Annotated in this window: 54 protein-coding genes (2 of these 54 only partly in view); 22 read left to right on the forward strand and 32 right to left on the reverse strand. The window is 65.3% G+C overall.

The window, feature by feature from the left end:
* Together FHW64_RS34590 and FHW64_RS30255 are read left to right on the forward strand one after the other, a co-directional pair.
* Positions 1–71, forward strand: the 3' end of a protein-coding gene (locus FHW64_RS34590; protein WP_260306483.1) for a hypothetical protein. The gene continues 904 nt to the left of window position 1, outside the view; 71 of the gene's 975 nt are visible here — the last part of the coding sequence; the start codon falls outside the window, past its left edge; it ends in the stop codon at positions 69–71.
* 42 nt (positions 72–113) lie between these two features.
* Positions 114–611, forward strand: a complete 498-nt coding sequence (locus FHW64_RS30255) for a hypothetical protein (protein ID WP_184532323.1) — start codon at positions 114–116, stop codon at positions 609–611.
* A gap of 13 nt (positions 612–624) precedes the next feature.
* Here the strand turns inward: FHW64_RS30255 and fabI are convergent, their stop codons facing one another.
* The 8 genes from fabI to FHW64_RS30295 form a co-directional block, all read right to left on the reverse strand.
* The gene (gene fabI, locus FHW64_RS30260) at positions 625–1407 is read right to left on the reverse strand and encodes an enoyl-ACP reductase FabI (protein ID WP_184532325.1); all 783 of its coding nucleotides are present in this window, start codon (positions 1405–1407) and stop codon (positions 625–627) included.
* Positions 1404–3845 carry a DUF3141 domain-containing protein gene (locus FHW64_RS30265; protein WP_184532328.1) on the reverse strand — a complete coding sequence of 814 codons (2442 nt, stop codon included), beginning with the start codon at positions 3843–3845 and terminating at the stop codon, positions 1404–1406. Before FHW64_RS30265 ends, fabI begins: the two co-directional genes overlap by 4 nt.
* 11 nt (positions 3846–3856) lie before the next feature.
* The gene (locus FHW64_RS30270) at positions 3857–4423 is read right to left on the reverse strand and encodes a GNAT family N-acetyltransferase (RefSeq protein WP_184532330.1); all 567 of its coding nucleotides are present in this window, start codon (positions 4421–4423) and stop codon (positions 3857–3859) included.
* A 39-nt stretch (positions 4424–4462) separates the two neighbouring features.
* Complete coding sequence (locus tag FHW64_RS30275; RefSeq protein ID WP_184532332.1) at positions 4463–4768, reverse strand: hypothetical protein; 306 nt, start codon at positions 4766–4768, stop codon at positions 4463–4465.
* Positions 4769–4846: 78 nt separating this feature from the next.
* Positions 4847–6031: an acetate/propionate family kinase gene (locus FHW64_RS30280; protein ID WP_184532334.1), complete on the reverse strand. Its 1185-nt coding sequence runs from the start codon at positions 6029–6031 to the stop codon at positions 4847–4849.
* A complete protein-coding gene (locus FHW64_RS30285; protein ID WP_184532336.1) occupies positions 6028–6969 on the reverse strand; it encodes a bifunctional enoyl-CoA hydratase/phosphate acetyltransferase in 942 nt (313 codons plus the stop codon). Before FHW64_RS30285 ends, FHW64_RS30280 begins: the two co-directional genes overlap by 4 nt.
* 150 nt (positions 6970–7119) lie before the next feature.
* Complete coding sequence (locus FHW64_RS30290; RefSeq protein ID WP_184532338.1) at positions 7120–7599, reverse strand: carboxymuconolactone decarboxylase family protein; 480 nt, start codon at positions 7597–7599, stop codon at positions 7120–7122.
* Between the two features lie 85 nt (positions 7600–7684).
* Entirely contained in the window at positions 7685–8563 is an 879-nt protein-coding gene (locus tag FHW64_RS30295) for an RNA polymerase sigma-70 factor (protein WP_184532341.1), read from the reverse strand.
* A 145-nt stretch (positions 8564–8708) separates the two neighbouring features.
* Here FHW64_RS30295 and FHW64_RS30300 point away from each other — a divergent pair, with 145 nt between their 5' ends.
* From FHW64_RS30300 to FHW64_RS30310, 3 genes are read left to right on the forward strand one after another with little or no spacing between them, the layout of a single operon-like run.
* Positions 8709–12395, forward strand: coding sequence for a GAF domain-containing protein (locus FHW64_RS30300; protein ID WP_184532343.1), 3687 nt, complete (start codon positions 8709–8711; stop codon positions 12393–12395).
* A gap of 1 nt (position 12396) precedes the next feature.
* Entirely contained in the window at positions 12397–12732 is a 336-nt protein-coding gene (locus FHW64_RS30305) for an Hpt domain-containing protein (RefSeq protein WP_184532345.1), read from the forward strand.
* Positions 12725–13777: an adenylate/guanylate cyclase domain-containing response regulator gene (locus FHW64_RS30310; RefSeq protein ID WP_184532347.1), complete on the forward strand. Its 1053-nt coding sequence runs from the start codon at positions 12725–12727 to the stop codon at positions 13775–13777. Before FHW64_RS30305 ends, FHW64_RS30310 begins: the two co-directional genes overlap by 8 nt.
* On the opposite strand, the gene FHW64_RS30315 is transcribed toward FHW64_RS30310, so the two are convergent.
* The 3 genes from FHW64_RS30315 to FHW64_RS30325 are packed head-to-tail and all read right to left on the reverse strand — an operon-like array spanning position 13774 to position 16674.
* Positions 13774–14655, reverse strand: coding sequence for an alpha/beta fold hydrolase (locus FHW64_RS30315; RefSeq protein WP_184532350.1), 882 nt, complete (start codon positions 14653–14655; stop codon positions 13774–13776). The two genes, FHW64_RS30310 and FHW64_RS30315, sit on opposite strands and share 4 nt — an antisense overlap.
* 33 nt (positions 14656–14688) lie before the next feature.
* Positions 14689–15765 carry a TAXI family TRAP transporter solute-binding subunit gene (locus FHW64_RS30320; RefSeq protein WP_184532352.1) on the reverse strand — a complete coding sequence of 359 codons (1077 nt, stop codon included), beginning with the start codon at positions 15763–15765 and terminating at the stop codon, positions 14689–14691.
* A gap of 45 nt (positions 15766–15810) precedes the next feature.
* A complete protein-coding gene (locus FHW64_RS30325; protein ID WP_184532354.1) occupies positions 15811–16674 on the reverse strand; it encodes a hypothetical protein in 864 nt (287 codons plus the stop codon).
* A 195-nt stretch (positions 16675–16869) separates the two neighbouring features.
* Between FHW64_RS30325 and FHW64_RS30330 the strand changes: the two genes are divergently transcribed.
* Positions 16870–18033: a BamA/TamA family outer membrane protein gene (locus FHW64_RS30330; RefSeq protein WP_184532356.1), complete on the forward strand. Its 1164-nt coding sequence runs from the start codon at positions 16870–16872 to the stop codon at positions 18031–18033.
* Positions 18034–18519: 486 nt separating this feature from the next.
* On the opposite strand, the gene FHW64_RS30335 is transcribed toward FHW64_RS30330, so the two are convergent.
* Positions 18520–18684: a hypothetical protein gene (locus tag FHW64_RS30335; RefSeq protein WP_184532358.1), complete on the reverse strand. Its 165-nt coding sequence runs from the start codon at positions 18682–18684 to the stop codon at positions 18520–18522.
* Between the two features lie 1061 nt (positions 18685–19745).
* Between FHW64_RS30335 and FHW64_RS30340 the strand changes: the two genes are divergently transcribed.
* The 4 genes from FHW64_RS30340 to FHW64_RS30355 all read left to right on the forward strand — a co-directional run bounded on the left by FHW64_RS30340 (position 19746) and on the right by FHW64_RS30355 (position 24418).
* Positions 19746–20390 (forward strand): winged helix-turn-helix domain-containing protein, encoded by a 645-nt coding sequence (locus tag FHW64_RS30340; protein WP_184532360.1) that lies wholly within the window; start codon positions 19746–19748, stop codon positions 20388–20390.
* Positions 20391–20557: 167 nt separating this feature from the next.
* A complete protein-coding gene (locus FHW64_RS30345) occupies positions 20558–22888 on the forward strand; it encodes a di-heme oxidoredictase family protein (RefSeq protein WP_221210559.1) in 2331 nt (776 codons plus the stop codon).
* Positions 22889–22899: 11 nt separating this feature from the next.
* Positions 22900–23922: a glycoside hydrolase family protein gene (locus tag FHW64_RS30350; RefSeq protein WP_184532362.1), complete on the forward strand. Its 1023-nt coding sequence runs from the start codon at positions 22900–22902 to the stop codon at positions 23920–23922.
* Positions 23923–24106: 184 nt separating this feature from the next.
* Positions 24107–24418, forward strand: coding sequence for a hypothetical protein (locus tag FHW64_RS30355; protein WP_184532364.1), 312 nt, complete (start codon positions 24107–24109; stop codon positions 24416–24418).
* Here FHW64_RS30355 and FHW64_RS30360 read toward each other — a convergent pair.
* On the reverse strand, positions 24415–25152 hold the full coding sequence (locus tag FHW64_RS30360; protein ID WP_184532366.1) for a Coq4 family protein: 738 nt from the start codon (positions 25150–25152) through the stop codon (positions 24415–24417). The two genes, FHW64_RS30355 and FHW64_RS30360, sit on opposite strands and share 4 nt — an antisense overlap.
* 129 nt (positions 25153–25281) lie before the next feature.
* Between FHW64_RS30360 and FHW64_RS30365 the strand changes: the two genes are divergently transcribed.
* Positions 25282–25986, forward strand: coding sequence for a Crp/Fnr family transcriptional regulator (locus tag FHW64_RS30365; protein WP_311733405.1), 705 nt, complete (start codon positions 25282–25284; stop codon positions 25984–25986).
* A gap of 426 nt (positions 25987–26412) precedes the next feature.
* Here FHW64_RS30365 and FHW64_RS30370 read toward each other — a convergent pair whose 3' ends face one another.
* Positions 26413–26670, reverse strand: coding sequence for a hypothetical protein (locus FHW64_RS30370; protein WP_184532370.1), 258 nt, complete (start codon positions 26668–26670; stop codon positions 26413–26415).
* A 111-nt stretch (positions 26671–26781) separates the two neighbouring features.
* On the opposite strand from FHW64_RS30370, the gene FHW64_RS34600 reads away from it, so the two are divergent.
* Positions 26782–27033, forward strand: coding sequence for a hypothetical protein (locus tag FHW64_RS34600; protein WP_260306485.1), 252 nt, complete (start codon positions 26782–26784; stop codon positions 27031–27033).
* A 24-nt stretch (positions 27034–27057) separates the two neighbouring features.
* Here the strand turns inward: FHW64_RS34600 and FHW64_RS30375 are convergent, their stop codons facing one another.
* Positions 27058–27768, reverse strand: coding sequence for a YebC/PmpR family DNA-binding transcriptional regulator (locus FHW64_RS30375; protein ID WP_184532372.1), 711 nt, complete (start codon positions 27766–27768; stop codon positions 27058–27060).
* A 163-nt stretch (positions 27769–27931) separates the two neighbouring features.
* On the opposite strand from FHW64_RS30375, the gene FHW64_RS30380 reads away from it, so the two are divergent.
* Together FHW64_RS30380 and FHW64_RS30385 are read left to right on the forward strand one after the other, a co-directional pair.
* Entirely contained in the window at positions 27932–28591 is a 660-nt protein-coding gene (locus tag FHW64_RS30380; protein ID WP_184532374.1) for a CoA pyrophosphatase, read from the forward strand.
* A 194-nt stretch (positions 28592–28785) separates the two neighbouring features.
* Positions 28786–29505 (forward strand): aldolase, encoded by a 720-nt coding sequence (locus FHW64_RS30385; protein WP_184532376.1) that lies wholly within the window; start codon positions 28786–28788, stop codon positions 29503–29505.
* Positions 29506–29573: 68 nt separating this feature from the next.
* On the opposite strand, the gene FHW64_RS30390 is transcribed toward FHW64_RS30385, so the two are convergent.
* Positions 29574–30056: a hypothetical protein gene (locus FHW64_RS30390; RefSeq protein WP_184532378.1), complete on the reverse strand. Its 483-nt coding sequence runs from the start codon at positions 30054–30056 to the stop codon at positions 29574–29576.
* 122 nt (positions 30057–30178) lie between these two features.
* The gene (locus FHW64_RS30395; protein ID WP_184532380.1) at positions 30179–31201 is read right to left on the reverse strand and encodes a class I fructose-bisphosphate aldolase; all 1023 of its coding nucleotides are present in this window, start codon (positions 31199–31201) and stop codon (positions 30179–30181) included.
* A 151-nt stretch (positions 31202–31352) separates the two neighbouring features.
* Between FHW64_RS30395 and FHW64_RS30400 the strand changes: the two genes are divergently transcribed.
* Positions 31353–31538, forward strand: a complete 186-nt coding sequence (locus tag FHW64_RS30400) for an oxidoreductase-like domain-containing protein (protein WP_260306486.1) — start codon at positions 31353–31355, stop codon at positions 31536–31538.
* A gap of 116 nt (positions 31539–31654) precedes the next feature.
* On the opposite strand, the gene xopAW is transcribed toward FHW64_RS30400, so the two are convergent.
* The gene (xopAW, locus tag FHW64_RS30405; RefSeq protein ID WP_184532383.1) at positions 31655–32581 is read right to left on the reverse strand and encodes a XopAW family type III secretion system calcium-binding effector; all 927 of its coding nucleotides are present in this window, start codon (positions 32579–32581) and stop codon (positions 31655–31657) included.
* A 141-nt stretch (positions 32582–32722) separates the two neighbouring features.
* Here xopAW and FHW64_RS30410 point away from each other — a divergent pair, with 141 nt between their 5' ends.
* The 3 genes from FHW64_RS30410 to FHW64_RS30420 all read left to right on the forward strand — a co-directional run bounded on the left by FHW64_RS30410 (position 32723) and on the right by FHW64_RS30420 (position 36043).
* Positions 32723–33550, forward strand: a complete 828-nt coding sequence (locus FHW64_RS30410) for a response regulator transcription factor (protein WP_311733406.1) — start codon at positions 32723–32725, stop codon at positions 33548–33550.
* Complete coding sequence (locus FHW64_RS30415; RefSeq protein ID WP_260306487.1) at positions 33538–34635, forward strand: ATP-binding protein; 1098 nt, start codon at positions 33538–33540, stop codon at positions 34633–34635. Before FHW64_RS30410 ends, FHW64_RS30415 begins: the two co-directional genes overlap by 13 nt.
* A 457-nt stretch (positions 34636–35092) precedes the next feature.
* Positions 35093–36043 (forward strand): alpha/beta fold hydrolase, encoded by a 951-nt coding sequence (locus FHW64_RS30420; RefSeq protein ID WP_184532385.1) that lies wholly within the window; start codon positions 35093–35095, stop codon positions 36041–36043.
* Positions 36044–36125: 82 nt separating this feature from the next.
* Here FHW64_RS30420 and FHW64_RS30425 read toward each other — a convergent pair whose 3' ends face one another.
* The 4 genes from FHW64_RS30425 to FHW64_RS30440 form a co-directional block, all read right to left on the reverse strand.
* The gene (locus tag FHW64_RS30425) at positions 36126–36431 is read right to left on the reverse strand and encodes an NIPSNAP family protein (protein WP_184532387.1); all 306 of its coding nucleotides are present in this window, start codon (positions 36429–36431) and stop codon (positions 36126–36128) included.
* A 12-nt stretch (positions 36432–36443) separates the two neighbouring features.
* Positions 36444–36701: an SWIB/MDM2 domain-containing protein gene (locus tag FHW64_RS30430; RefSeq protein ID WP_184532389.1), complete on the reverse strand. Its 258-nt coding sequence runs from the start codon at positions 36699–36701 to the stop codon at positions 36444–36446.
* A gap of 172 nt (positions 36702–36873) precedes the next feature.
* Positions 36874–38196: a pitrilysin family protein gene (locus FHW64_RS30435; protein ID WP_184532391.1), complete on the reverse strand. Its 1323-nt coding sequence runs from the start codon at positions 38194–38196 to the stop codon at positions 36874–36876.
* Positions 38197–38199: 3 nt separating this feature from the next.
* On the reverse strand, positions 38200–38457 hold the full coding sequence (locus tag FHW64_RS30440) for a helix-turn-helix domain-containing protein (protein ID WP_184532393.1): 258 nt from the start codon (positions 38455–38457) through the stop codon (positions 38200–38202).
* Between the two features lie 764 nt (positions 38458–39221).
* Between FHW64_RS30440 and FHW64_RS30445 the strand changes: the two genes are divergently transcribed.
* The gene (locus tag FHW64_RS30445) at positions 39222–39929 is read left to right on the forward strand and encodes a hypothetical protein (protein WP_184532395.1); all 708 of its coding nucleotides are present in this window, start codon (positions 39222–39224) and stop codon (positions 39927–39929) included.
* 223 nt (positions 39930–40152) lie between these two features.
* Here FHW64_RS30445 and FHW64_RS30450 read toward each other — a convergent pair whose 3' ends face one another.
* Positions 40153–41349: a lipocalin family protein gene (locus tag FHW64_RS30450; protein ID WP_184532397.1), complete on the reverse strand. Its 1197-nt coding sequence runs from the start codon at positions 41347–41349 to the stop codon at positions 40153–40155.
* A gap of 149 nt (positions 41350–41498) precedes the next feature.
* On the opposite strand from FHW64_RS30450, the gene FHW64_RS30455 reads away from it, so the two are divergent.
* Entirely contained in the window at positions 41499–41912 is a 414-nt protein-coding gene (locus tag FHW64_RS30455) for a DUF4189 domain-containing protein (RefSeq protein WP_184532399.1), read from the forward strand.
* Here the strand turns inward: FHW64_RS30455 and FHW64_RS30460 are convergent.
* From FHW64_RS30460 to FHW64_RS30500, 9 genes are all read right to left on the reverse strand, one after another.
* The gene (locus tag FHW64_RS30460) at positions 41890–42801 is read right to left on the reverse strand and encodes an NAD(P)-dependent oxidoreductase (RefSeq protein WP_184532401.1); all 912 of its coding nucleotides are present in this window, start codon (positions 42799–42801) and stop codon (positions 41890–41892) included. The genes FHW64_RS30455 and FHW64_RS30460 overlap by 23 nt on opposite strands.
* A gap of 17 nt (positions 42802–42818) precedes the next feature.
* Entirely contained in the window at positions 42819–43829 is a 1011-nt protein-coding gene (locus FHW64_RS30465; protein ID WP_184532403.1) for a tripartite tricarboxylate transporter substrate binding protein, read from the reverse strand.
* A 14-nt stretch (positions 43830–43843) separates the two neighbouring features.
* On the reverse strand, positions 43844–44827 hold the full coding sequence (locus tag FHW64_RS30470; RefSeq protein ID WP_184532405.1) for a tripartite tricarboxylate transporter substrate binding protein: 984 nt from the start codon (positions 44825–44827) through the stop codon (positions 43844–43846).
* A 57-nt stretch (positions 44828–44884) separates the two neighbouring features.
* A complete protein-coding gene (locus tag FHW64_RS30475) occupies positions 44885–46276 on the reverse strand; it encodes a hypothetical protein (protein ID WP_184532407.1) in 1392 nt (463 codons plus the stop codon).
* A gap of 16 nt (positions 46277–46292) precedes the next feature.
* Entirely contained in the window at positions 46293–49886 is a 3594-nt protein-coding gene (locus FHW64_RS30480; protein WP_184532409.1) for a hypothetical protein, read from the reverse strand.
* Positions 49887–49891: 5 nt separating this feature from the next.
* A complete protein-coding gene (locus FHW64_RS30485) occupies positions 49892–50914 on the reverse strand; it encodes a patatin-like phospholipase family protein (protein WP_184532411.1) in 1023 nt (340 codons plus the stop codon).
* A gap of 85 nt (positions 50915–50999) precedes the next feature.
* On the reverse strand, positions 51000–51500 hold the full coding sequence (locus FHW64_RS30490) for a flavodoxin family protein (protein WP_184532413.1): 501 nt from the start codon (positions 51498–51500) through the stop codon (positions 51000–51002).
* A gap of 40 nt (positions 51501–51540) precedes the next feature.
* The gene (locus FHW64_RS30495; RefSeq protein ID WP_184532416.1) at positions 51541–52536 is read right to left on the reverse strand and encodes a hypothetical protein; all 996 of its coding nucleotides are present in this window, start codon (positions 52534–52536) and stop codon (positions 51541–51543) included.
* 59 nt (positions 52537–52595) lie between these two features.
* Positions 52596–53567: a LysR family transcriptional regulator gene (locus tag FHW64_RS30500; protein WP_184532418.1), complete on the reverse strand. Its 972-nt coding sequence runs from the start codon at positions 53565–53567 to the stop codon at positions 52596–52598.
* Between the two features lie 75 nt (positions 53568–53642).
* On the opposite strand from FHW64_RS30500, the gene FHW64_RS30505 reads away from it, so the two are divergent.
* Together FHW64_RS30505 and FHW64_RS30510 are read left to right on the forward strand one after the other, a co-directional pair.
* Entirely contained in the window at positions 53643–54212 is a 570-nt protein-coding gene (locus FHW64_RS30505) for a GAF domain-containing protein (RefSeq protein WP_184532420.1), read from the forward strand.
* A gap of 2 nt (positions 54213–54214) precedes the next feature.
* Positions 54215–55539 carry the 5' portion of an FAD-dependent monooxygenase gene (locus tag FHW64_RS30510; protein ID WP_184532422.1) on the forward strand. Its footprint extends 277 nt past the window's final position, so only the first 1325 of its 1602 coding nucleotides appear in the window; the start codon lies at positions 54215–54217; its stop codon lies off the right edge, out of view.

Raw genomic sequence — 55539 nt, forward strand, 5'->3', positions numbered from 1 at the left:
GCATGGGCGACTTCTCGAGCGGCAATCTCATCTGGATCATTCACAACCCGAACGAGAGCGGCTATCGTTGACGGACATGCCTCGCCGCATGGAACCCTGATGGAGGGAAATGCATGCCCAGTGCCCTGACCGATCGCGCCACATTCGCTGGTGTACTCGCGCAACTCGTGCGAAACCGCTGTGCTTCGGGCGCCGATCGAACGTCACGCACGGGCCTGCAGGCCACTGTCCCGGTCAACGAGCGCCCGGCGGTACGCCGCGGCGTCGAGGGCCTGATCGATTCCGGTGTGCTCGCGGTCCACGGCGAGGACATCGGATTCACGGCCGATGGGTGGCAGTTCCTGGCCCACGTCCAGAAGTCACAGGGCCAGAAGGCGGCGGTCGAACGCCATCACGACGACCCCGCTGCCCTGGAGCGCATCCTCGAAAAGGTCGAGCAGGACGAACGCTTCGAACCCTATCGCGACCTCGACGAGGTCCGCACGCTGCCGGCGCGGCTCGAGAACTACCGAACGCTGCGCCGCGACAAGAGGATGCCGATGGGCTGGCTCGTCGTGACCACGGTGCTCGTGATCATTGCGGCAGCGGTGGTGTTTTTCATCAGACGCTGAGCGGCGGGCGGGCTCACGCCATGATGTGCACGCCGCCATCCACGTAGATCGTCTCGCCGCTGATGCGGCGCGCATAAGGCGTGGCGAGGTAGGCGCAGGCGAAGCCGACGTCCATGATGTCGACCAGTTCGCCGACCGGCGCCTTCTGTGCCGCCTCCGTAAGCAGCAAGTCGAAGTCCTTCAGCCCCGATGCCGCGCGCGTCTTGAGCGGCCCCGGCGACATCGCGTGCACGCGGATGCCCTTCCCGCCCAGCTCGTAGGCCAGGTAGCGGCACGAGGCCTCTAGCGCAGCCTTCACAGGGCCCATGACGTTGTAGTTCGGCACCACACGATTGGCGCCGTAGTAGCTCATCGCGATCATCGTGCCGCCGTCGCGCATCAAGGGCGCAGCGAGCTTCGCCATGCGGATGAAGGAATGGCACGAGACATCCATCGCCTTCGCGAAGCCGTCCGCCGAACAAGATAGCAGGCCACCCTGCAGATCGTCCTTGGGCGCCCATGCGATCGAATGCACGAGGATGTCCAGCTTGCCCCACGAGCGCTCTACTTGCGAGAACACGGCTTCGAGCTGTCCGGGCTCGCTCACGTCCAGCGGCATCAGGATGGAAGCATCGAGCTGCTTGGCGAGCGGTTCGACGTAGCCTCGCGCCTTCTCGTTGAGATAGGTGAGCGCGAGATCCGCGCCGAGCTCGCGGAACGCGCGCGCGCATCCATAGGCGATCGAGTGTTCGTTGGCGACGCCGACCACCAGTGCCTTGGCGTCCTTGAGGACTGGGTGTGGCGTGCCGTAGCTCATTTGCGCGCTCCCCGTGTGGTCTTGGCCGCAGCCCGCGCCGGAGAAGCCGCCTTCACGGTCTTCGTGGTCTTGGTCTTGGGCTTGGCTGCACTCGTCGATGACTGTGTGCGGGTTCGCTTCCGCGCGGCGGCGAGCAGCGGCTGCCGCGTGACCGCGGAGGGCAGTACCTCGCGGATGCGCTCGTAAGTGGCTTCCTGCGCCGGTGTCGCGCGAATCACCGAAACGCGCGGATCGGCCAGCAGGCGGTCGAGCAGGTCCACGAAGCGTTCTCTGTCTTCGGCCGACTTCAGCAGGCCGGCCAGCGTCTGCAGCGCGCGCTCCGGCTCGTAGCGGCAGATGAGTTCCTGCCGGCCACGGATGGCATGCCACGCTTCCGCACTCAACGGCGGGAGCAGGTCCGCGTATTCGCGCGCGAGCTGGCTCTTGAGTTCGACGCGCGCCAGCGGCAGCGGCTCGCCCCTGCGCGCGAGCAGGCACGCAGCCCGCGCCAGTGCCTCGGCGTAGCCTCCCTGCCCGATCGCTGCAAGCGCTTCCTGCACCACCGGTTGATCGCGCGGCGAGATCGTCTCCTGGCTCGCCTTGGCGTCGCGCTTGCGCATGCCCGGATGCAGCGCCGGGAAGAGGATGCCGAAGGTCTGGAAGAACAACGCTTCGCTCGCCGCATCCCGGATGTCGCGGTAGTAGTCCAGCGACGCGCTGATCCATGTCGAAGCCACTCGCTCGGCCTGCTTGAACGGCGAGCCTTCGGGCGCGGCCTGGCGCGCGCCTCGCACCACCTCGGCCATCGGAGCGACCCACGCGAACCAGGGGTTGCGATCCGACGGAATCGATTGCTCCAGCCGCATCGGATTCAGCCGGCGGCCAATCTCGGCGGTGGTCTCGTTCGACATCGCCTGCACCAGTGGCTGCGCGAAAAGCTCATAGGCCTTCTGGTTGAACTCAGACATCTCCGCCACGGCTTCGAACGGCTCCTCGTCCTTGCGCTCGAAGCGGTTGAACTGCGCCGCGATCTCCTCGAGTTGCTTCTCGACGAAGCTCACCTCGTAGCGGACCTTGCCGTTGCCGTCGCCGATCTCTTCGATGTGCATGCCGTAGAGGCCCGGTGGCAGCGCCTCGATGGACTCCAGCACCTCGACGATCTGTGCATGCTCCTTCGTCGCGACCTTGCCCGAGACGAAGATGCCCAGGTGCCCGATGTTCTTGTGCAGCAAACCGATGATGACCTGCCCGCGCGCCTTGATCTCGTCGGTCGAGCCGTACACGTCGGCCACCCAGTTGAAGGCCTGCTCCGGCGGCGTGATGTTGTCGCCCATCGATGCGAACAACACGATCGGCGAACGGATCTCGCGCAGATCGAAGGACTTGCCGTTGCTGCCCATCGTGCCCGACCAGAGCTTGTTGCCGACGAACAGGTTCTGGACGATCCAGTCGATCTCCTCCCGGTTCATCAGGTAGAAACCGCCCCACCAGCGCTCGAACTCCAGGAAGCGCGGCGGCTCGGTGTCGATCTTGGCGTAGAGGTTGTAGTACTTGTCCCAGAGCGCGTTGGCCGGGTTGAGGTTCGCGAAGTTCGACACCAGGTGCGCACCGTCGAAGACGCCATTGCCCAGGTCCGCGCTGAGCGACGAGAGCCAACTGCCGCCGAGCAGGCCGCCCGAATAGCGCATCGGGTTCTCCGTCTCGCCTTCGTTGAACGCGCCGCCCCAGTAGGACATCGGCGCGCCGTTGATGACGATCGGGCCGGTGTCGTCGGGGTCCGACGACGCGAGCATCATCGCGGCCCACCCGCCCTGGCAGTTGCCGACGATCGCCGGCTTGAGGCTGTCGGGATGCAGTTCACGTACCTTGCGAACGAAGATCTGCTCCGCGGTGCACACGTCCGGCAGCGTCTGCCCGGGCTGCGGATCGGGGAAGAAGATCACGAAGTACACCGGGTGGCCCGCGCGCAGCGCCACGCCGACCTGCGAGTCATCCTTGAAGCCGCCGATGCCGGGCCCGTGCCCGGCACGCGGATCGATGATGACGTAGGGCCGCTTCTTCGGATCGACCGTCACGCCCTTGGGCGGCACGATGCGCACCAGCGCGTAGTTGACGGGCCGCGTGAATCCACGTGCATCGAGCACCATCTCGCATTCGAAATGCAGGAGCGGCGGCCGGCCGGCCTTCTCATGCTCGAGGTAGTTGTTGCCGCGCTGACGCAGCGTGTCCAGGAAGAGCACCGAACGCTGGGACGAATCGACCACGTACCTGGCCCAGTCGTTCCAGAACTCCCAAGTCGGCAGCCGCGCACTGCTCGCATCGACCGGCCATGCGAGTCCGGCTTGTTCCACGCGATCCTTGAAGCGCTTCTGCGCCACCTGCGTGCGATGCTGATACAGCCGGGCGAGCCTGGCGGCGCGCTCGGCGGACTCTGTCAGTCCCTGTTGGCGGACGGGCATGTGTGTTCCTTTCATTGGCAATCGGGTGCGGCCGCAGCCGCGAGATCCATTTCGATGTGGGTGACACCGCCATCGCGCCGCTTGCGCATCGGAAGCCCGCATCGATTGAACACCGCCAGCATCGGCGCGTTGTCGGCGAGCACATCGGCCTCGAAGCGCACGATGCGGTGCCTGCGCGCGATCTCGATCATGGTTTCGAGCAGGCGCGTCGCGAGGCCGTTGGAGTGGTAGTCCTCTTCGATCGTGAAGGCCACCTCGGCGGCCCTCGCGCCATCGGGCGTGTCGAAGACCACGTACGTGCTGCTTCCGATGACCGTCTCGTCATCGCCCTCCCCGATCGTCACCGCGAGGCCTGCGAGGTGCTCGAAGTCGATGTCCTTCAGGCGATCGAGCGTCTTTTCGGGCAGCGCCTTCACATGCGTGAAGTAGCGGGTGTAGATCGAGCTCGGGTCGAGTTGCGCGAATGCCGCGACGATGCGGCCCCGGTCATCGGGGCGCATCGGACGGATGAGCGCGGGCGTGCCGTCGCGCAGCGCAATCCGGCGGCGGAGCTGCATGTCGTCGCTGCTGTCGCCCATGGCGCTTTACTCCAGGGGTCGAAGTGGGGGGTGCCGGACTCAGTGGTGTTCCATCCGTTGGCGTAGCCGCTCGCGGATGGTGTCGATCAGCGCCTGTGCCTCGATCGGGCCTAGCACGTCGTAAGCTTTCTCGCGCACCATGAAGCCCATCATCAGCGCCTCGCGCAGCTTCTTGAAGGCAAGCGGGTTCTGGTGCCCGCAGACCGAGTCGTTGTTCTTGAGCACGGCCTCGATGACGCCGGGGTCCATCATCTTCACCTGGCAGATCGATGCTTCCCGCATGATCTGTGACAGGACATCGTCGATCTGGTGAGTCCAGACGCTTTCTCTGGGTGTATCCGTCATAAGAGCCCCCATAGGTGAAAGAGATGGTCGTTCAGTCTAGTCGCGAGATTCGTGCCTGACCATGAAAAGCGCATGAACCTAACCCTCGACCACGCGCCGGGTATGGCGCGCGATCATCAGTTCCTCGTTCGTCGGAATGACCCACGCCGCCGTGCGGCTGCCGGCGGTGCTGATGCGCGGACCGCGGCTGGCGTTGGCTTGCGAATCGAGTTCGATGCCCAGCCAGGCGGCATCGCGGCACACGCGCTCGCGGATCGCGGCGCTGTTCTCTCCGATGCCGGCGGTGAAGACCAGCGCATCGAGCCCACCCAGCGCGGCAGCGAGCGACCCCAGTTCGCGACGGATGCGGTAGACGAAGACATCCACGGCCGTCTTCGCGCGCGGATCGGTCGATTCGAGAAGATTGCGCATGTCGCTGGAGATGCCCGACATGCCGAGCAGGCCCGACTGGCTGTAGAGCAGCTTCTCGATCGCGCGCGCATCCATCTTGCGCTCGTCCATCAGGTAGAGCAGCACACCCGGGTCCAGTGACCCCGAGCGCGTGCCCATCGGAAGCCCCTCGACCGCGGTGAAGCCCATCGTGTTCGCAACGCTGCGGCCGCCGTCGATCGCGCACATGCTCACACCGTTACCCAGGTGGCACACCACGACCTTGCCCGCAGCCGCAACCGGATCGTGCGCGGGCAGCGCCGTGCTCACGTATTCGTAGGACAGCCCGTGAAAGCCGTACCGGCGCACGCCCGCGTCGTGCAGTTCCGAAGGGATCGCGAAGCGTCGCACGACATCCTGATTGGTTGCATGGAAAGCGGTGTCGAAGCAGGCGACCTGCGGTAGACCCGGCTGATGTTCGAGCAGCAGCCGGATCGGCGCGAGGTTGTGCGGCTGGTGCAACGGCGCGAGCGGCACCAGCTTTTCGAGCGACGCCAACAATTCGGGCGTGACGCGTTCCGGCTGGACATGCTCCATGCCGCCGTGCACCACACGGTGGCCGACCGCGTGCAGTTCGTAGTCCGAACCTTCACTGCGAAGGAACTCGGCAAGGTGCGCGACCGCACCCTGATGCCCCAACGAGGTGCCTTCGCCCCAACGTTTCTCGCCGACCACGCGCCCCTCGCCGTCGCGGGCAATGAAATGAGGTGCGGTGTGCAGCCCCTCGACCTGGCCACGCACCACAGGCGCCAGACCGTCACGCTGCTCGACGAAGAAGAGGAACTTGATGCTGGATGAACCCGCGTTGAGAACCAGGATGCCCGGCTGCTTCATGCGACCACTTTCTTGGGTTGCTCTCGTCGCGCGCGTGCGACGAGACCGGCCACCGCACACGAGGCGAGCCGTGCGATCAGCGAATCGGCGCGGCTCGTGAGGATGATCGGCACGCGTGCCCCGAGCACGATGCCTGCCGAATCCGCACCGGCCATGAAGGTCAGGCTCTTCGCAAGCATGTTGCCCGCTTCGAGGTCCGGCACGATGAGGATGTCCGCCTGCCCTGCCACGGGCGAGGCGATCTTCTTGATCTTTGCCGCCGTGAGGTCGATCGCGTTGTCCAGCGCGAGCGGTCCGTCGAGGATGCCGCCGACGATCTGCCCGCGATCGGCCATCTTGCACAGCGCACCCGCCTCGACCGTGGTGGGCACGGTGGGATTCACCGTTTCCATCGCCGAGAGGATCGCCACCTTGGGCGCACCATTGCCGAGCGCATGGGCGAGGTCGATCGCGTTCTGGATGATGTGGACCTTGTCCTGCAGCGTCGGAAAGATGTTGACCGCCGCGTCAGTGATGATGAGCGGCTGATGCAGTGCCGGCACGTCCATGACGAAACAGTGGCTGATGCGCCGCCCGGTGCGCAGGCCCGTCTCGCGCTTCACCACGGCGGCCATCAGCTCGTCGGTGTGCAGGCTGCCCTTCATGAGGGCCTCTACCTTGCCTTCGCGCGCAATCCGCACCGCCGCCTCGGCAGAGGCTTCGCTGTGCGGGGTGTCGACGATCGAGAAGCTTGAAATATCCAGGTCGCAATCGGCGGCCACCGCCCGGATGCGCTGCTCCGGCCCGACGAGGATCGGGGCGATCAGGTTCTCTTCCGCGGCTTCGAGTGCGCCCCTGAGCGAACTCTCATCGCAGGGATGCGCGACCGCGCACGGAATCGGATCGAACGCCCGGCAGGCCGCGATCAGGCGTTGGTACTTCTCATGCTTGTTCTCCATCGGGAGATTCCTCCAGCAGGCCAGGAGGAGACATCGTGTGTCGCGAACACGTCAATGTCAACGCAACTTCTGTGACGAACATCAAACTGACACGACGTCGGAACGCGACCATCACGATGGCGTGTAAGCGCATGTAGCGCCCGCTCTGCGTCAGCTCAGGTTGGCCTTCTCGAGGCCGTACGCCTTGTCCGCCGAGCCGGGCGGCGTCTTGAAGGCCGCGTTCGCACGATTCCATGCGTTGATGGCCATCACGAGGAAGGTGAGGTCCGACAACTCCGCCTCGGAGAAATGTGCGCGTGCACTTTCGAAGAGCTCGTCGGACACCCCGTGCGGCGGCAGATGGGTGAGTGCCTCCGTCCACGCCAGTGCAGCACGCTCCTTGGCGCTGAACAGCGTGGATTCGTGCCAGATCGCCACGTGATGAAGCCGCAGTTCGCGCTCGCCGTGGATCCTGGCCTCCTTGACGTGCATGTCGAGGCAGAAGCCACAACCGTTCATTTGCGATGCGCGGATGTTGACGAGGTCGTGAATGGTGCGGTCGATCCTGCTTTCCTTCAGTGCGTTGCTGAAAGCGATGAAGCGCTTGGCCAGTTCGGGCGATTGCTGGAAGTAGTTGATGCGTTGGGTCATGGTTTCTCCGGGTTTGAGGCACACACCGTGTGCGCCATACCCAGAAGACGTTCGAGCCCGCGCCGTTGTGACAGGCGGGCCGCAATCAGTGCGGAAGCATCGCCGCGAGCCGCGCCAGCTTGTCAGGATTGCGCTGAACATGAATGCGCAGGATGCGCTGCCCGTCCGTCTCGTACGACTGCGCCGATTCGAGCACCCCGTCGATGAAGCGCAGCAGACCCCACTGCCCGTTGATGTTCGCGATCTCGACGCGCTGCGCCGAACCGAAGCGCCGCGCGCTCGCGAAATAGAGCTGCGCGATGCGCTGGCTGCCCACCAGCGGCTTGCCGAAGCTCGGCACCTTGCCGCCACCGTCGCCGATCAGCTCGGCCCGTTCGGAGAGCATCGACTTCAGCGCCGCGAGGTTGCCGTCTGTGATCGCCGCCGCGAAGTCGCCGAGAAGCCGCCGGTGCGCGTCGGGCGAGACGTCGAAGCGCGGGCGCTCCTCGCGCAGCTGCGCCTTCGCGCGGTGCACGAGCTGGCGGCAGGCGGCCTCGCTCTTGCCGATCATTTCGGACACCTGCGGGTAGTCGGCATCGAACACCTCGCGCAGCAGGAAGGCGGCACGCGCCTCCGGAGACAGGCGCTCCAGCAGCATCAGGAAGGCGGTGGACACCTCGTCCGCCCGCTCCAGCATCTGGTCCGGCGTGGGCGGCGAATCGGTCAGGATCGGCTCGGGCAGCCAGATGCCGACGTAGTGCTCGCGGCGCACTTTGGCGCTGCGAAGGCGGTCGATCGACAGGCGCGTGGCAATGGTGACCAGCCAGGCCTCGGCGCTCTCCAGCGTCTCGGGGTCGGTCTCGTGCCAGCGCAGCCAGACGTCCTGAACCACTTCCTCGGCCTCGGCCATCGAGCCGAGCATGCGGTAGGCGATGCCTTCCAGGCGGGGGCGGAGCTGGTCAAAAGTGCGGGTTGAATCGTCCATATCTCGCGTAGACGTTCGAGGCAGGCGTTTTGTGACGTCCGGCCGGGGCGTGCGATCTTGCCACGCCGATTCAGGACGCCGCTAGACTCCACGCCGTATGCGCCCCGGCGCACTCCCCCACCCGATCGCAGGAGGCAGACGCCCCATGACAGAGTCCCGGTCCCGGCCCTCGTCGCGGCTTGCACGGCGCGCACCGGCGGGGGCGCGCGCGGATTTCGGGCGGCTGGTCGAAACCGGGCTTCGAATGAGCGCATTGCGCAGCACTGCCGAGGTGCAGCGATTTGTCGTCGGCGAGGTGAAGGCGCTTCTCGGTGCGCAACGTGTGTTGCTGGTGCTGGAAACAGGGGACGGCCCGCGCATCACCGGGTCGAAACTGCCGCGCGGCGAAAAGGCCACCGAACTCCTTCGCGCGATCGGACCTTGGCTGGCCGAAGCTCGCGTCACCCGCTCGACCCGCCTTCGCCATGGCCCGGAAGGCGCCAGGCCGGCGGCCCAGCGCTCGTGTCTGATCGCGCCTCTGGTTGCGCAAGACGAGTTGACGGGCTTTCTCTATGCCGACGTCGAAGGTCCCGAGGGTCGCTTCGAGCAAACGCACCAGGAGGCGCTCTCGGCACTGGCGGCCCAGACGGCCGCCGTGTTGTCCGGCGTCCGCACCCGCGAGCGGCTCGAAAGCACGCTGGCCGCGCGCAGCGCCGAACTCGCGCAGAACGCGGGCGCGCTCTCGCTGATCGACCGGATCCAGGACGGCATCGCGGCGCGGCTGGAGTTTTCGGCGATCGTCCAGATGGTCGGCGACAAGCTGCGCGAGGTCTTCGACTCCGGCGACGTCACGATCCTGTGGTGGGACGACAAGACCCAGCTCGTGCAGGCCCTCTACCGCTACGAGCACAACCGCCCCCTGCCGCTGCCGCAAGCCCGCCTGCTTCAGCCCGGCGAGCCGCTGGAGCGCATCCTGCTGCGCCGCGAGGTGGGTGTCCTGAACACGCGCGACGAACAGACCCGGATCGGGCTTGCCCCGCACCCGGGCACGGACTGGGCGCTTTCGCTTGCGGCGGTGCCGATCCTCGGGCGGGACCGCGTACTCGGTGCGCTCGGGCTGCAGAACCACGAGCGCGAATACGCCTTCGGGCACGAACAGATCCAGCTCCTCGAAACCGTGGCCGCGACCATGGGCGCGGCGCTGGAGAACGCCCGCCTGTTCGACGAAACGCAGGAAGCGCTCGCTCGGCAGACCGCCACGTCGGAGGTGCTGAAGGTCATCAGCGGCTCGCCGACCGACGTGCAGCCGGTGTTCGATACCGTCGCCGAGCGCGCCGGGCTGCTGTGCCGCGCCGAGGGCAGCCGGGTGTGGCTGGCCGCTGGCGACTGCCTGCGCGCCATGACCAGCTACGGGCCGGGCTATGGCGGCGACGGCGCCGGGCTCGAACTGCCGCTACGCCGCACCTCGATCGGCGGACGGTGCTTTGTCGACCAGTGCTGCGTGCACGTCGAAGACGTCGTGCCGCTGATCGACACGGAGTACCCCGACGTCCGCGAGCTCCAGGCGCGCAACGGCTTCCGCACGGTGCTGGCGGTGCCGATGCTGCGCGACGGCCGGGCCATCGGCGTGATCTCGCTGCTGCGCAACCAGGTCCGGCCTTTCTCGGCGGCAGAGATCGCGCTGGTGCAGACCTTCGCCGACCAGGCGGTGATCGCGATCGAGAACGTGCGCCTCTTCAACGAGACCCGCGAGGCGCTCGAGCAGCAGACCGCGACCAGCGATGTGCTGCAGGTCATCAGCGGGTCGATGGCAGATGCGCAGCCGGTGTTCGACAAGATCCTCGAGAGTTGCCAGCGACTGTTCTCCAGCTCGCAGATGGGCATCGCGCTGATCGGCTACGACGGCCTGGTCCATCTCGGCGCGCATCGCGGCTCGGCCCGAGAGGTGCTGGAGAGGCACTACCCGCGACCGCCGGAGCACGAGCGGGAGAGCGACCGGTTCCTGGCGGACGTCGAGGTGATGCACATCCCTGACGTGATGGCCGAAAAATCGCACCTGCCTCCGTTCATGCGAGAGATCGCAGAGAAGGTCGGCAGCTACGCGATCATGATCGCGCCGCTGATGTGGGAAGGCCGCTCCATCGGTTCGATCCACGTCACCCGCCAACCCGTCGGCCGGTTCGCGGACAAGGAGATCAGGCTCCTGAAGACCTTCGCTGACCAGGCCGTCATCGCGATCCAGAACGCCGCGCTCTTCAAGCAGGCGCAGGAAGCGCGGGTGGCCGCCGAGGCCGCGAACGAAGCCAAGAGCGCCTTCCTCGCAACCATGAGCCACGAGATCCGTACGCCGATGAATGCTGTCATCGGCATGAGCGGGCTGTTGCTGGACACGCAACTCGACATCGAGCAGCAGGACTACGTCTCCACCATCCGCGAGTCGGGCGATGCGCTGCTGACCATCATCAACGACATCCTCGACTACTCGAAGATCGAGGCCGGCCGGATGGACATCGAGTCGCATCCCTTCGACCTGCGCGACTGCGTGGAGACCGCGCTCGATCTCGTGAGCGCACGCGCCACCGAGAAGGACCTCGACACCGCCTATGTGTTCGAAGGCGACGTGCCCGATGCGGTCAGCGGCGATCTTGCGCGGCTGCGACAAGTGCTGCTCAACTTGCTGAGCAATTCGGTGAAGTTCACCGAGCGCGGCGAGGTGGTCGTTTCCGTCAGCTCGGAGAAGCTGCCCAATCGCAATGTGCGACTGACCTTCGCGGTGCGCGACACCGGCATCGGGCTGTCGGAACAAGGCAAGAGCAGGTTGTTCCAGTCGTTCTCGCAGGCCGATTCGAGCACCACGCGCAAATACGGTGGTACAGGTCTGGGCTTGGCGATCAGCAAGCGGCTGGCCGAACTCATGGGCGGGACCATGTGGGTCGAGAGCGCCGGGCCGGGCACTGGCTCGACCTTCTTCTTCACCATCGAGGCGCCGGTCGCCGGCCTGCCACCGAGCCGTCGCCGCGACTTCCTCGGGGTGCAGCCCGAGATGGCGGGCAAGCGGCTCCTCATCGTGGACGACAACGCGACCAACCGCCGCGTGCTGTCGCTGCAGACCGCCAAGTGGGGCATGGATTCGCGCATGACTGCATCGCCGCTCGAAGCGCTTCAGTGGCTCGATGCCGGCGAACGATTCGACGTCGCGATCGTCGACATGCACATGCCGGAGATGGATGGGCTCGAGCTCGCGCAGCGCATCCGTGCAAAGCATGCCGCGTTGCCGCTCGTCCTCTTCAGTTCCATCGGTCGGCGCGAGACGGGCGATGGCCAATCGGTCTTCAGCGCCCATCTTTCCAAGCCGATCCACCAGTCACAGCTCTTCGACACGCTCGCCGGCCTGCTGGTGCGCGACCCATCGGCCCGGCCCGCGCCGACCGCGGCGCCGAAGCCGCAGCTCGATCCCTCGATGGGAGCGCGGCATCCGCTGCGCATCCTTCTCGCGGAGGACAACGCGGTCAACCAGAAGCTCGCGCTGCGCCTGCTGCAGCAGATGGGCTACCGCGCCGATCTCGCGTCCAACGGCATCGAGGCGGTGGAATCGGTGCAGCGGCAAGCCTACGATGTCGTGTTGATGGACGTACAGATGCCGGAACTCGACGGGCTCGATGCCGCGCGACAGATCTGCACGATGCTCGCCGCACCCGCGCGCCCGCGCATCGTCGCGATGACCGCGAATGCGATGCAGGGCGACCGCGAGATGTGCATGGCAGCGGGCATGGACGACTACCTCACCAAGCCGATCCGGGTGGACCGGCTCGTCGAGGCACTCAACAGCGTGCCCGCACGAAAGGACCGATGAAATGAGTGAAGCAATCATCGACCCCGCGACTTTTGCCGAACTGCAGGAGACCGCGGGTGCCGATTTCGTCAACGAACTGGTGCAGACCTTCATGGAAGAAGCGCCGGCGATGCTGCAGGAGCTGCGCGAGGCGCTTGCGGCCGGCAAGGCCGACGACTACCGGCGCGCGGCGCATTCGCTGAAATCGAACAGCCTGACTTTCGGCGCGCGCACGCTCGGCGCCATGGCCCGGGAGCAGGAGCTCGGCGGCCTGCCGCCGGACGGCGCTCCGGTGGACGCGTTGGCACAGGAATACGAGCGCGTCGCGGCGGCGCTCACGGAGCTCTGCCATGGTTGAACCGCGACATGCACCCGCCCGCCTGCTGGTCACGGACGACAACAAGGTCAATCGCCTGCTGATGACGCGCAGTCTCGAGCTGCAAGGCCACACGGTCGAGTGCGCGGAAAACGGACGCGTCGCGCTCGAATTCCTGCGCCGGGACTCGTTCGACCTGATGCTGCTCGACATGGAAATGCCCGAGATGAACGGCTTCCAGGTGCTGGAGCAGCTCAGCGACGACCCCAAGTTGCGCGATCTGCCGGTAATCGTCACTTCATCGCTCGAAGGCGTTTCGAACATTGCGCGCTGCATCGAGCTGGGCGCCGAAGACTATCTGCACAAGCCGGTCAACCCGGTGCTGCTCAAGGCGCGCATCGATTCGAGCCTGGAGAAGAAGCGGCTGCGCGATCAGCAGAAGGAAATGGTGCGCCGCTTCGCGACTTCCGAAGTCGCGCAGGACCTGCAGCAGTCCGGCTTCGCGCTCGGCGGGCGGCGTGTGCACGCGACGGTGATGTTCTGCGACATCCGCGGCTTCACGGCGCTGGTCGAATCGCAGCCGCCGGAAGAAACGATCGAACTGCTCAACACCTACTACACGCTGATGTTCGATGCGATCAACGGCCACGGCGGTGTGGTGAACCAGATGATCGGCGACGGGCTGATGGCGATCTTCGGTGCACCGCTGCCGCTGGAGGATCACAGCGCCGCGGCCGTCTACGCCGCGCTCGACATGATGGAGATGATCGAGCTGCTGAACGTGGAGCGCGTCGCCGCGAAGAAGACTCCGCTACGCATCGGCGTGGGCATCGCCACCGGCGAGATGGTCGCCGGCTATACGGGCACGCATCAGCGCGCCACCTACACCTGCATCGGCGACACGGTCAACCTCGCAGCGCGGCTTGAGGAACACACGAAAGTCGCCAAGCGCGGGATCCTGATCGACCCCGCGACCTGCGCGGAAATCGAGGGCCGTGTCGAAGTCGAGGCGCTCGGCCCGGCGCAGTTCAGGGGCAAGTCGGCGCCGGTGGAAGTGCACGCGGTCGCCGGCCCTGCCGCGACCTAGGCCTTCCCGACCACCCGGTCGATCCAGGCCAGCAGCACCGCGACGACTTCCTCGCGATTGGTTTCGTTCAGCGTCTCGTGCCGCGCGCCGCCGAAGACGTGGGCCGACACGTCGCGCAGCCCGGCTTCGCGGTAGCGCCGCACCAGCGGATAGAACCACTCGCCCTTGTGGCTCACCGGGTCCTGGTCGCCGATGAACAGATAGAGCGGCAGTTCGGGCCGGATGTGCTCGCGCATGACGGGCGGCGTGAGATCGCCGATGTGCGCGAACATCGAGCCCATGCCCTCGGGCGTCACAGTGAAACCGCACAGCGGGTCGTTGATGTAGGCGTCGACCTGTGCGTGGTCGCGGCTCAGCCAGTCGAAGGACGTGCGCACATCGGGCAGGGCGGCGTTCATGTCCTCGAGGCGGAAACCGGATTGCAGCGCAGCACCCAGCAGGTCGAGTGCGGTGGTGCCGGAGAGCGCGGCGCCAGCCAGCATTCCGCTGTACTTGAGGAGGTAGTACTGCGCCGCGAAGGAGCCCATGCTGTGGCCGAGCAGGATCAACGGCAGGCCCGGATGCCTGCCGCGCGCGTGGCGGCTCAGTACGGCCATGTCGTCCACCAGCCCCTCGAAGCCGCGCGGTCCGAAGTTGCCAAGCTGGCCGAGCGACTGCGCCAGCCGGCCATGACCACGATGCTCGTTGGCATAGACCGCGCAGCCGGCCTGCGTCAGCGCATCGGCGAGCGGCCTGTAGCGCAGCGCGTGCTCGCCCATGCCGTGCGCGATCTGCACGATGGCGCGCTCACGCGATGGGTCCTGAGCTTGCCAGCGGTGGGCTTCTATGGCCTGTGCGTCGGTTCCGGTGAGTTCGAAGTGCGTTTCCGTGCTTTGCATCTGTGGTCGTCTCCCGTTCTTGAAGATCACAGCCTACCGCTTGCAGATGCCGAGCACCATCTCCTGTTCGGTACATGGGCGCGTCCTCGGAGGAGGATTCGAGGTGTACGACTGCGCGGCCGCAGCCTGGCCCGCGATGCAGGTGCGCATGCGCTTTTCCATCGGGCCGTAGTAGCGCCAGCCCTGCCGCAGCGGCGGCAGTTCGAGGCGAACCTGCTTCCACTTGGGATGGCCGTTGGCCTGGAGCTTGTCGAAGTTCGCGCACAGCGAGTCGGCAAATCGCACGAGGTTGCCGACCGTCGACTGCAGTCCGTAGTCGTAAGTGACGAGGTAGGCCTTCACCGTCAGCGTCGGCACGTCCTCGGTGAGCCAGCTGGGGTAGCTGGAAGTGCGGATCGTCGCCGGGAAGTAGGTCTTCATCGCGCGCGCCGATTCGGTGGCCTTCTCGTCGAGCTTGAGGATCTTGATGTACTTGCGCGCTTCGGGCTTCATGTCGGAAAAGAGCTTCGCAGGCTGCCCGGCGACGATGATCGCGACGTCGATGCTCTTCTCGACGGTGAGCTGCGCGAGCGCCTCCTCGTTGGTGAGGTATTGCGCGCTGGCCGCCGGAATGGGTTCGTCGAACATGAGCTGGTAGAGCGTGCGCGAACTCAACGCGGTGCCGCTGCCGATGGGGCCGACGCCGATCTTCTTGTTCTTGATCTCGTGGATGTATTCCAACGGCGCATCGGCGCGCGCGACGAAATAGATCTCCTCGTCATAGAGCGGCATGATCAGCCGCAGCGGTCGGATGATGTTGCCCGCATCGGGATTACCGGCCTTCGCTTCGTCGAGGAAGGCCTGGTACACGTCTGACTGCACCAGCGCCAGCTTCACGCCAGGCTCGAAGCGCATGCGCGAGATGTTCTCGGCCGAACCCTTGGACTCCAGCACCTCGAGCTCGATGCCTGCCGGCTCGGCGACGTACTTGGCGAGATCGCGGCCGATCTGGATGTAGGTGCCGGCCTTCGACGCGGTGACGATCTTGTATTGCGCCCTGGGCTGCTGCGCGGCGGCAAAGGGCAGAAGGGCGATCAGGATCAGCCCGGTCAGTATGGATCTGAGTGGCATGTCGGCTCCTTCGGGGTTGGTGATCGTTGGCGCTGCGGCGGCACCTCATGGCGCCTTGCCGGCATCCGTTGAACACAGGGACAGCGCGGCGAGGGCTTCGTTGCACTGCCCTTCCTTCGCCTGCGCGGGCGCGCTGTTCCTGGTCGTAGCAACCGGCGCTGCAGCCGCGGGGACCTGTGCCGCCTTCGTCGCCTCCACGGCCGGCGGTTCGCGGGACTCCGGCACGCCGATCGCCTGCGACGCCCTTTTCGCGGCGTCGCGAAGCTGTTCGCGCCGGGTTTCCTGCTCCTGCATGCGCCGGTCCAGTTCCTCGCGCAGCGGCTGCAGGGTCGGGTTGTCCGAATAGTCGGCGTCCAGCGAATCGAGCGTGCGCTCAGCGGTGCTCAGATCGCCGCGGCCGAGGGCCGCGCGCACCTGCGCGATGTCGGACTGGAAGGCGCGCGCCTTGCCGGGCTCGGTGCGTTTGTCGAAGTAGAAGTAGTCGAGCGCCAGCGTGAACGCGAACAGCACCACCGCCGCCACGAGGCTGATGGCCAGTCCGCCGATCCAGCGCATCGGCCGTGAGCGCTCGGGTTCTTCCTGCTGCCAGAAGCTGTCCGGCGTGGTGTAGGCGGGCCGGGCCGGGCGCAGCGCGATCGGCACTGCGGGCGCCGCGACGACCGCGCGTCCGGCGGAGGCCTTCTGTCGCGCACGCCTCGGCATGATCAGTGTCTGATCGTCGTCGAGCGGTGGCAGCGTATCGGGGCTTTCGAACTCCGAGAGGGCATGCAGACCCTCCACCTCCTCGGTGGGCGCGCCCTGGTCGTAGCTGCAGAACGGGCAGATCCGTTCCTGCGGATGCAGCAGCGCCGCACAGTGCTTGCAGGGCACCGAGAAAGCGGGCGGGTCCGAATGGGCCGAAGTCGACATGGCTCCCTAAGACGTCTGGTGATTACCGTCTAAACCGTGGTTGGATCAAACCATGACGGACCGTGCGGATTTGTTTCAAGTTGAAAACCCGCTTGCAACTCAGCCTTGCACCAAAGTGCCATAGACCGTCCAGGGGCGATTTAGTACGTTGGCGTTTTTGGACCGTCTTCCACGTCATCGAAAGGAACGCGCTACATGAGGGGCCTGGCTGCTCGCTGCAGGAATGCCTTCGTTCTGTTGCTTGCAGCCGGCGCGCTCTCCCAGCCGGCGCGCGCCTTCATGGAAGGCTTCATCGACCAGCAGGACGGGCACCTCGACATCTCGGACTGGATGATCGATCGCAAGGGCTTCCTGCCGGTGCCGATCGTCATCACCGAACCCGCCGTGGGCTATGGCGGTGGGGTGGCGCTGATGTTCGTGCGCAATTCGCTCGGAGAGAGCGCCGAGCGCGCCAAGGAAACCGGGCACATGACGCCGCCGGACATCTTCGTGCTCGGCGGCGCCGCGACCGAGAACGGCACCAAGGCCGCCTTCGCCGGCGGCATGATGACCTTCCTGGACGACCGCTGGCGCTATCGCGGCGGTGTCGGCCGCGCGGACGTGAACCTGGCTTTCTACGGCATCGGCGGCAGCGGGCTCGGTGGCGATGCGCGCAGCATCGACTACTCGCTGGACGGCTGGATGTCGATGCAGCAGGTGCTCCGGCGCATCGGCGACAGCGACAACTGGCTGGGCGCGCGCTGGATCTTCCTGGACCTGGGCAGCAAGCTCGACCTCAGCCAGGACCCGCGCTCGGGCTTGTCACCCGATCAGACGACGCGTAAGACCTCGGGGCTCGGATTGACCCTGGAGCACGATTCGCGCGACAACATCTTCACGCCGTCCAAAGGTTGGACCGGCGCTTTCGACGCGACCTTCTACGACCCCGACTGGGGCAGCGACACGCGCTTCCAGAGCTATCGGGCGCACGTGTTCGCCTACTTGCCGATCGACAAGAGCCTGGTGCTCGCCGGCCGGCTCGACGGCCGCAGCGTGAGCGGCCGGGTGCCCTTCTACATGCTGCCCTTCATCGACATGCGCGGCATTCCGGCGGCGCGCTACCAGGACGACCATACGGCGGTGATCGAGACCGAGCTGCGCTGGTCATTCACGCCGCGCTGGGCGGCGGTCGGCTTCATCGGCGCGGGGCGCGCGTGGGGGAAATCGACCGACTTCGGCGACGCAACGACGGCGGTGAGCAGGGGCGTGGGCTTTCGCTACCTGATCGCGCGCCGGCTCGGACTTTGGGTGGGCATGGACTACGCCAAGGGGCCGGAAAGCGGAACCTGGTACATCCAGGTGGGCAACGCATGGCGTTGATGGGGCGCCGGGGGCGCTTGCTGCTGCCCTTGTCATGCTGCCATGATGCCCCGAACCCCTGGGCGGGTGCATGCAGATGGCTGCGCGCATCGCTTGGTCCACCGCCTCGGTCGAGGCAAAGTCTGCGAGCTTGACGACTTCAAGACCTTGGAAGTTGTCACGCTCGCTGGTGACGCCCACAAAGGCGACCCCGGCCTCTCGCGCGGCGTCCAGGTCGCCCAGCGAATCGCCGAAGAAGACGACTTCTTGATGACCTCTGGCAACGAACTCGAGCACACCCTCGACGACCGGCGCGACAGCGAGCGAGGCTTCGAGGCTCTTCGCATACTGCGCAAGGTACTGAGCGAGTCGTTCCGGCGTAGCCTCCAATCCGATGATGGTTTCGAGTATCGCAACCAGTTTGTCGCGGCGGTGGCCTCGCAGCGCCCTATTCCGTTGTCAGTTTGCAGGTGCTCCCATCGGCCTGAGGGCACGGCTCCGGGGTTGCTACTCTGCGGGGCCGCCACGAATCACGGCCGCCGAACGCTGGATCTGCGCAGCCATCAGCCGCTGCATGCGCGTTGGTGGCTCCCGGTGCACGACAAGGTCGATGACCCAGCCGACCGTCACCAGGACAGCCAGTGCGCCGAGGCTGAAGATCTCTGATTCCATTGCGCGCTCCTGAGTCGTGAAGGCGCTACTTTGCGAGGCGCAGTCCGGCTTGTGAATCCTCCAAACGGACGGCGCGGTCTGTGACGCAGTTACCTTTTTTGCCAGCGATCGTGTGCTATGGGCTCTTGCAGCCGGTTGCTCGTGTTTACGCGATCTTTGCAATCACTCCGTGCACGAGGCTTCTTGCGAGGGCGTTTTATTGGCACGGGGCGCAACTTGCCTCGAACAGGAGATTTCAAACATGCGCCCCAATCGCTCTTCGTTGGTCAAACTGGCTGCTGCCGGCTTCGTAGCCGTGTCGGCGCTTACTGTCGCCGTCTCCGCAAGCGCTGGAACAAGCTGGTCAGTCGGTATCGCAGCGCCGGGCGTGGCGATCGGCGTATCCGAGCCTGCACCTCCCGTCTACTACAGGCCAGCGCCGGTCTATTCGCCCCCGGCCCCCGTGTACTACCAACCCCCGCCGGTGTACTACCACCCTGCCCCGCCCGTGGCCTATGTACCAGGCCGCGGGTACTACGGGCCTGCGTACCGCTCAGAAGGGCGTGGGTTCTATCGTGCCGAGTGGGATGGTGGTCGTCGCTGGGATCGCCGTGATGGGTATCGTCGTGACTGGGAACATGAGCGGCACGAGGGTCGCCGTGGTTGGGGCGATCGCGACTGACCATGTGGCGCAAGAGTGCGCTGGAGTACCTGGACTCTGGCGACGATCCGCGAACAGACGCACCTGAACTGCGAGCCTAGTTCTTCTCCGTTCGCCCGAAGCGATCCACTGTTGCGCCGGCCACGCTGACAAATTTGTCACTCGGTGCAGTAGCAGGCCGCAGGTTCCGCTTGAAATATGAATGACTAAGCATTCGTTTTTGCCTTCTGATGAAGAGGCATACGAAGTGCTGCGGTTGAGCAATCGATGAGCCGATCGTTGCCATCGACCCGAACGGAAAAAAGCGGAATCTGCAGATGACTAGTTGGAGTTCAAGCGCGCGAGCGGCACGTCGACCAATCACATCGCTCGGAATGGTCCCGCAATGAGGGTCGCGACACTCTTGTGGAATCACGATGCGATGGCACACATCTCTCACGCATTGGTTGCTCAGGGCATCGAGGCTGAGGCCTTCAGGGACTCCGGATCATTCATCGCCGCTCACGCCTCGAATGCGTTTGCGGCGATCTTGATCGAGGATTCGGAGACGCACATTGCCGAGTGCCTGGCGGAGTTGCGCCAACAGCTGACGGCACAAACGGCGATCATCGTGATTGGCGCGGGTGGCGCCGCCAGAATCTCGCGCGCCCTGCTGATGGGTGCTGATGACTATGCAATCAGCTGCGAGCCCATGTCGCACCATCTGGTCCAGCGCGCGATTGCGCGCATCAGCGTCAAGCTTCGCGCATCGCAGAGCCCCGCATTGAAGATCGGCGCCTACACCCTCGATCTCGCGAATGGCGTCCTGCGTTCGCATCGCCGGAACGAACGTCTGACCTCGCGCGAGTTGACGCTGACGCGCGTTCTCTTCGAGCGATGCAATCAGCTCGTGGCGACCGAAGAGCTTTGCCAGGCTCTATGCGGTCGCATCGACGACACCGCCGAGCGCGCGGTGAAGCAACACGCCTACGAACTACGCAGAAAACTTCAGCGCGTCGTGCCGACGCACGGCGAATCGCTGCGCATCGAAACGGTGTACGGCAAGGGCTATCGCCTGAGCTGGTAGCGGCTTTCGTTTTTTGCCAGGCGGGTGACAAATCGTGTCAGGCGCGCGACGTCTTCCATGGCGTCAAGGACCTGGCATGAAGACTGCGCAATTCATCCACGACGTCTGCCATGAACTTCCCTGAAGTTCATGCGCAACAACTTATTCAAGACGCGAGGAGAAGAATTGTGGACGGGAAGAATCTAGGCGCCGTGCTGATTGCCGCGGCCGTATTGAGCGCTTGCGGCGGAGGTGGTGGGTCCAAGTCCGGGGTGATTGGGGCTACCGCGACATCCCCCGCAGTCACGACGCCTTCTGCTTCGCAAGCAGATGGCACTGCGGGCGAACCGGAGAACATCGGCACCCAGATCGACATGCCCAACCCCGTGCCGCCATCGCCGGCACTGCCACCGACGCAGCCCGTGTCGGTCGACGCAAGCCTGGGTATCACGAGCTTCTATCCGCTGTACGCAGCAGGCTCGCCGGTCACGGAGCAAATCCAGTACCGCGAGACCGATGGAACGCTCGTAACGCTGATGGGGATGCGCCCAACCGAACGACATGCGCGCGAGCGGGGTGAGGATTGGACCGCGCCCGACCAAGGGCCGGGCCGCTATCTCACCTTTCCATCGGCCTACTTCCAGAACCGCACTTACGGCATCGAGATTCGCGACCATGTGCCGGCAGGGAAGCAACTCATCGAGATGTTCCTGATCGTCAACGACGGAACCTTCGACGGCACGACCTTCAGCCTCTTTCGCAACAGCAACGACGAAAACGTGCGCGACTACGGCTGGGCACTCAACACGGGCTTCAACAATCCGGCCATGGGTGGCAAGCCGATCTGCACGGCGGGCAGCCGCGACTGCAAGATCGACTTCGATTCGTACTGGGACGTGCCCAAGGGCCAGCCGCACCGCGCGCTCAAGATGGGTGACGTGATCGAGCTGTCGCCCGCCGAGCGCCTGGAGCGCTTCGGCGACGGCATGCATGCCGGGGAACCCGTGTCCGACAGCCTCAAGGGCAAGGCCGTGGTCGATGGCGCCGGCAGCCGCTACTACTCGTTCGAACAGCTCTACGTCGTGGGTCAGGGCCTGGTGCCGTGGTACGGCGTCGCACCGCGCCTCAACTCCGCGCCGCTGCCCGAGGAAACGCTGCTCGGAGGGACGGCGAGTCTGTCGTACAACTACTCGGAAGAGCCGATGCGCGTCTTCCAGCAGATGTCCAACAACATCGGCATCGTCAACGCCAAGCGCTTCGTGCAGGGCCGGCGCCTGTTTCATACATCCTTCCTGGACGGCAAGCATTCCGAGCACCCTGACGACAACCCGGTGTTCGCGGCGCACGTGAACCAGCTCGGTCCGCGCTTCAATCAGGAACGCTGCATCGCGTGTCACACGCTCAACGGCCGCAGCATCGTCCCGGGCATCGGCACGCGTCTGGACTCGATGGCCGTGCTCACCGCCGCAGCCGCGTCGACCGGCGCCAATCCCCTGCCCGACGCGACCTACGGCGTGAACGTGCAGCAGCGCAGCCGCGATGCGAGCGCCACGGACCTGTCCGTGAGCGTGCAGTCGTACGACACCACGCTCTACACGCTGCCCGACGGCGAAAAGGTTGAACTGAGGAAGCCGGTCTATGCCTTCAAGGGACCCGTGCCCGCGAAGTACTCGGTGCGGCAAGCGGCGCAGGTCGTGGGCATGGGTCTGATCGAGGCGATCGACGAATCGACCATCCTCGCGCTGGCCGACCCGACCGATCGCGACGGTGACGGCGTGAAGGGCGTCCCCAACTGGGTGGCCGATCCGGAGACGGGGAAATTCCATCTGGGCCGCTATGGCTGGAAGGCCTCGAAGGCCACGCTGCGCCAGCAGATCGGCGATGCGTTGATGAAGGACATGGGCGTCACAAGCGCGGTGTTCCCATCGCGCGACTGCCAACGGCTCGGCCCCGATTGCCGCAATGCGGCAGCGGGCACGTCGATCTCCGCATCGGAGCTGGAGCGCCTGTCAGACTATCTTTCGCTACTGGCGGTGCCGGCGCAACGCAGCCTTCGCAGCGGCTTCCCGGCCGACACGCGCGTCTCGCCGGAGCACGACGTCAACCCCACGCAGATCAGCCGTGGCAGCGCCTTGTTCGCGCAAGCGCGATGCGTGGCCTGCCACACGCCGCAGATGAAGACCGGTGCGAACCATCCCTTTGCCGAGCTGCGCAACCAGACGATCCACCCCTACTCCAACCTGCTGCTGCACGACATGGGTCCGGGCCTTACAGACACCCTCGCCGAAGGCAAGGCGACCGCCAGCATGTGGCGAACGGCACCGCTCTGGGGACTGGGGTCGTTGAAGTACGTGCAGGGCAACGCGGACAGCGTCCACTACCTGCACGACGGCCGGGCGCGGACGTTGATGGAAGCCATCCTGTGGCATGGCGGCGAAGCCGCAGCGAGCCGCGGCAAGTTCGAAGCGATGTCCAAGGAGGAGCGGGACGCCGTGATCGAATTCCTGAGTTCCTTGTGATGGCTGCCGTCATGAAGAAGCTTCGCGTGAATCGCCTGGATCGCGTGCCGTCGGACGATCGTCGGCGCCTGCTCGCCGCGGGTCTCGCAACCTTGGCCACGGCTGGTCTCGCAGCCTGCGGCGGCGGCGGTGGTGGTGGTGCCGGCACTGCTGCAATCGCCGGCGCCGCCAATGCAGGTGGCAACGCTCCTGCTTCCTCAGCACCGGACTCCAGCAACCCCACCGCACAGCCTTCATCGGGCAGCAGCGTCGCAAGTCCCAGCAAGAGCACGAAGCGCGGCGTCGCCTACGACATTGCGACGGAGCAAGACATGGCTGCGCTCGCGCCCGGGGTCAGCTGGTGGTACGACTGGGGCCTGCGGCCGAATGGAGGCGCCCCTTCGGACCACACCACGCGCTTCGGCATGGACTTCGTTCCCATGCTGTGGGGCGACTTCGACGACGCGCAGGCACTCGCCTATCTGCAGTCGCACCCGGAGGTACGGCACCTGCTGCTGCTCAACGAGCCCAACCTCACCGACCAGGCCAACCTCACGCCGCCGCAAGCCGCGCAACTCTGGCCGCGCTACGAGGCGATCGCCGCGCAGACAGGCGTGCAACTTGTCGGACCCGCGATGACCTGGGGCACGATGCCCGGCTTTGCCGATCCGGTCGTATGGCTCGATGCGTTCTACGCCGCCTACCGCGGAGCCAACGGCAACCGCGATCCGCGTATCGACTACCTGGCCTTCCATTGGTACGACTACGGCCTCAAAGACCAGCTCGATCGCCTGAAGAAGTACGGCAAACCGTTCTGGGTTACCGAATTCGCGAACTGGCACAACGGCGACGGCAATGCCCAGATCGACACGGTGGACAAGCAGATGGCACAGATGACCGAGATGGTCGCGGTCTGTGAAGGGCGCGCGGACGTCTTCCGCTATGCATGGTTCACGGGCCGATGGACACAAGGCGGTGATCCGCACCACACGAGCCTGCTCGCGGCGAATGGTCAACTCACACCACTTGGCAGCCACTACCTGCAATTGCCGTAACCTAGCCCACGCCGCGCTACTGGTGGCCCGCTGGCGTTCACACGCGTACACTCGTGGCGGTCCCGTCCTCATGATCCCGGCAACAGGAGCGACGGCGCGCGATCTGGGGTTGGTCTTGCCGAAGGAGATCTTGCTTCGAGCTACGCGCGTCATTGATTGAAGCTCACTGAAACGGAGGTCCCGCATGGCCCAGCATGCAATCACCGCTGTTCACTACGACGGCGACAAGATCGATTTCGTGGCTGTTCATCCGGTTGCCGACAAGCAGCTCGGTTCGAATGAACTCGCATTGGGAGCGGCAAGACGGATCAGCATTCAGGAATGCATCGATCTCCTTGCCTCCGGTGAGGAAGTCAGCGCTGCGCGGCGCACCGAGAGTCACGTCTGGGAAGTGGTCTGCGATGTTCACCTCTTGCCCGGCGGACGCGACATCACAGGCGTCGACATTCTTGATCGGCCCAACGATGCCTTGCGCAGCCTGCCGACCTGGGGCTAACGGCTGGTCGACATAGCCGCATCCATTGGAATCCGCTGCTGCGCTGCCCTGTACGCCACCGGCTCGGCGATACCCAGCCGCTTGCGCGCGTCGTCGAGAGGTTCGTGCAGCAGGGCCTCATAGTCCTCGCCCAGCAACCACGCCGCGTTGCGCCCATTTCGCCAGCCTTCGATCACGGCGCGGACGAAGGCAGTGCTGCGAGTCACGCGCAGGCTCTTCAGCGCCGAGGCGAACGCGATGAAGGCCCAGCCGAGGCCACCTGTCTGCGCATAGCTGAACGCAACCAGGCTGGCTTCGCCGAGGGTTTCGTCGGCCTTGTAGCCGGTCAGGACGTGCCAGATGTCGTGGACGTCCCGGATTCGCCTGCCCATCCAGGCATAGGGGTGTTCGACCAGTGGTTCGCGGTCGAAATTCGAGATCTCGGCCAGGCCGGCAGCCGAGTAGCCCGTCGATTCGAGGAACGAGCGATAGGCGGCCCCAACGGTGCCAGGCTCGAAGCTCGCGATGAATGCCAGGTCGGAGAAACGCTCGGTCAACTCGACGCGGCGATAGGCAGTTTTCGGGCCATTGGGCGTCAGCATCAACCGGTCGAAATTCTTATGTGCCGCCCCTCCATTGAGCGAGCGCATGATGATGAACACCTGCGTCGTGTCGTCGCTGTTCGCAAGCAGTTTGCGCATCGCTCGGAATGCGGTCGGAAGATCGCGTTGATACATGGAAGTCGAACCGGCCATGAAAGCTCTCCTTTGTTGGCAACGTCGCCCCTACGAGCGGCGCTGCCTGGGTCTATTCAAGGGGCCGATGATTGCGGCAAGCCAATTGAGACAATGTCGTCTGCCCGACATAAAGCAGCGAAAGATGCCGTGCCGAAGCTCCTGAACCCCGCACAACGCCTGACGGCACTCGAATCGAGCGCCTGGTTTGCTGGCCTTCCGATCGAGTTGAAGACCTGGCTCGCAGAGAACACGACTCCGTTGTCGTTCGCCGCCGGCCAGCGCCTGTTCGGGCCAGGGGACGCGCCCGACGGAATCTGCTTCGTGGTCGAGGGCGCGGTGCGGGTTGCGACGACCACCTCGGACGGCAGGGAGGCATTGCTCGCATTTGCCGAAACCCCGCAATGGTTCGGAGAGCTCGCGCTTTTCGACGGTGCCGCGCGAAGTCACGAAGGTTGGGCACAGAGCGACTGCGTGCTGCTGCGCGTTCCGCAGCGCTCGTTGGTTGAGTTTCTCGAACGACATCCTGTGCACTGGAAGGCCTTTGGGCAGCTGCTTGCGCAGAAGCTGCGACTTGCATTCCGCGCCATCGAAGACGCAACGCTGCTGGCACCGCCGGTGCGGCTGGCGCACCGAATTCTTGCGATCGCCCATGGCTACAGCGACTGGAACGGCCCCAGCAAGCGCGTCATCAACGTGCAACAGGACCATCTTGGAGCGATGCTTGGCCTGTCGCGGCAGACGGTGAATCAGATCCTGAAGGACTTCGAAGCCAGAGGCTTCCTGCGTCGGACGCGCGGCTCCATCGAGATTTTGGATCTGGAGCGGTTCAAGCGATTTGCGGCCGAAGAGTAGTAGCTCTGCTCAGTTGCAGTAGATGAACTTTCCGTTGGTCTGGCAAAGCTTTCCTGCTGGGCTGACAAAGCGAGATCCGTCACCGGTACTGTTGTACAGGTTGCCCTGGCTGTCCCAGCACCCACCAGCATTGCAATTGCTCAACGGCACTGGGGACGGGGATGGTGGCAGTGCAGGTTGCCGCGCCTGTTCTTGCTCTTGCACGCGCCGACCAACGGCTGCCCCACTACCGTCGGATGGGGGGCCAATCTGGATCGGCGGGACTGCGATCGGAGACCCGCCACCTGTCAACGGCACCGGAGCCTGGGCCGTAGCGTCGGAGATGGCCAGTGCGAGGACAACGAAGACGACCAGTCGATTCACTTTCGAGCCACCTTTCAAGAGCCGGCGATGCGCCTCGGCCGAGGTCGTACCCTGAACTGAGGCCTAGTCCGGAACGAACTTTGCCTTGAATCTTGCAATGTCGTCCGCCTGTTCCAGCGTCACGAGTTGACCCATCTTGCCGTCGGAGAGTCGGCAGGCAGCGAATAGGCTGTAGCGGCCCTTCAGGTCATAGCTCGGGAGGTCAATCAACGCGTACGGCTGGGGCACGAACACTTGATGTTCGAACACGACCCGATGCACGTTGCGTGGCGAGGGGAAGAGCTTGTAGTCGGTGGTCTCGAAGGACCTTGCAGTGGCCATCGCACAATTCTCGCTCGGGTTGCCTGTGGCTTCCACAGGCATTTCCTGCCGGACCGCGGAACCTGTGTGTTGCTAACATCGATCGACTACCGATGGAAGCGCAAACAACGCATGCCGAATGACGAGCCGAAAAAGGCGGTGCTCTGCGCCGCATGTGCCGGAATCCAGCGCAACTGGCGCCGCGCGCCCGGGCATGCCGAACTAGTTCAGCAGTCCAGTCGCAAGGCAGAGCGCAGCGATGGTGACAGCGGCAGTCACACAGTCACCGTCACCACCTACCGCTGCGACGCCTGCGGTACGCGGTGGGACTACGAAAACGACAGGACGAACCAACAAGCCGGGTGGTCAGTTGTGGGTCAGTAGGCTCTCCGCACGCTTCTTCGTCGACTATCCCGCGAGTCCCACGTACACATTCTGCACGTCGTCGTTCGAATCGATGGCGGCCAGGAAGCTCTCGACCTCCTCGAGTGCCTCGGCGCCGAGGCTGGCTGGATCGATCGGGTTCTTGGCCTTGTAGCCGAGCTTCGCCGATAGCACCGAGAAACCCTGCGCCGGCAGCGCGCGGCTGACCAGGTCGAGATCGACGGGGTCGGTCAGGAAGATCGTGACCCCCTCTTCGCCGTGCTCGAAATCCTGGGCGCCGGCCTCGATGGCGGCCAGTTCCGGGTCGGCCCCCGCTTGCTGCGGTTCGGCCTCGATCATGCCGAGGTGGTCGAAATCCCAGGCGACCGACCCTGAGGCGCCCAGCTGGCCCTTGCGGAAAAGCACCCGCATCTCCGAAGCGGTGCGGTTCACGTTGTCGGTCAGGCATTCGACCATCACCGGCACCCGGTGCGGCGCGAAGCCCTCGTAGACCACGTGGTCGAAATGCACCGACTCGCCGGTCAGGCCGGCGCCCTTCTTGATAGCCCGCTCCAGGGTGTCTTTGGGCATGGAGACTTTGCGCGCCTGCTCAACCACCAGCCGCAGCCGCGCATTCGATGCCGGATCGGCCCCGCTGCGAGCGGCGATCATGATTTCCTTCGCCAGCTTGCCGAACAACCGCCCCTTGGCGTTGGCCGCCAGGTCCTTGTGCTTGGCTTTCCATTGCGCACCCATGTGTGATATTCCGTGAATCTCGGCTTTGCCGCGGGACAAGGATTTTGCCGCAGGCCTGAAGGACCGCAGACATGCCCTGTGGACCGCCGCTTCGCCGCAATAGCAGACAATCAGTGCCGCTCCTACACGACCCCTTCGGGCCCTAACAGACGTTGAATCCGGCATGTACCTCAACGCCACACTGCGTCAGCTGATCGCCGAAAGGCTCGGACGCTTCGATCAGCGTAGCCTCAGCGCGCCCGATTCGCGTCGAGCCGCCGTGGCGCTGGCTCTCGTCGAGGAAGGCACGGGCGCAATGCTGCCCGGCATCGATGCCCCCACCACTTGGAGTCGCAGCGCAGCAGTGCTATTGACGCGGCGATCGGAGCTACTGCGCCACCACCCTGGCCAGTGGGCGCTTCCGGGCGGAAGCATCGACGACAACGAGTCTCCGGAGCGGGCCGCGTTGCGAGAACTGCACGAGGAAGTGGGCCTGAGCTTGGAGGAAAGCGCCATCCTGGGTCGCCTGGACGATTTCGTCACCCGCTCTGGATTCGCAATTACGCCCGTGGTGGTGTGGGCAGGCGAGGCACGCGAGCTCGAGCCCAGCGCCTGCGAAGTCGCGAGCATCCATCGCATCCCTGTGAGCGAGTTCATGCGTGCAGACGCACCATTGCTCGATTCGATTGAGGACAGCGAACAGCCTGTTCTGCGGATGCCCGTTGGTCGGACCTGGATCGCCGCTCCGACGGCGGCATTCATGTATCAGTTTCGGGAGGTCTGCATCGCCGGACGAGCTACGCGCGTTGCGCATTTCGAGCAACCGATCTTTGCGCGACAGTAGTCTCCGAGCGCATTCGGTCAATCGCAGCAACGGCGTACGTCGCAGAGTTGCTTCAGCTACGTAGTGGGCTGTGCTGCGGGTCGGCGCCGTTGCTCTGAGCGAGTGAGCCGACCCACCAGCGCGTTGGCCTGCACAATCCCAACCGCTGCGACGCCTATCGGGCTTGCAGCACTTGAACCTGAAGGAGCCTCACGATGCATTCCGACGACTTCGATAGCCCCTCGGTGACCAAGCTGCGCGAGGACTTGGCGCTGGCCCTCCGTGCCGCCGCCCACCATGGCCTCGCCGAAGGCGTCTGCAACCACTTCAGCGTGGAACTGCCAGACAGCAGCGGTCGCTTCCTGCTCAACCCGCGTGGCCTGCTGTGGTCCGAGGTGCAGGCCGACGACGTGGTGATGGTGGACACCCACGGCGAACGCTTGGCGGGCCGCCATGCGGTGGAGCCGACCGCCATGTTCATCCACGCCGCCATCCATCGCCTGTGTGGCAAGGCTGTGGTGTTGCACACCCACATGCCCTACTCGACAGCGCTGACGCTAACCGAGGACGGCATGCTGGACAGCTGCCTGTCGCAGAACGCCATGCGCTTTCATGGCCGCGTAGCGTTGGACCCCGAGTACAACGGCCTTGCGCTCGACAACGCCGAGGGCGAGCGTATCGCTCGCGCCATGCAGGGCGCCGACGTGGCCTTCCTGGCCAACCATGGCGTGGTGGTCTGCGGCGAGCGCATCGACTACGCCTACGACGATCTCTACTACCTTGAGCGCGCCTGCATGGCGCAAGTGCTCGCTCAGTCCACGGGCCGCCCGCTGCGCCGCGCCGATTCCGAACTGGTCGCGCGAGTCTGCGAGCAGACGCTGGGCGAGCGCCTGCAGTCCGAACTGTTCTTTGCGGCCTTGCGACGCCAGCTTTGACACCAACGCAACCTACGGCGTCGACAGCGAGGTGTCGGTCACGCCAGGAGCCGCGCAGGGGCGCAGGCTCAGGAACTCGCGCTCGCGGTATCGGTGCCTTGCGGCCACTCGAACACGCTCTTGGCCGATGTGCCCGGACCCTGGATCGAGACCTCACGTTGGATTTTCTGGCCCCCCAACACGGCTTCCACCGTGTAGCGTCCAGGCTCGAGACGCGCCACCAGGTAGGGGCCTGCAGAATGGATCTGGTCGAGAACCACATTGCCCTGAGCGTCGCGCACCGTGAGAACCACGTCGGCAGCAAAGTCAGCGCTCTTCCCGTCCTTGACCGCAAACTCGAAGACAGCCGGCCAGCGAGGTTCGACGATGCGCATCAACTCCGCTTCGTCCGAGCCGATACCGCCGCTCATGTATTCGATGCCGTGATCCACGTGGATCGGCGGATTGAAGACCGTGGCCTGCGCCCCGATGCCTGCCAATGACAGCACCGCGCCGGTGCAAAGCACGGCCACGATGTGGGCCGCATTCTTCTTCTGATGATGCCGGGTCATGTTGGAGTCCTTTCCTGAAGAACGTGGCCCGACCAGGGGCCACTGCGAGGACTCTGTGCCCGCTGACTTACTGCCTCCTTAAGACAGAAAGCCCCGATCAGGAAGGCCTCCGTCCGCGCACCCTAGCTGGCGTTCTCCATGTCCGCGCTGTACGCACCCACGCTGGCCGCGCCATTCAGTCGTGCGCGCTTGAGCAGCGCCTCCTGGGCTTGCTGCACGTTGGCGGGCCGGCCTTGCCAGGCCTGCAGCGCAGGCTCCTGAAGCGCACGTCCATAGGAGAAGCTCAGATGCCACGGCTGTGGGCCACGCCGGTTCAGCGCATCCAGATTGGCCGTCGCCTCGACAGGCGACTGCCCACCGGACAGGAAGTTGATGCTCGGGACCGCCGCCGGCACCGCCCTGCGCAGCACGCGGATCGTCTCCGAAGCCACTTCCTCAGGCGTTGCCTGCAGCGCGTGCGACTTGCCCGGCACCACCATACTGGGCTTGAGCAACATGTGCTCGAACACCACCCGATGGCGAGCCAAGGCGCGGAAAACCTCGTACAGCACAGCCTGAGTCACCTCCGCGCAGCGCGCCAGCGTGTGATTGCCGTCGATCAGCACCTCGGACTCCACGATCGGAACCACGCCCTGGTCCTGCGAGACCGCCGCATAGCGCGCAAGCACTTCAGCGTTGGCTTCGATCGCGGCGCGGCTTGGCAAGGTGTCGGAGACGTTGTAGACGGCGCGCCATTTCGCGAATCGCGCGCCCTGCTGCTTGTAGCCCTTGAGCCGTTCGCCGAGCCCATCGAGGCCTTGCGTGATCTCGTCGCCGGGAGCCAACGCGAGCGGGATCTTTCCCGCATCGACCTTGATGCCGGGCACGATCCCTTGTCGCGCTGCCAACTGCGGCAGCGGCTCGCCATCGTCCGCGCATTGGTTCAGGGTCTCTTCGTACAGGATGACGCCACTGATGTACCGGCCAAGGTCCGGCGTAGTCAGCAACAGGCTGCGATAAGCGCGCCGGTTTTCCTCGGTCGATTCCACGCCGATCGTCTTGAATCGCTTGGCGATGGTCGCTCCGCTTTCGTCGGCCGCCAAAATCCCCGTGCCCTTCTGAACGAGCGCGTCAATGGTCGCTTGGAGTTCGTCGGGAGTGGCCATGGCAATCCTCCGTGCGGGACGCTCAGTCTCTCGCGGGAGGTGCTGCGACACAAGTCCTTGTTGCAGAGCCCGCATCCACGTGGTCGGCAGGTCGGGATGCTCCACTAGACTGATCACGGCACCCCAGCCCGCATTACGAATGTCTCCAACGATGACGCCGTCTACCGCGCCCGACCCACAGCCCCAGCCTCCCCCGCAGCCGGATCTCGAGGACTGCTGCGGTAACGGGTGCGAGCCCTGCATCTTCGACCTGCACGACCTCGCCATGGACCGCTACCGACAGGCGCTGCGCGCATGGCGCGAGGGCCATCCCGAGGCGGTACCGGGCAGCGAATGATCGGGCGCCAGGTCTGGGTGGACGAGCAGCACGGAAGGCCAACTCCTCCACAGTGATGCAGCACAGCATGACGTCGGCTGCCGCGCCGAGGCGCGGCGCTTCGCCCCGGCGACCGATCAGGTCGTGACGTCGATCGTGCCGCCTTGCGTTGGCGCCGCCGATGCGCTGGCCACCTGCGCATAGGCGCGCTGCACCAGTTCCACCAGCTTGGAACTTGCCAGGGTGCCTGTCTGCGACACGTCCGTGGAGTCAACCTGGGCGCTCAAGGCCTTGACGAAGGCGCTCGACTCGGCGCTGCTGATCTTGGAGTCGCCATCGGTGTCGATCGCATTGAACAATGCCTGCACCGCGTCGGTCGACACGTTGCCTGCCATCCGCTCCGCCAGCGACACGACGCCGTCCTCGTTGGTGTCCAGCGGGTCATAGGTCGTGACACCCGAGACGGCACCACCACCCCCACCGCCGCCGCCCGCGGGCGGTGCACCGCTCGGGGCCTGCGCCGTCTGCGCGCCTGCCTCGGGGCGCCCGGCGTCGAACTCGCTTTGGCTCAGGCTGCCGTCACCATCGCTGTCGAGCTTGGCGAACAATTCGTCGCTCTTGCTCGTGTCCGTGCTGGCGGAGGCGCCATCCGCCTCGTCGCCCGACATCATCTTGGACATGAAGAGCTGCATCTCGACCTTGCTGACCAGGCCGTCGCCGTCGGAGTCGACCTTGGAGAACAGGTCGTCCGATCCGCCGGAACCGTCACCGCTGGGTGGTGGTGGCGGCATCATGCCTTGCATGCCTTGGGCCAATTCGTCGCTGGACAGGCTGCCGTCGCCGTCGCTGTCCATCTTGGTAAACAACTCGGCGGTGCTGGTGCTGCTGGCGACGCCGGTTTTCCCGGCCACGGCGTCGAGAACGCCTTGAAGCTCGGTCTGGTCGACGCCGCCGCTACCGTCGGCATCGGCCTTGGCGAACATCTTGGCCTGCATCTGACTGCGCATCGCGCTCATGTTGGACCATGCGCTGCTGGCGCTGCTGATCCCGCTGATGGAACTCATGGTGAGCATCCTCCTGGTTCATGGGTGAGTGAAGCGTCGTGCCCACCGGGCGGTGAGCAGCGACCCCCATGATTCTTGAGAGTGCCCGTAAGCCGCGTTTGTCGGTTTTGTACCAAGGACGATACGAAAGGCGCTTTCAATGTGGGAACAGCGGGCGATTCACCCTCTTGCTCGCGCATTGAGATCGGGCCGGCACTGACTAGACTTTTTGAGGTCATGAGTCCATCGAGCAGCCGTACGCCGCAGATCCTGATCGTCGACGACGACGAAGGCATCACCACGCTGCTTCGCGACTACCTGGCCCGCTTCGGCTTCAAAGCCCATGTGGCCAGCCACGATGCGGCCATGCAGGCGCAACTGGCCGAGCATCCCATCGACCTGATCGTGCTCGACCTGATGCTGCCCGGCACCGATGGTCTGGCGCTGGCCCGCCAGGTGCGCCAGGGCACGCACATCCCGATCATCATGCTCACTGCGCGCAGCCATCCATATGACCGGGTGCTCGGCCTTGAGTCCGGCGCCGACGACTACATGAGCAAGCCTTTCGAGCCGCGCGAGCTGGTGGCGCGGATCCATACGGTGCTGCGCCGTGCCGGCGGAGCGCAACATGCGGCCGACCCGCAGATCCGCGGCAACGTCGTTCGCTTTGACGGCTGGGCGCTGCATCGCGACGACCGATGCCTGGTCTCACCGGCCGGCCTGACGGTGGCCTTGTCCAACGCCGAGTTCCGCTTGCTTTCCACCTTTTTGCAGATGCCGCGCCGTCTGTTCAGCCGCGACCAGCTCATGGAGCAGGCGCGCGGGCGCAGCATGGAATCCTTCGACCGCAGCATCGACCTGTTGGTGTCCCGGCTGCGCCAGAAGCTTGCCGATGATCCACGCGAGCCGAAAATGATCAAGACGGTCCGCGGGGCCGGCTACCTGTTCAACGTCCGCTCTGTACAGGACCAGGTCGCTTGGCAGAACTGATGCCACGCCGCTGGACCCGTTTCCTCCCCAGCACGTTGCTCGGCCGGCTCGCGCTGCTGCTGTTCGTCACCGTGCTGGCCAGCCACGTCCTGGCCTTGACGCTCATGTTCGAGTTGCACCCGGCACCACCGCCCGGCCATCCGATGCATGGTTTTCACCCACCCGGGCCGCCGCCTTTCCCCGGACTCTTCATCGACGTCGGCATCCGCCTCGGCGCACTGATGCTGGCGGCCTGGATCGGTGCGCGCTGGCTTTCGCAGCCGATCAAGCAGCTGGCCACCGCCGCGCGCGAAATCGGCCTGGACATCCATCGCCCGCCGATGGTCGAGAACGGCACCGACGAATGCCGCGCCGCCACCCGCGTCTTCAACCAGATGCAGGCGCAGATCCGCCGGCAACTCGACGAGCGCGACCGGTTCGTGGCGGCGGTGTCGCACGACCTGCGCACGCCACTGACGCGCCTCGCTCTGCGGGCCGAAGGCCTGACCGACACGGCGCAGCGGCAACAGTTCGTGCAGGACATCGTCGAGATGAACGACATGATCACCGCGACGCTGGACTACCTGTGCGGCGCCGCCGACCCTGAACCCTTCGCGCCGCTGGACGTCGCCTCGCTGCTGAACAGCATGGCCGACGATCGGCAGGCCTGCGGGCAGGACGTGTGCCTGACGGCCGACTCGGCTCGGCCGATCGAGGCGCAGACGTCGTCCCTCCGCCGCTGCATCGACAACCTGGTCGAGAATGCCGTGCGCTATGGCGGCCAGGCGCGCATCCGGCTGGGCGACCACGCCGATCGCTTGTGCATCGAAGTGCGCGACGAGGGCCCCGGCATTCCCGAGGCCGAACTCGAACGCGTGCTGGAGCCGTTCTACCGGCTAGAAGGCTCGCGCAGCCGCAGCCACGGCGGCGTGGGCCTGGGCTTTTCGATCGCAAAGGACATCGCGCGCCGGCATCGCGGCACGCTCGAACTACGTAACGGGGAGCCGTGCGGACTTGTTGTCACGCTGACCTTGCCGCGTCGCGGATCAACCCAATGCTCGGGTCAAGGTCTTCGATCGCACGGCCGTGACGATCGCCGGCACTGAGTTGCTGCATCGCATTCGCAAAGGTCAGTTCAACCCGCGTCGACTGTGCATTGCAGGCCAAGCGATGCCTAGGCCGGGAACGTTCCTCGACGCATTGATCCTGTCCAGGACCGCCACATCGCTGAACTTCAGGCGCGGTCGAATACAGGGTCACCCGACCTGACAGGACTGCGCCAGGTGCTGCCGGTCAGCCCCTGACGAAACGATCAGTCGCGGATTTCGGCAGCCGGCTCCAACACCGGTCATTCAACTCCGCTCCACATTGAAGCGCGGACGGCCAGCCACGTGCGAGGGACTTGGCCGCTGCGTTGAAGTCGTGCGCTTCCTCATGTGAGCAGTCTTCGATGCGATTCCCGTCCATAAAGGAATGGAGGCCGCGAGCGGCGGGGTCAGCGGGTGCTCAGCTAGGGCGCACATAGTCCCACCGCGCCCAGGACTGCACAAAGGAGACAAAGCCATGGCCTACCGGCAAGAAGTGCTTACGTCCTGCTCCCGCAAATTGGCCCTGATCTGTGGCTTGCTCCTATTGGCTGGGTGCCAGGCCTGGTCCGCACGAGCACCCGGTGCACCTCAGATCAAGCAGGCCAGCGTCAACGGTGTGACACTCGTCTATGAGGAACAGGGGGATGGCGCACCCGTGGTTTTTATTCACGGTTGCTGCACGGACTATCGCGCCTGGGATGCGCAACGCCAAGCCGTTGCGCCGCACTATCGCTTCATCGGTCTCAACATGCGCTATTTCGGTACAGCCCCATGGCCAGCCGATCAATCGAAATACTCGCAACAGACGGACGTGGACGATATTGCCAGCTTCATTCGCGGTTTGAACGCCGGCCCGGTGGACCTCGTCGGCTGGTCGTACAGCGGTCCGATCGTCATGTTGGTGGTATTGCAGCATCCGGAGCTCGTGCACAGCCTGATCATTCATGAGCCAGGTTCCGTCAGCTACATTAGCGACCCCGCGATCGTCAAGATCGCAAGCGACGACCGGGCAGCCGCGTTGGGGCCTGCGATCGCGGCAGTGAAGGCCGGCGACTTCCCGAGTGCGGCGCGGCTTACACCGATCGGAGTCAACCATCAGCCCGATTTCTGGGACACCACGACGCCGGAGATTCGTGCGATGTTCCTCGACAACGCGCGCACATGGACGCTTGCGCTTGCGGCACCGCCACAACCTCCCATCACGTGCGATGCGCTTCATCAGATCAAGATGCCGGTATTGATCACCGTCGGCAAAGACACCCGCTCTTACTTCCACATTGCGGCGGAGGGAGCGGCCGGTTGCATTCCCGACGTCCAGTTTGTCACCATACCTGGCCGCCATCTGGCGATCGTTCAGCAGCCCGAAGCGTTCAACGCGACACTGCTGCAATTCCTATCGAAAGCGGGCTCACGCCCGAAGCCCTGATCGGCACAAGGCGGAAGGCTCTGTCGTAGATCGGGCACGGCCTCGGCCGCAAGAAGCAGCCCAGCATTCCGCACGGCCCTTGTCACTCGAACACAGGCCTGAAGAAGCTGCGCTCATAGCTAAGGATGCAGCGCGTGTCTTCTGCGTACTTGAATGCGTCTTGGCAGTCTGAATCAATGGCGGACGCCGCTCGGTACTTCTCGTAGTCCGCAAGGCTCGGAAAGGTGAACAGCGCGAGCGCGATATTGTTCGCTCCTTCCGATGGGAGGAAGTAGCCGTGATGCTGCCCGCCGAACTTCTCGACAAGCGGAATCCAGAGCTTGCCGTAGTGCTCGAATTCCTTCAGCTTGAACGGGTCTATGACGTATCGAAGATAGCAAGTGATCATCTGAAAATTAGTTCAGGAGAGGTGCTTTCCGACAAGCCCCGACATTTCGAACATCGTCACCTCGGGCTTTCCCATCACCGCCAGGAGCTTGGCATCGCAGAGGATGTTGCGCTTATTGGCAGGGTTTTGAAGGTTGTTCGCCTTGATGTAATCCCACAGCAATTTGGTGACCTCAGTACGAGGTTGAGGCGCGGAGCCAATGATGGCTGCGAGTTCGGTGCTGGGTGTCAGGGCGCGTGTGAACGCCGTTTGCTTCTTGGCAGTAGTCATGTTTTTCTCGCAAAAGCGATGAACTCTACCAGCGCCCTTCCCATGGTCGCGGAGAGGATGGATTGCACACCTCAGCCCCAAGGACAGCTTCCGGGAGACTCACCGAAGGGCCCCGACACCTGCTCGTGGCCGCAATCAGCCGGGAGAGGTGTCTTTGACCACGCCCGTTTCGCTAGCAGCCACCTGCAACGAGACGCGCGGCCAACTGTTTCGCCGTTCGCGCGCTAGCGCCCTTGCCGGCAATCGCCAGCGCCGGGGAGTAGGCCAGCATCCGCTCGAAGACAGCCTGCACCTCTTCTGCAGAGATGTCATCGATCGCCGCCATCGCATCGGCTATTGGCGTCACGGTTGCGCTGGCAAAGAGCTCCTCGACAGCCTGCTCCATGGCCGCGTAGGTCCGTTCTCCGGCGCGCACACGCGACACGATCAATTGATTCTTCGCCCTCTCCAGGTGCACCGGATCGATGTTCGTTGCTTGCGCGCGCAGCAAGCTGGCCGTCGACGACACCAGCGCGTCGAGCTTGTCCGGCGTAGTGACGGCGTGAACCACGAAGTTGGCCCAGACGTCCCCGCTGTCCATCGTGGCATGCGCCGTGTAGGCCAAGCCGAGTTGCTCCCGGACCCTTTCGACCAGGGGCGCCGACATCCCGCCTCCAAATAGGTTGGCGGCCAGCGACGCCGCAACGCGCCAGCGCTGATGCGAGATTTCATCGTCCCGCACAGGAGACAGTGGGTAGGCGATGTTCAGGTAGACCTGAGACACCTGCGGAAAGCGACGCGCCACGGCAAGACCCATATACCTCGCGGGCTTTGGCGGCAGCGGCCCGGGCAACTGAGCCGAAGGCATCTCGGAAAAGAGTTCCTCGGCGAGCGCCAACCAAGCTTCGACATCGAAGTTCCCGGCCGCCGCGACGACGGTGTTTTCCGCGACGTGGTGGGACTGGACGTGCCGAATCAGGTCCTCCCGGGTAAAGCCTTCAATGTTCCCGACAGTGCCAATCACAGGCATGCCCATGGGGTCATCACCCCAGACGGCGCGGTCGAGCAGCTCGCTGGAAGCGTCCTCTGGGTCCTCCTCGTACTCGATGGCTTCCTGGCGGATGACCTCCAGCTCCCGCCGAAGTTCGTCTTCAGGAAACGTACTGTGCAGAACGATGTCGGCAGTCATGCGCAGCAGATGCTGCGCGTGCCGACCCAGGCCAGTCATGAAGTAGCCGGTGGTGTCCTTGCTGGTGAACGCGTTGACGTCCGCGCCCAGCCGCTCTGCGTCCAAGTTGATGGCCTGCACGCTTCGCGTGGTGGTCCCTTTGAACGCCATGTGCTCAAGGACATGACCGATGCCATTCGTCACCGGGGTTTCATCGCGGGAACCAACACGCAGGAACACACCCACACTGGCGCTCTGCACGTGGGGCATGGGAACGGCGAGCAGCCGCACCCCGTTCGCAAGTGTGCGAAGGATGGCGGTCGCGGGCTCTGTCGACAGCAAGGGCATGACTCAGCGGCCCTCTGGCTGCTCCAGTCTCACCCCGATACCGTAGAGTGCGAGCAGACCAAGCACGTGCCCGACAGCAACGCCGGGCTCCCCCGCTTCGATGCGCCCGATGGTTTGGATATGCACACCCAGGCGGGCAGCGGCTGCGGCCTGCCCTTCCCCGGCCGTCGTTCGGGCCAGCCTAGCCGCCCCGCCCAATTCCCGGATCGAGTGCAGGGCGTCACCGCCGATGTCCGCCGAGATGCGCTTGCCTTTTGTCATGGGGGCATTTTCGCCGCGCTCGCTCCGTATCCGCACTGTCCAGCGTCGGAATGACGACGATCCACAAGGAACCCCCAACAGATGGCTCCGGGCCCGACAGCTTCCACTGATCGGCGTGTGGATTGGCGCTTGCTGAGCAGCGAAAGCGGTCGTGCTGCCTTGTCACCCAAAATGGCCGCAATGCGCCGCACATGAGAAGTCCCCCGGCAAGATGGTTTCCGAGATGTCGCCGAAGAGCTGTGCTTGGGCTCGGTTGACTGCAGCTCGGCCTTCACGAGCTTCGTCGACCGACTTGACTACAAGTGGGACAACAACGCCCGAGATCGCTGCTGTGATGAGCAGGAGAAATGCCTTCTCAAGTAGCGGGGCGGTTCCGAGGAATGCTAGCGGCGCCGGCAATGCCGACGGAGACGCCTCCTTCTTGCGGCGATTCGAATCTCTGCGAAAACGGCTCGGCGTCATGAGGTTCCTCCCCTCTCCGGCGTGGTATCCCGTCATCCCGATGCACGGAGAGATAGGTTGGGATCCTAACCTCCAGCCGCATGTCGATCGATTTTTCCACGAGCATGCGGAGGCTTCGAACGAAGGCGATTGCAAGGGGGCACCTACAGAAATCAAATAGCAGCCGTGCAGCGAAAGTCGCCCCTTCCCCGCACACTATGCATGCGCCTGCGGCGCGGCGCTCTTCAGACATCCCCGTCGCTCCCTATCCGTTGGCAGGACATCGGGCGAGGCGGGTCGACTAGCATGTCGGCATGAATCCATTGCAGATCGAACTCGATCGCCTGTACGGGCTCGGTGCGAGTGCCGCGCACGACGCGGCCCCAGCGGCCGCTAAGGGCGTTCGAGCCTTGGTGCTGGAGCTGAGACCCCCCGCGGGGTGGGACCAGCTTTCCTCGGTCTGGACGGGCGTCCAATCGGACCTCGGCTTCCCTCCCCCAGCCATCGCGGTTTCAGGAGTCGACGCAACGCAGCTGTGGTTCTCCCTTGCATCGCCGATTTCGCCGAGTGCTGGCGAGCTTTTCCTGCAGGGCCTGCGTGCGAGGTACCTGCCGCACGTTGGATTGACCCATGTACGTCTGATCGCCGACGCGGCGCAACTCCCGCCCGCGCCGCCCTTGGAGATCAGCCCGGATCGCTGGTCAGCGTTCGTCGCGCCCGACTTGGCTTCGGTGTTTGCCGATACGCCTTGGCTGGACCTTCCTCCCAACGACGAAGGCCAAGCAGCGCTTCTGCGCGCGCTCGAGCCCATCCGACAAGCTGCCTTCGAAGCCGCGTTAAGCCAGCTTGGCGTCGTAGAGGAAGTGCCAGCAGATTTGAAGCTGTCCGGCTTGCCCGAAGTGCCCGTCTTCGAACAAGCGGGCGTCGAAGCGGAGCGCTTTCTGAGAGGCGTCATGAACGACGAATCAGTGCCTATGGCGCTGCGGATAGAAGCCGCAAAGGGCCTGCTCGGCCATGCCAAGGGCTCGTAGGCAGGTCGCCAAAACCATCCGGCGGATTCCCTAAATAAGACTGCAATCTCGACGTCGGGTCCGTCGGCTGGTGCTCGCAGCGAAAGCGATCATCCAGTCCACCTCCACGAAGGAGCGCAAGCTGCCACTCTGCGGCCATTCCAACGTCCGACCCCGTTGTCGTTGCCAACGTCGCATAGATGGCCGTCTTTTGAAAGGCAAGAATCTCGCTGAGATTCCTCACCTACTTCCGCGGAGCCTGCCCCCCACCCAGCCGGTCATACCCACTCAGTTCCAAAAACCCCTCACCAGTCAGCACCCCAGAAACCTTCACAGGCCCTTCCCAGTACACATTGGCAGTAGTGGTACTCGAATCGAATTCGCTGTCAGGCTGGAACGGCTTGACATCGAGCACGCCCGAAGGCAGCTTGAGCCGCCACTCAGTCGGGTAAGCGATGCGCGTCCTCGGGCTGGTCCACTTGCTGCCGGCGATCAGCTCGACCTCTCCGTCCTTGAGCGGAACCGACCCTTGGACATTCGAGATGGTGCCGGCGGTCATCACAGTTCGGCCTTCCATGTCGAACAGCTGGTAGAGCATCAGGTCCGACCCGTCGGACAGGTGCAGTGCGAACCAGTTCCAGCCGAGCGTGAGGACGTCGAACTCGCCCCACTGGTGATCGAACCAGATGTCGCCGCTGACCTTCAGCGGCTTTCCGGCCACGGTGACTTCGCCGGTGGCCTGCAGGCGCGGGCGCGAGTAGTAGTAGCTGATTCCGCTCGTGCCGAAGTCGAGCAGGCCCGGCGTCTCGGACTCTGGCGCGCGATGCGCCACCACCTGCCCCCCGTCACGCAGTGCGAGCGACACTTCGGCCCCGCCGTCGATGACGGCGTGCAGCTTGTGCGATGCGGGTGTCGCGGTCACCTGCCAGGCTTCCTGCCGGAAGTCGAAGCCGTTGGTCCCCGCATTCGCGGGCGTGCCGGCGGTGCGCATCTGGGCGGTGTAGCGCTTGCCGTTCTGGAGGTCGGTGAGCGCCGCGTGCATCACCGTGTGCTTGATCAATCCATTGGCGACAAAGACGACCATGTGGAAGCCGAATCGCTGGCCGCCCTTCGCATCGAGGACCCCGCTGTAGTACCACCACTCCATGGCGGAGCCGTGCGGTGCGTCGTCGGCGGGAAGGTTGAGCGGCGGGAGTGCGGCGGTCCGCTCTTTCTGGACGGCTTGGGACTGCGGCGCGATCGGGGCGGAGGAGCGGGCCAGCGCCACGGACTCGTCGTCGGCGAAGTAGTCGTACGCGAAGATCGAAGCCACCGCGACCATCAGCACCGCGGCGAAGAAGATCAGCAGCCCCCGGCGCTTCCGCGCCCGCAAATAGGAGGAACGGGGTTTGCCTCGGGAGAACCGGCTGTAGTTTCTTCGAACCTGCTCATCGACACTCATGTGGTGGCGTCCTTTTGCCCGCTGGGTGGGCTCGGCGGCTATCTTAGCGACCGGCCCGAAGGCGGCTCAGGTCGGCGAACCTTTGGGCGCAAACGTTGTCAACCTCGTCACGAACGAGCCTCGAAGCCCCCGGAAAACGAATGACGAAGATGACATTTCGAACGCGCGCGATGCGCGCATGCAGCTTGCTGGCTCTGGCGGGCGGCGGGATCCTCGCCGGCATGGCCAGCCTGCCGGCCCAAGCCGACCCCGGCGGGAACTGGGGCGCGATCGCGTCACGCCAGGGCGCCTACGGCTTTTCGTACAACCAGCCCTCGCGCGGCGACGCGGAACGCGCCGCGCTTGCGCAATGCAATCGCGTCGCAGGCCGCGCAGGCCAGTGCGAAGTGCGCGCGTATTTCGATCGATCCTGCGCCGCGCTCGCAACCGGCAATTTCGGTGAATGGGGCGCCGGCGTCGCGCCGACCGAGTCGGCGGCCATCAAGACCGCCATCGGCACCTGCGAGAGCTACCTGCCAACCGAGCCCTGCAAGGTCACGGTCAAGGTTTGCTCTCAGGGTTGAGGGCCTTCTTGATCAACCGGTCTGCATACGCTTCCCACGGGTCCTTGGCGTCGACGCCCTCGAACACGCCGTCTCGCGCCTGCCGCGCAACCCAGTCCTGCTTGTCGGCGATCGCGGCGGTCATGAGCGGCTCGAAACCGGCCTCGCGCACCGTGGCCGCCGCTTCGCGCATTTCCTCCGCCCGGCGCTTGCCGTGCTGCACCACGCGACTGAAGAAATAGGCGCCCTGCCGGTCCCAGTCGATCTGTGGGAAGGTTTCCTTCAGCGTCGGCAGCACGTGCGCCTCGACGCCGTAGCGACGCGCGGTGGTGTAGCTTTCGATGACGAGCGCCTCCAGGCCCTTGATCATGATGCTGCGGCTCATCTTGATCGCTGAGGCCACGCCGACACGGTCGCTGACCGCGCGCGCATCCATGCCCCAGCTGGCGAGTGTCTCGGCGAGCGATGCGGCCTGCGCGCCGCCGAGCAGCATCGGCACCCGGATCCCATACGGCGGCACCGAGGTCATCACACCCGCTTCGACATAGTGCGCACCCGCGCCGTCGATCGCGGCTGCGGCCCGCTGCTTGGTGCCCGGCGAGGCCGAATTGAGATCGAGAAAGCGCGCGCCTGCACCCACGCGTCGCGCGGCTTCCTGCGCCACGTCGAGTGTGTTGGAGGCAGTGACTGCCGAGATCAGCAGGTCCGCGCCTTCGCACAAGTCGGCCATCCCGTCCGCGACACGCATGCCGTCGGCACGCGCGGCTTCGCGGGCGGCTTCACCCGTCGCCGGGTCCGCGAACCGCAGGTCCCACACCGCGATGCGGTCGATGTCCGTCCGCGGAAGCAGGCCGCGGCCGAAGATCCGCCCCACTTCGCCGTAGCCGATGATGCCGAGCTTGATGCCCATGGTGCGGTCTCCCTGGTTCAGTCGACGGTGACGTGCGCGTTGCGGATCACGGGCTCCCAGCGCTTCAGTTCGGTGGCGATGAGCTTGCCGAAGACTTCCGGCGAGGCGGGCGTCGGTTCCGCGCCTTCTGCCGCGAGCCGCGTCTTGACCTCCGCCGAGCTGAGCGACTGGTTGATCTGCTTGTTGAGCGCCGCCACCACGTCCGCTGGCGTCCCGGCGGGCGCGACGATGCCGTACCACTGGTCGGCCTCGAAGCCCTTGGTGCCCGGCAGGCCGCTTTCCGCGACGGTCGGCACGTCGGGCAGCGACGCGATGCGCTTCGGGCTCGACACCGCCAGCGCGCGCAGCTTGCCCGCCTTGATGTGCGGCAGCAGCGCCGGCGCGCCGGTGAAGAGTACCTGCACCTGCCCTGCCAGCAGGTCGCTCACCGACGGCGCGGTGCCGCGGTACGGAATGTGGAGGAACGACGTCCCGGTCTGGAGCTTGAGGTACTCCATCGTGATGTGCGCGGCGCTACCGTTGCCACCCGACCCGTAGGCGAGCTGACCAGGCTTCGCCTTGGCGAGTGCGATCAGCTCGGCGAGCGAATGCGCCGGCACGGAGGCATTTACCACCAGCACGTTGGGCACGCGCGCGACCCATGCGACGGGCGTGAAGCTCTGCAGCGGCTGGTAGTTGAGCTTGGGATACAGCGATGGATTGACCGCCAGCGTGCCGATGTGCCCCATCAGCAGCGTGTAGCCGTCGGCGGGCGCCTTCGCGACCTTTTCGGCGCCGACCGATCCGCCCGCGCCGGGCACGTTCTCGATCACCACGGGCTGCTTCCATGCGAGGCTGAGTTCCGTGCCGATCGCACGCCCGAGCACGTCGGAAGAGCCGCCCGGCGTGAAGGGCACGATCAGGTGGATGGGCCGTGTGGGATAGGCCGCCTGCGCGAACGCGCCATGCGAGGTGGCGAGCAGTGCCGCACCACCTGCCGCCGAAAGCATCGCCTGCCGGCGCGTGATTCCGTCTGCCATCTGTTGCATGCCTCTCGGTCCTCTCAATCGGGTTGGATGTGGGCTTCGTGGATCAGCTTGCCGTAGCGCGCCGCATCGCTCTTGAGCAGCTTGTCGAACTGCTCCGAGGGGCCCGGAAGCGGCACGCCGCCGGCCGTGGCGAGCAGGTCGCGCACCTCGCTCGATTCGATCGCCTTCTGCACCGCTTCGTACAGGCGCGCCTGCACCGGCTTCGGCAGACCGGCCGGCGCCACAAGCCCGTACCACACGCTGGCCTCGAAGCCGGGGTAGCCGGATTCGGCGACGGTCGGCACACCCGGCAGCACGGCCGAGCGTTCGCTGCTCATCACCGCGAGCACCCGCAGCTTGCCGGCCTTGGCGAGCGGCAGGGCTTCGAGCGCGTTGACCGCAACCACGTCCACATGGCCGCCGAGCACGTCGGTCAGCGCGGGCGCGCCACCCTTGTAGGGCACATGGCGCACCTGGACGCCGGCGGTGTGCTGGAACAGTTCCATCGCCAAATGCGGCGTCGAGCCGTTGCCCGGCGTGGCCACGGTGACGCCACCGGGCTTGGCCTTGGCGGCGGCGACGAGCTGCGCGAGCGTCTTGAATTGCGAGTCTTCGCGCACCGTGAACACGACCGGCACGCGCCCGACGAGGCTGATGGGCGTGAAGTCGCGGTCGAGGTCGTACGGCGCCGGCTGGAAGAGCGCCGGGTTCACCGCCAGCGCGTTGGCCGCGAGCAGCAGCGTGTAGCCATCCGGGGGGCTGCTGGTGAGCGTCTTGACCGCGATGTTGGTGCCCGCGCCGGGCTTGTTCTCGACGATCACCGGCTGGCCGAGGAAGGTCGACATGCGCAGCCCAAGGGTGCGCGCGACTGCATCCACTGCACCGCCTGCGGTGTAGCCGACCAGAATCCTGATGGGCTTCGATGGGAAGTTGTCGGCGGCATTCGCGACGAGGGATGTGCCGAGCAGCAGCGAGCCAGAGGCCCACGCTGTGAAGCGGCGGCGGTTGATGCGTGTCATGTGAGTTCCTGCCTGAATTGAGCAGCAGGATGATAGCGATCGGGCTCCAGCCGAGCCTCAGAGCGGGATGCGGTAGTCGATCCAGTCTTCCTGCACATCGACCCGCTGCTGGAACCGCGTCCAGTCCGCGTCGGACATCGCCTCGGGCTTCTTGGGCATGCCGAGCTCGAGGTCGAGGATGCGGCCCTTGCATCGCTCGCCGAGCCGCTCGTAGAGCGATGGGAACGGCATGTTCCACTCCATCTTCGACGCGGTGGGCCGGTCGAGCGGCAGCATCGCGACGAGACCGTCATCGGTCATCAGCTCCAGGCCGTTCTCGCGCAAGGTGGCGTTGTGGCTGCCATGGTGGCCGATCTTGTAGAAGACGGTGCGCGCGAGCAAGTGCCCGGCCTTCACCTTCCGCACAGCCGCGCCGTTGCCCGGATCGACACTCCATTCGATCTCGTCCCACGAGAGCCAGTTGCCGACCTGCGCATCTGCGGGAAAGAGCAGCACCTCGCCCGTGTCCTCCAGTTCGAAGGCCAATACGAGGCTGGTGTTGTTGGTGTCGGAATCGAGCTGCAGCGCGAGCGCACCGGCCGGGCCGAGCCAGTCGTTCTCGATGCGCCGCCACGTGGGGCCCTTGTCGTAGCGATCGCGGAAGAAGCGAGTGCCGCGCGCCGACTTCTCGCTGATGCGGAACCACTCGTCGAAGGGCTGGTCCCCGGGCATCTCGCCCGCCTCCAGCGCATCGATGGCCGAGAACAGGCTGAAGTCCGCACCACTCGCGGCAGCGAGCTGGTAGACCTCGCTCGCACTTTTCGTCGGGTCGCTCTTCTTGATCCACTTCTTGTCATGCGGCGGACCGAGCACGTACACACGCACACGCTTCGCGCCGGGCAGCGTGAAGGTCTCGCCCGGAAACAGGTAGCGCGGCGGACGCGGCGACGTGCGCGCCTTGACCCAGTCCATCGCGGTGCGCGTCGTGGCGCGCGCTGCAGCGCCCTGCCCGCCCCAGAACTCCAGGATCGCATTCAGCCGCGCCGCGCTCTTCTGCGCCACGGGGTCCGCGCTTGCGCCGATCTGCCGGCTCGCCGCCGCGATGCGATTCACGGCTGCCGCGCGACGGCCGCGCAACTCGTCGGCAAGCGGCTCGTCGGGCTTCTCGGTCCACGCGACCCACGATTCGCTGACCTCCAGCTTGTCGCGCTCCAGCAGTGCTTGCGCTTGTGCGAAGCCCGAGACATGGTCCCAGTGCTCATGCGTGGCCACCATCACATCGAGCTTGCCCGCAGTCGTGGAGACGATATGTCCCGCCACCTTCTGCATCTTCGCCTTGGCATCGGGCGTGCCGAGCAGCACGCCGAAGTCGATGAGCACGTGAACTTCTCCTGCATCGCCCGGAAAGCTCAGCAGGAACGAATCTCCCAGGCCCTGGCGGAACATGCGGATTCGAACTGCGGATTCCACTTCGGCCTCCTTTGCATCAATGCCGGTGCAGCATGGCGAAAGGCTCGCGCTCTTCCGCGCCCGGCGGGCCGAAATAGGTTGCCGCAAGGCTGCGACTTCCCTCGTCCATGAAGAACCGCCGCTGTCGGTCCTTGCGTTCGTCGTTGAGCTTCTTCTTGATGCTGTAGCGCACCTCGCCTGATTCGGCATCGACGAGCAACGTGCATCCGCCGCGGAAGTAGTAGTCCGCCTTGCGGTCGCCACGCGCCTTTTGGCCCTCGACGAATTGGGGGATGCGCTGCGTGAGTTCGATGACCCACTGGAAGTTGGGTCGCCCTTCCCAGTCCATCCGGATCGAAGGCCGCAGCGAATGCACCTCGAAAGGCAACTCGGGATCGAGCCCCGCGAGCACCACCTTCTCGTCCGCGAGACGCGGCCTCAGGTAGGCATGCAGCGCCGCGCGGCGATCCCGCGTCATCTCGAAGAGCGCCTTGCGATCCTTCGACAGGCCCCAGGAGCGGATGTCCTTCGCCCACTCCTTGACGATGCCGACCATCACATGCTCGTTCTCGTCGGGCGCGGCGGTGGCCGCGCGCCACAGCAGCCCTTCGACCGAGAAGGCGCGCACGTTCTCCGGCACGATGCCGCGCCGGCGGAAGGCTTCGATGAAAGCGACGCGGCGATGCTCGTCGTCCACCGGGTCGTTCTCGAAATCCGCGGTGATGAGCGCTCGCAGGTAGTCGCCGAAGGTGATGTCCACCGGCGGGCAATAGTCCAGCGCGCGGATGCACATGTCGAGCACCTGCCGCGCCGACTGCGACGCCTCGTCGGTAAGGCGACCGATCAGGTCGGGGTCGAGGCTGCCTTCGCGCGTCACGCCAGTGCCTTCGCTTGCGATTCGGAACAGATCGGCGACGCGGCTCTTGTAGATGGAAAGAAAGGCATCGAACACTGCGGCCACCAGCACCGCGCCGCGTTCGTGCGGCTCCGTGGAGCGCTGGTAGTCGTCCGGATGCCCTTCCTGGCGCTGCCAGCGGCCGGTCTTCTCGTCGATCGCACCGATCGCGCTTCGCAGCGCACCCCGGTTGCCGATGGCCTGGCCGAACTCCTGCGCGAGTTGGCCCAACTGGCTCTGGCCGGCAAGATCGCCGCGCGTCGATGCGATCTGCTGGCGCAGCACCTCTGGCAGCGAGAAGTGCTGCAGCAGCGCGACGATGTCCGCGAAGGCTTCGTGGAAGGCGAGCACATCGGGGTTGCTCGCCTCGCTGAAACGGCGGTGCATGCCGTCGAGCAGCGCGTGCGTCACTTCATGCGCCACGATGTCGTGCGACAGGCAACTGAAGACGGTGAGCCGGGCACCGCTCTCCTCGACCGCGGGTGCCGAGAAGTAGCCGAAGAGCAATGCCTTCTTGTCGGGGCTGTAGTAGGCATTGGCCTCGCGCAACGCATGGGGGTAGATGCGCAGCCGCTGCACGTATTCCTCGCTCAGCCCACCGCCCTCGGCGTCCCTCGCATTGTGCGAACGCCACAAGGCCAGCCGGCCGAGTGCGCGCTCGAAGGTGCGGATGGTCCGCATCGCGACCGCGTAGACCATCTGCTGATGGAACTGCGGGCTGCTTTCCGATGGCGGCAGCCCATGCTGCGCGACCACGTAGCGGTCATTGAGATCGACGGGCTCGTAAAAACACCGGCTCGCCGGATCACGATCGATCACCTCGATGTATTCGCCGGTCGGGCCGGGCCCGAGGATGTCCTTGCCGCTGGCATCACGCTCCCAAGGCACGCGGATCAGCGCCTCGTTGATGCCGGCGGTTTCACGCTGGCGGCCCATGCTGGGGTCGAAGGCGAACACGCGCACCAGCCGTTGCGTGGAAGGGGCAATCGGGATGGCCTCGATCCTTGGTGGCGGGGGAGTGGCTTGCTTCGCGTTCGCCTTGGGTGTCTTGCGCTTGATCTGGTAGATCACATGACCGGTGTCGCCATCGACGATGAGCGTGACGCCGGCCCAGGGACGGGTGTCGACCTCGACCGTGAGCTCCAGCGCCTGTCCCCTGGCCTTGGGCTGCGGCGCGACTTGCATCTCTTGCACCAGCTTGATGACCCACTGGAAAGCGAAGTTGCCCGACACATCGCTGCGCTCGCGCGGATGAAAGGACTCGACTTCGAAATGGCGACGCAGATCGATCGGGCCGATGGCGGAGATCGGGCTGTCGGAAAGCCGCTGGTGCAGCAGCGCGCGTTTGCCTTCGATCATCTGCCAGAGCGCCTCGCGGTCATGCGGCAGTGTCCAGGGCGTGAACTCGCGCGACAGCTCGCGCACGAAATCGCTCACCGCGCGAGTCGCGGCGGACTTGGGCGGTGCGCGCCAGAGGATCGTGTCCAGCGACAGCGTGCCCACGTCCGACGGCACGATGCCGTAGCTGCGGAAGGCATCGATGAACGCGAGACGGTAATTGCCATCGTCCACCGGGCGCAGGTCATGGTCGGCGGTGACGATCGCGCGCAGGAAGTCGCCGCTGGTGGTCTCGACGGGCGGCATGTAGTCGAGCGCGCGGATGATCATCTCCAGCACGCGCTGTGCCGAGCGCGATGCCTCCTGTGCGAGGCGGCTCACGAGGTCCGGATGCAACTGGCCCTCGGGCAGGATGCCGGTGCCCTTGGTCGCAATGCGGCGCAGGTCGGCGGTGCGTGCCTCGTAGATCTTCTTCAGAGCCTCGAAGACCGCACTCACAATGATCGCGCCGCGATCGTGCGGCTCCAGCGTCGATGCGTAAGCCTTCGGGTCGGGCTTGCGCGGATGCCAGTCGCCGGCCTCGTCGATCGATCCGAGCGCGTTGCGGATGCCCTCGGGCCGCCCGATCGCTTCGCCGAACTGCGGGGCGATGGCGCCGAGGCGCCGCGAGTTCTCCAGCCGGCCCTGGATCGCGGCGATCTGGCCGCGAAACACTTCCGAGGGCCAGAAGTGCTGCAGCACCGCGATGAGGTCCGCATAGGCCTCGTGCAGCGCGAGCACGTCGGGGTGCTGGCCCTTGAACGAGATGCGCATGCCATCGAGCATCGCGTGCGTGATCTCGTGCGCGATCACGTCCTGCGACAGGCAGGTGTAGATCGTCGTGCCCTCGAACGCGGAGGGCTGCTGCGCGCGGAAGTAGCCGAAACAGAGGCCATCGCCGGGCTTGTAGTAGGCGTTGGTATCCGTCATGTAGTGCGGATAGATCGGGAACTGGCGCCGGTAGGTCACGCGGCGGCCCTTCACGATCGGCGGCCAATGGATGGAGCGCCCGAGCGCGCGCTCGAAATTGCGGATGGTCCGCATCGCGACTGCGTAGGCCATCTGATGGTGGAACTGCGGATTGCCGTCCGAGGGTGCGAGCCCGTCGTTCGCCAGGATTTCCGGATCGTCGAGGTCCACGGCGGGATGCACCTGGCGGCCCTGATCGTCCTTGTCCACGACGGCGACGTATTCGCCGATGGGACCGGGCTTCAGGTCCTCCCACGGCACCAGCAGCGTCATCTCGTTCATGACCGCGGTGTCCAGCCGCGCCGTGGTGCCCGGATCGAAGGCGAACACACGCAGCCTGCGATAGACCGGGAGAGGAACCCGCCAGCGCCTGTCGATCCGCGGTTCCATGGCGCCTAGGCCGCCACCGCCGCGAGCTCGGGTGCGTACTTGTCGATGCGTGAACCGAGCAGCGAGCCGCCGTGCCGCACGAGCACGTTCATTTCGGCGTCGTTCAGCTTCTTGAGGTTGGTCGAGATCGCGGAGGCAAAAGTCGAATCGCCCGGCTGGGACTCGCCTTCGAGGCTGTTGATGGAGAACCACAGGGGCCGTGCTCCTTTGCCGGCGAGGTGGCGGTGCTGGATGCGGTCGAATTCCAGGCCGCGGATCTGCTCCATCATGATGTTGAGGCTTGCCTTGAGCACCACGGCGCCCGATTCGGTAGGGTGCTCGTCCAGCGCGAAGGGTTTGCCGCCGTCGCTGATGATCAGGTAGTCCAGCGGATTGCGTTCGGTCCGAAGCAGCGGGTTGACACCCATGTTGTCGTAGACGCCGCCGTCGGTCAGCGTGACGTATTCGACCGACGCACCCGGCGGGTAGTCCGATGCGGAGAGCCGCAGCGGCGGGAAGACCGGCGGAAACGCAGATGAAGCGGCAACCGCGCGACTGATCGGAAAGTCGGGTGCGGGCACCACGCCGAGCTCGTGCTCGCCCATTTCCTCTGCCTTGCCGCCACCTGCGACGAAGAAGAACATGTTGCCGGTGGCGAGATTGGTCGAGTTGAAGTAGATGCGCGGCCCGCCGCGCAGGCTCGACAGCGTCTTGCCCTGGAAAAGATCGCGATCGTATGAACCGGCGAGCTTGTCCAGCCGCGTTTCGAAGGGATCGAACACCCCCGCGACAACGGACGCCACCGCGATGGAGCGCGTTCGCAGGTAGCTCTCCAGCTTGTCGAGGCAGGCCGGGTCGCCCCAGTTCACTGCGAGCGTCCCGCCCGCGATGCTGCCGCCGCTGACGCAGGAGAGGAGATCGAGCTTGTCCAGCAGGTTGAGCGACTGCAATCGGCGTAGCACCCCAAGGTGAAAAGCCGCGGCCCTGAACCCGCCGCCAGACAAGGCCAGGCCGATCCGTTTCTCGACGCCGTCGATCTTGAAGCTCATGGCGGTACCTCTCTCGAGAGGCTTCGGATGCTAGACCTGTGAAGGCCGAGCGCAACCGCCAGAAGGCATAGCCGATACGGCCGCTTCAGTAGACGCCGAGTGCCATGCCTGCTGCGAGCGCCGCGCCGAGTTCGCGACATTGCGCGAGATCCGCCTCGCCGATCTGCTTGGGCCGCAGGATGGCTTCGGGCGTTTGTGCGTGCGTGCAGACGATGATCGCCGGCGCCACCGACTTGAGCCGCCAGCCGGTGGCGATGCGATCGACCTGCCGCACCGCGTTCTGCCCGTCGCTGCCGGCGCACACCAGCAGCGCGTAGGGGCGGCCGTTGATGCGATCGAGCACGGGGTAGTAGCAGCGGTCGAAGAAGTCCTTCATGAGCCCCGCGATCGCGGCGAGGTTTTCGGGCGTGGCGAACAGGTAGCCATCGGCACCCAGCACATCGTCAGGGCCGGCTTCGGTGGCGCGCAGCAGCCGCACCTGCACGCCGGGCTCTTCGCGTGCGCCTTCGGCAGCGGCCTGCGCCATCTGCGCAGTGCCGCCGGTCATCGTGTGATAGACAACGAGCAGCGTCTTCTGTGGATTCATCGCCGCCCAGCATAGCGGCTCGATCCGCTCGGGAGTACGGTCAGTCGTCCTTGTCCTTGTCCTTCGAGCGGCCGGCAAGGAAGTCGAGCGTGGCCTGCCAGGTCTGCGGCGAATTCAGGATGCCGAGGTGGCTGCTGTGCAGGATGGGGTCGTAGGCACCCTGCCCCGTGAGCACGATCTCGCGTGCGCCGCGAAGCCTTGCGCTCTTCGAGAAATCCGTCGGCTTGCCGAACGAGTCGATCGCGGGCACTGGCGCGACCGAGCCGTCCTGCACCGGGAAGTAGACGAAGCTCGCGTCGCCGTTGCGGATGACCAGCACCTTCGTGGGGCCGTCATTTTCTCTGCCGCCGCCACGACCGTTGAGCAGTTGCAGGAAGGGCGTGTCGGGCGAGCCGAGTTCCTGGCACACCTCGCTCTGCGGTGTGAAGCCGCCGGCTGCTGCAGCCTGCCAGTAGTTGGCGGGGTCCGGCGAGCAATTGATGATCCCGTGATTGGGCCCATCGATCGCGACGAAGCGGCGCACCATGTCCTGCGCCTCGTCCTGCCGCATCCATTCGCGCGCAAGCGTGACGCCGAGGCTGTGGCCCACGATGTCCACCCGCTTCGCGCCGGTGAATTTCATCACCGCGCGGATGAAGCGCCGCAGGTCAGGCACGTTGGCGGCGTTGGTGTGAGCGATGCTCGAGCGTCGGGTCTGGTCGGCGCCCAGGTCGCACTGGTCGCCCTGGTAGCCGATGCCCCAGAGCTCGCTGGTCGAGTACCCGTTGTCAGCCAGAAACTGGGCCAGTGCCTGCACGCGGCCGTAGGGATTGCAGGCGGTCGCGTAGGGTGTGTCGTTGTTGCCGTGGATCAGGATCACCGGCGTTCGCGTCACCGGACCGGCAGCACCGAAGCCGATGAGTGGTTTGGCGAGCGAGGTGTCCTCTATCGCAGGGAAGCCGGTCGGCAATGTATTGCCCACGGTGCCTGCGGCCTGCACGGCGGCGGCGGTGGCAAGGGTTGCGAGAGCGGCGGCATGGCGAATCCACGGTTTCATCAGCGGGCTCCTTCCTCAGCGCCGCGCATGATGCCGTCGAAGCATGACGCTGGCAAGACTTAACCAGCGGATTGCTTCATCCGCCGCGCGGTCTCGACCACGACACTGCGCAGCGACTGCACCGTGGGATGCCCTTCCAGCTCCTTCAGCGTGAAGAAGCTCACCGGCGGAAGGTTCCAGCTCAGCCTGTAAGGCAGCGCGGCCCAGTGCCCCGAACGCTCCATCTCCGCCACCACGTCGCGCGCGAAGATGGTGATCGCGTTGGGCTCCTGCCGAAGCACCATCTCCATGCTCCGGATGGCCGTGGTCTCCAGGATGGGCAGCGGCGGCTGCACGCCCGCCCCCACGAAGATGGCGTTGTAGGTCCGGCGCATGGGCGTGTTCGGCGGCGGCAGGATCCAGTCGAGTTGCGCAAGCCGCGCCCAATCCAGCGGACCGCGCGAGAGGCGCTTGACGTTCTTCGCGCCGACCACGAGACAGGGCTCCTGCTCGTAGATGGCCTCCTGCACCAGCCCGCTTGCGTCGCCGTCGTACGAACGTCCGATGGCGCAGTCGAGTTCTCGCGCGACCAGGCCGGCGACCAGTTCATCGGTGGTGCCTTCGCGGGCCATGACGGAGATGCGCGGGGTGCGGTCGAGCAGATGGGTAAGCGCCGCCGACATGAGTTGCTGCGGCACCTGCTGCGTGAGGCCCAGCCGCAGGCGCCCACTGCGACCCGCTTCGAGCGAGGTGAGCACGCGCGTGGTGGCTTCGAGTTCGGCGAGCCAGCGACGCGCGTAGTGCAGCACCGCGTCGCCGGCCGCAGTCGGCACAAGGCCTCTGCTGGTGCGGTCGAAGAGCGTGCTGCCGAAGATGTCCTCGACCTCGTGCAGCGCCTTGGTGATCGCAGGCTGGCTGAGCTGCATCTCGGCGGCCACGCGGCCCAGCGTGCGATGCCGGTCGATCGCCTGCAGCAGCGAGAGTTGCCTGAGCTTGAGGCGGGAGAGCAGCGCGCGCTGCAGTTCGGCGGCGGGGTCGCGGGCAGTCGGCAAGGCCATAACTCCAGGGTTATCGGGCTATCAGCAATTATTTCACTTTGGTGAATTGCGAGTCCTAGACTTTTCCCCATGGACGCAATCCACGCACTCACGAACGAAAGCATCACGGCAGAGTTTCTGAACGCGCTCGCCGAATCGCGGAGCACCGACGAAGCGCTGCGTCGCATCGATCTGTGCCGCTCGCTGATTGCCTCCGGCAGCATCTTCAGCATCCAGCAGAACGTGACGACGGGGCGCGACGCCCCGGGCCAGGTGCTCCTGCGCCGCTTCTATTCATCGGAGGCGGCGAGCTTTCCGGTCAACGGCGCGAAGCGGAAGACGCTGACGCCGTGGACCGAGTGCCTCTTCGTGCGGGGCCGCGTGTTCGTCGGCGAAGGCGAACACGTGCTGGCGCAGCACTTCGACGACTTCGAGCAGATGCGCGCCTACAAGGTGCGCAGCGTGATCAACGTGCCGCTGATGCAGGGCGACCTCTGCTACGCCACCTTCAACGTCTTCGGCACCCGCGCCCGCTGGCTGCCGCAGGAAGTCCTCGGCATCCGGCTGCTGGCGCTCGCCGCCGCGCGCTGGGTGCCTGCCGCGCCCGGGTTGGCCTATCGCTTCACCGGTGTCTCCCTCTCATCCCCTCTGGAGGCTTGAACATGCAAAGCAAAGTCCCTGTCGTGATCGTCGGCGGCGGCCCGGCCGGTTTGTCGATGGCGATCCTGTTGCAACGCTTCGGCATCGACTTCGTGCTGCTCGAACGCAGCGCGACGACCACCGACCATCCGAAGGCGCGCGGCACCTACACCCGCACGATGGAGATCTTCCGCCAGTGGGGCATCGACGGGCTGATGAAGCGTCATGCGCTGCCGGACGGCTCGGACTTCTTTTCGTTCTGCGAATCGATGAGCGGCCACGAATGGGGACGCACCAATCCAGAGCCGAACCTGGGCCACTCGCCGTGCTGGAAGATCATCCAGTCGCAGGACACGGTGGAGGAGGAACTGCTCGACCATGCCCGCAAGAGCGAGGTGGGCCGCATCCTCTACGGCCACGAGTTCCTGAACTACGACGAAGGCGGCACCGGCATTGCGGTGACCAGCCGCAACGTCAACAGCGGCGAGACCGCGACGTGGCACGCGCAGTACCTGATCGCGGCTGATGGCGCGACGAGCTCGGTGCGTCGACAGGCCGACATCGAGATGCGCGGCCCCGCCACGCTCGCAGTCATGGCCAACGAGTACTGGCAGGCCGATCTCTCGCATGTGCGCGATGCCGCTTTCTGCGCCGGCTGGCGCGTCTACGCGAAGGATTCGCCCTACCCGATCTCCACGGTGCTCAACACCAATGGCAAGGACAAGTGGCTGACACTTCTGCCGGTGGGCCGCGAAGTCGATGAACGCATCGGCGAGCGCACCGATGACGAAGTGGTGAAGCTGGCACGCACGATGTCCGGCGTGCCGAACCTCGACGTGAAGGTGATCAACCGCTCGGTGTGGCGCATGAGCCGTCAGGTGGCCGCGACCTTCCGCAAGGGGCGCGTGCTGCTGGTGGGCGATTCGGCGCATCGCTTTCCGCCGAATGGCGGCTACGGCATGAACTCGGGCATCCAGGACGCACACAACCTCGCGTGGAAGCTGGCCTTCGTGCTCACAGGGCGTGCGAGCGCGCGCCTGCTCGACAGTTACGACCGCGAGCGCCGTCCGGTGGCGGAGTCGAACGCGGACTTCAGCCTGCACAACGCGTCGCGCTTCATCCAGTGCGACGAGGCGCTGCGCTCGGGCAATCCGGATCGCATCGACTTCTGGATCCGCGACAGCGACAACCACATCCACAGCATCGGCCAGTCGCTGGGCTTCTGCTACGAGGACGGCGCGGTGATCCCAGACGGCACCGGCAAGCATGTGATGCGTGCACGCTGGTACGAACCGAGTGACAAGCCGGGCATGCGCTTTCCGCACATCTGGCTGGACCTTGCGCGGCG

It is taken from the genome of Variovorax sp. Sphag1AA (genome assembly GCF_014192575.1).
GTDB lineage: Bacteria > Pseudomonadota > Gammaproteobacteria > Burkholderiales > Burkholderiaceae_C > Variovorax.

Bases quoted from the DNA above. Each gene is read 5' to 3' on its own strand.
- FHW64_RS30255 (WP_184532323.1), top strand. From the start codon at position 114: ATGCCCAGTGCCCTGACCGATCGCGCCACATTCGCTGGTGTACTCGCG.
- fabI (WP_184532325.1), bottom strand. From the start codon at position 1,407: ATGAGCTACGGCACGCCACACCCAGTCCTCAAGGACGCCAAGGCACTG.
- FHW64_RS30265 (WP_184532328.1), bottom strand. From the start codon at position 3,845: ATGCCCGTCCGCCAACAGGGACTGACAGAGTCCGCCGAGCGCGCCGCC.
- FHW64_RS30270 (WP_184532330.1), bottom strand. From the start codon at position 4,423: ATGGGCGACAGCAGCGACGACATGCAGCTCCGCCGCCGGATTGCGCTG.
- FHW64_RS30275 (WP_184532332.1), bottom strand. From the start codon at position 4,768: ATGACGGATACACCCAGAGAAAGCGTCTGGACTCACCAGATCGACGAT.
- FHW64_RS30280 (WP_184532334.1), bottom strand. From the start codon at position 6,031: ATGAAGCAGCCGGGCATCCTGGTTCTCAACGCGGGTTCATCCAGCATC.
- FHW64_RS30285 (WP_184532336.1), bottom strand. From the start codon at position 6,969: ATGGAGAACAAGCATGAGAAGTACCAACGCCTGATCGCGGCCTGCCGG.
- FHW64_RS30290 (WP_184532338.1), bottom strand. From the start codon at position 7,599: ATGACCCAACGCATCAACTACTTCCAGCAATCGCCCGAACTGGCCAAG.
- FHW64_RS30295 (WP_184532341.1), bottom strand. From the start codon at position 8,563: ATGGACGATTCAACCCGCACTTTTGACCAGCTCCGCCCCCGCCTGGAA.
- FHW64_RS30300 (WP_184532343.1), top strand. From the start codon at position 8,709: ATGACAGAGTCCCGGTCCCGGCCCTCGTCGCGGCTTGCACGGCGCGCA.
- FHW64_RS30305 (WP_184532345.1), top strand. From the start codon at position 12,397: ATGAGTGAAGCAATCATCGACCCCGCGACTTTTGCCGAACTGCAGGAG.
- FHW64_RS30310 (WP_184532347.1), top strand. From the start codon at position 12,725: ATGGTTGAACCGCGACATGCACCCGCCCGCCTGCTGGTCACGGACGAC.
- FHW64_RS30315 (WP_184532350.1), bottom strand. From the start codon at position 14,655: ATGCAAAGCACGGAAACGCACTTCGAACTCACCGGAACCGACGCACAG.
- FHW64_RS30320 (WP_184532352.1), bottom strand. From the start codon at position 15,765: ATGCCACTCAGATCCATACTGACCGGGCTGATCCTGATCGCCCTTCTG.
- FHW64_RS30325 (WP_184532354.1), bottom strand. From the start codon at position 16,674: ATGTCGACTTCGGCCCATTCGGACCCGCCCGCTTTCTCGGTGCCCTGC.
- FHW64_RS30330 (WP_184532356.1), top strand. From the start codon at position 16,870: ATGAGGGGCCTGGCTGCTCGCTGCAGGAATGCCTTCGTTCTGTTGCTT.
- FHW64_RS30335 (WP_184532358.1), bottom strand. From the start codon at position 18,684: ATGGAATCAGAGATCTTCAGCCTCGGCGCACTGGCTGTCCTGGTGACG.
- FHW64_RS30340 (WP_184532360.1), top strand. From the start codon at position 19,746: ATGGCACACATCTCTCACGCATTGGTTGCTCAGGGCATCGAGGCTGAG.
- FHW64_RS30350 (WP_184532362.1), top strand. From the start codon at position 22,900: ATGAAGAAGCTTCGCGTGAATCGCCTGGATCGCGTGCCGTCGGACGAT.
- FHW64_RS30355 (WP_184532364.1), top strand. From the start codon at position 24,107: ATGGCCCAGCATGCAATCACCGCTGTTCACTACGACGGCGACAAGATC.
- FHW64_RS30360 (WP_184532366.1), bottom strand. From the start codon at position 25,152: ATGGCCGGTTCGACTTCCATGTATCAACGCGATCTTCCGACCGCATTC.
- FHW64_RS30370 (WP_184532370.1), bottom strand. From the start codon at position 26,670: ATGGCCACTGCAAGGTCCTTCGAGACCACCGACTACAAGCTCTTCCCC.
- FHW64_RS34600 (WP_260306485.1), top strand. From the start codon at position 26,782: ATGCCGAATGACGAGCCGAAAAAGGCGGTGCTCTGCGCCGCATGTGCC.
- FHW64_RS30375 (WP_184532372.1), bottom strand. From the start codon at position 27,768: ATGGGTGCGCAATGGAAAGCCAAGCACAAGGACCTGGCGGCCAACGCC.
- FHW64_RS30380 (WP_184532374.1), top strand. From the start codon at position 27,932: ATGTACCTCAACGCCACACTGCGTCAGCTGATCGCCGAAAGGCTCGGA.
- FHW64_RS30385 (WP_184532376.1), top strand. From the start codon at position 28,786: ATGCATTCCGACGACTTCGATAGCCCCTCGGTGACCAAGCTGCGCGAG.
- FHW64_RS30390 (WP_184532378.1), bottom strand. From the start codon at position 30,056: ATGACCCGGCATCATCAGAAGAAGAATGCGGCCCACATCGTGGCCGTG.
- FHW64_RS30395 (WP_184532380.1), bottom strand. From the start codon at position 31,201: ATGGCCACTCCCGACGAACTCCAAGCGACCATTGACGCGCTCGTTCAG.
- FHW64_RS30400 (WP_260306486.1), top strand. From the start codon at position 31,353: ATGACGCCGTCTACCGCGCCCGACCCACAGCCCCAGCCTCCCCCGCAG.
- xopAW (WP_184532383.1), bottom strand. From the start codon at position 32,581: ATGAGTTCCATCAGCGGGATCAGCAGCGCCAGCAGCGCATGGTCCAAC.
- FHW64_RS30420 (WP_184532385.1), top strand. From the start codon at position 35,093: ATGGCCTACCGGCAAGAAGTGCTTACGTCCTGCTCCCGCAAATTGGCC.
- FHW64_RS30425 (WP_184532387.1), bottom strand. From the start codon at position 36,431: ATGATCACTTGCTATCTTCGATACGTCATAGACCCGTTCAAGCTGAAG.
- FHW64_RS30430 (WP_184532389.1), bottom strand. From the start codon at position 36,701: ATGACTACTGCCAAGAAGCAAACGGCGTTCACACGCGCCCTGACACCC.
- FHW64_RS30435 (WP_184532391.1), bottom strand. From the start codon at position 38,196: ATGCCCTTGCTGTCGACAGAGCCCGCGACCGCCATCCTTCGCACACTT.
- FHW64_RS30440 (WP_184532393.1), bottom strand. From the start codon at position 38,457: ATGACAAAAGGCAAGCGCATCTCGGCGGACATCGGCGGTGACGCCCTG.
- FHW64_RS30450 (WP_184532397.1), bottom strand. From the start codon at position 41,349: ATGAGTGTCGATGAGCAGGTTCGAAGAAACTACAGCCGGTTCTCCCGA.
- FHW64_RS30455 (WP_184532399.1), top strand. From the start codon at position 41,499: ATGACATTTCGAACGCGCGCGATGCGCGCATGCAGCTTGCTGGCTCTG.
- FHW64_RS30460 (WP_184532401.1), bottom strand. From the start codon at position 42,801: ATGGGCATCAAGCTCGGCATCATCGGCTACGGCGAAGTGGGGCGGATC.
- FHW64_RS30465 (WP_184532403.1), bottom strand. From the start codon at position 43,829: ATGCAACAGATGGCAGACGGAATCACGCGCCGGCAGGCGATGCTTTCG.
- FHW64_RS30470 (WP_184532405.1), bottom strand. From the start codon at position 44,827: ATGACACGCATCAACCGCCGCCGCTTCACAGCGTGGGCCTCTGGCTCG.
- FHW64_RS30480 (WP_184532409.1), bottom strand. From the start codon at position 49,886: ATGGAACCGCGGATCGACAGGCGCTGGCGGGTTCCTCTCCCGGTCTAT.
- FHW64_RS30485 (WP_184532411.1), bottom strand. From the start codon at position 50,914: ATGAGCTTCAAGATCGACGGCGTCGAGAAACGGATCGGCCTGGCCTTG.
- FHW64_RS30490 (WP_184532413.1), bottom strand. From the start codon at position 51,500: ATGAATCCACAGAAGACGCTGCTCGTTGTCTATCACACGATGACCGGC.
- FHW64_RS30495 (WP_184532416.1), bottom strand. From the start codon at position 52,536: ATGAAACCGTGGATTCGCCATGCCGCCGCTCTCGCAACCCTTGCCACC.
- FHW64_RS30505 (WP_184532420.1), top strand. From the start codon at position 53,643: ATGGACGCAATCCACGCACTCACGAACGAAAGCATCACGGCAGAGTTT.